Origin of the sequence: Hymenobacter actinosclerus (assembly GCF_900111515.1) — a bacterium.
GTDB lineage: Bacteria > Bacteroidota > Bacteroidia > Cytophagales > Hymenobacteraceae > Hymenobacter > Hymenobacter actinosclerus.
In genome coordinates, this window is the sequence record NZ_FOHS01000008.1 from 1 (window position 1) to 48,595 (window position 48,595).

Consider the following 48,595-nt stretch of genomic DNA (forward strand, 5'->3'; position numbering starts at 1 on the left):
GGCGGTTGCGCAAAGATGGTCACGACTTTTTTTAAAATATCGCGCTCCATTTCCACGCGCCGCAACTCGGCGCGTAGCTGCTTGATTTCGTCGCGCTCGGCACTACTGGGCACCGCCTTTTCCAGGGCCTCGCGTTGCCAGCGGCCGAGCAAAGCCGGCGAAATGCCTTGGGCACGGGCCACGTCCGTCTGGCGGGCTCCGGCCGCTACCTGGCGCACGCACTCGGCTTTGAAAGCGGGCGTATACTTCTTGCGTGTGGCGGACAAGCCGCCAGGATTCAGTTTCTCGGTCATGGGCAGTGGAAGATAAGACTTCTCACTGTCCGTTTTTACTGGACCACCCCATTCTTACTGCTCAGAGCGAGTTGCAGCTCAATGTGTGGAGCAATGAGCATGAAAACTTCGTGATTGCGGTTCCGGGCTTGGTCTTTTTGCGAGCTGGCGGCGAAATGGAGTGTATGATGTGGTGCGCAAAGTATGGATACATCCTTCCAATGGAGTTTTTACCACCTCTGCCGCCAAACTACCATGTGGTTGACGGAAGGATAGAAAGGATAGAAGGGAGGGGGCATTAACCCACGTAAAAATGGCAAAGGCATATAACCGCTCACACGTTTTGGGTCGGCTCTCAGGCTATAAAAAGACGGGAGCTACATGGCACATGACAACAGGTACCCGACAGCTTCGTAGCTCAGCACCAGTAGCTTGACATTTTGCCGTTATCATATTAGACACAGCCGGTAGTGAACTTGAGCAGATTGCCATAACGGCTCAGTCCTACACGGCGCTACGTCGATTACTGCACGATACGCCTGATATAGCAGCGTTACCCCATACGCCCGGTGGTGGGTTACCCCGCTTCTAAACAAAATGCCCCGACCTGCTCAGTGTAGGTCGGGGCTTCTTCGTTCGTATCGGGTAGAACTAGTTCAGCAGTAAGGGAAGCGTGAAGGGTTGTTCGATGCGCTGAGTCTTCTTGTTGACGTAGAGCATCAGGGTCTTCGGGTCCGTGTGCCCCGTTTCACCCATCAACTGACCCACGTTGGCACCTTGCGCAGCCCGAAGAGTCGAATAGGTGCGCCGACCGCAGTGTGTCGTAAGCAGTTCATGTCGCTTTTTCCGTTCTACTATTGGTTGGATGCCGCAATGGTTGTTAACCGTTTCCACAATGTTGAACGACCCGCCGATTAGCTCAGCGATAAGCTTAATCTGTTCATTTAGGTAGTAGTCTTCCAGCTTCACTTTCGTCATGTCCCAGTCGTATTTCTGTAGGATATAGGTGCTGAGTGGGTTTAAGGGAATAGTAACCTGAATGACCTTCTTCTTGGTCTTTTTCGGTGTGAAGTGGATATCCCCATTCTTGATGAAGGTGGGGTTAATCTTCATTGCGTCGCTGATTCGGCAACCGGTCGCGCAGAGCAGAACGAAGACATCACGTATTTTTTCCCAGCTTCTTTTCTTGTAGTTGCTGAACAGTAACAGGTCGTGAATTTCGGCGGGGCTTAGGGCGATGACGTGTTCGGGCTTCTGGGTCAGGTCGCAGCTATAGTTCTTGTAATCCTTTGTAAGAATGACGTGCGACGGTAGCAGCGCGGGACGGTCGGCGTAGTAGTTCAGGCACGACTTAATTTTGGTCGTGTAGTTTTCAGTCGTGCTGTTCACCTTGCCTTCGGCAATCAGCCAATCCTGAAATGCGATAAGGGTCTGTTCGTTGACATCCTGAATCTTCCAGTTCGCATTAAAGCGGTCGAGCGTCTTGATGAAGCTATCGACCACACGCTTCGAACTCTCTTCCATCGTGGCGCTGCCTTTGCGCGACTTATACTTGATTAAGAAGGTTGACAGCAAGTCGTCGTCGTACTTATCTTCTTTGCGCAGCTGGTTGTCGCGGTCCTGCTTCATCTGTAAAAGCTTGGCTTCGAGTCCTTCAATAGTATCAAGACCATCTTCCCGACCACCGAACCAGATGGTTTCGGATTCTGGATTCGACTTGCGGTTGGCGCGGGTATATTTCAGGATGTCGAGTAACACTAAGTCCCCTTCCGCCTTTTCCTTCCGTACCTGTTCTTCATCGACTAGGCGCTTATATTCCTTTTTTACCTTCTCTTCGGTCACGTCCCCACTTGCAATCACGATTTCCCCGGCAAGCTTGTAGCGGTCGAAGGTGGCTTGTAGTTGGTTGTTCGTGTCGAGGTGGTCGGAGTAGGACGTCTTAACGAATCCGTTCGCGCCGATGAATTTGGAGTCAACAGACAGTCCGGTACTGTGGCGAATCATTAACCCTGAGAACATCCAATGTACATACACCATGTTCCCCCGTTGCTTTAGGGAAATGGTTGCGGTAGTCGATTTCGGTCTTGCCATGTTGTAGAACTGCTATAGTACTTTTCTAAGGGTGTGAAAGGCGGCGTATTGTTCTGCTTTTCAGAATCTTAGACAAAGATAAAACTGTGCAGCGAAACTACATTAAGTGTGCAGTAAAACTTTTGTAAAGTGCCTATGTACGCTATAAATGGACTTTTATTTGATTAGGTTAAAAGGTTGTGGAAAAGGGCTCCGGTACTACCGGGGCCTTTTTTATTTTTATGATAATCAGGGGCTTATAAAGCGTGTAGTTTCTCGTGTTACCATTGGGCACCACCGAAAAGCTACCAGTAGGCCTCAGGCAAAGCAACGCCGGCAACCGCGAGGGCTAAAGCCCCGGATTGCCGGCGTTACTATTCGTGCCGGAAGGCGAAGGCCCGGCTGTTAGATGACGACCCGCAGCTCGTAGCCGGTGCCGGGAGCCGGCACGCTGAAAGCACCGACGCGGCTGGGGCCGTAGCCCAGGTTTATTTTCACCCACTCGTCGCGCACGGGCAGCAATTCGATGATTGCCTGGCGCTGGACCGCCAGATCGTCGCGCAGGTTCTGCAGTTCGTTGTTTGCTTCGTCGGTTGGCTGCGGGAAGCTGCCGGGGGCCGGGCGCTGGCCCAGCGCCACAGCCGGGGCCGGCGGCGGGCTTTGGGTAAGGTTGGTGGCGGCTATTTCGGCCTGCGCCAGCTCTTTTTCAGATTCCAGGTAAGCCTGCAGCTTTTCTTCGAGCGGCTTGAGTTCGGGGGCGAGGTAATCGAGGTTGCTGGCCATGCGGCAGAGGGGTTACGGGTAGGAATGGGCACCTGTCTGAACGCAGAAGGCGGCCGCAAGGATACGTTGGCTACGCCGGCGGGGGCGGGGCCGAGGCCGGTTTGGCGCGGTTGCGCTGGCATTTTTCGCCGCAGTACTTCACCTCGTCCCAGCAGTTGCGCCACTTTTTGCGGTAGGCGAAAGGCCGGCCGCAGGTGAGGCATAGTTTGGTGGGCAGGTGGGTTTTACCGTGAGAAGTCAAGGGCAGAAAGGCAAAAGGCAAACCGTTGTACGGCTGCAACGCCGCCGCGGCCGCCGCACGGCTCGCCGGACATAACCGGCGCCCGGCCGTTTTGCTTTTTCCTCGCCGACTTGCCGCGCGGCGTATCTTTGTGCCATGTCAAACCCCGAAACTACGGCCCCCGACCCGCTGGGCCACGCGCTGCTCGACTACCAGCAGGGCCAGCTAAGCGCCACGCTGGCCGTGCACAGCTCCGTTGCCGACGAGGAAGTGCTGCCCGCCGCGTACTTTTTTCGCTCGCTCTGGGAAATGCCCGAGCTGGAGCGCACCGCCCTGGAGCAGTGCCAGGGCCGCGTGCTCGATCTGGGGGCCGGCGCCGGCTGCCACGCCCTGGAGCTGCAAACGCGCGGTTTCGTGGTAAAAGCCGTGGATATTTCGCCCGGCGCGGTGCAGGTAATGCAGCAGCGCGGCGTGCGGGAAGTGGCCCGCCACGACCTGTTCGACCCGGCTCTGGCCCAGGGCGAAAAGTTCGATACGCTGCTTATGCTCATGAACGGCCTGGGCCTGACGGGCACGCTCGAAGGACTGGAGCACTTTCTGCAACACGCCAAAACCCTGCTCAACCCCGGCGGCCAGATTCTGGCGACTTCCTCCGACATCAGCTACATGTACGAAGATGAGGACGGCGCCCTGGTGTTCGACCTCAACGGACCCTATTACGGTGAGGTGACCTACTCGATGCAGTACGGGGCCGAGCAGGGAGCCGAGTTCGGCTGGATTTTCGCCGACCCTACCTTGCTGCAGGACTGCGCCACCCAGGCTGGCTACCAGGTCGAGTTCCTGGAAGAAGACGAGCAGCAGCAGTATCTGGTGCGCCTTTCGCTGGGCTTCTAGCTGAGAGCTAGTAGCTGCTTTCGTGCTGCAACTCTGGCCAACCACCAACGAAACTGTTCAAAAGTTTGCCAGATGAAGCATGACGTTCTGGTTGGCTTTTCTAAACGGCTTCCACAACAAGCAACCTTCAATTTTCCCATCAAGAACAAAAAGCTAACAGCCATAAGCTGCCAGCTAACAGCTAAAAAAGATGTTTGACAGAACCTACACCGTGCGCTGGGCCGATATGGACCCCAACGGCCACATGCGCCACTCGGCCTACAACGACTACGCGGCTCAGCACCGCATCGAGTTTCTGGCGGCCAGCGGCTTCACGCTGCCTTACTTCGCCAAGGCCGGCCTCGGGCCCATTTTGTTCCGCGAGGATACCCGCTTTCTGAAGGAGCTGCACATCAACGAGCAGGTGCGCGTAACGGGCGAGCTGGCGGGCCTGAACGCCGATGGCTCACGCTGGAACATCGTGCATACGCTCTACAAACCCGACGGCCGCCCCGCCGCCACCGTCAGCGTCGAGGGCGCCTGGCTCGACCTGCGCGCCCGCAAGCTCACCACGCCGCCGCCCGAAATCACTGCCCTCATGGCCGAGCTGCCCCGCCACGAGTCGTATGAGGAAATTAAAATGAGGAGTTAGGAGCTAGGAGATAGAAGCTAGCTGAAATGACACGCTGAATTGGTAGGCAGACCGTCATTCAGAGCGCAGCGAAGAATCTCGCGTGAGGTCGTCCAACGGCTGTTCTAACAAGTTCACGCGAGATTCTTCGCTACGCTCTGAATGACGTTCTGGACAGCAACTTGACCTAGCAGTTCCGCTAGGAGTTAAGATGCCCATCATTCCCACTTCCAGTTCCAGCTCTTCACTTCCCAACCGCTGCGGCAATTCGCTTCACCTGCTTTTGGTGGTGTAGCACGTGGTCGAGCATGAAATCGAGGGTCTGGTGGATGGTAAGCATGCCCGAGCGCGGGTGCTTGAAGATGGCCCGGCTCAGCAGCTTGCCCGGATACTCGTTGAGCAGGCGTTCGAGGTGGCGGCGGGTGGCTTCCCATTGGGCCCGCAGCTCGGGCAGCGGGGGCACTTCGGCGGGCGTAAGCTCGGCCAGGTAGCGCGGCACTTTAAAGCGGGTGAAGGGCAGCCGCAGCGCCAGCCGCAACAGCCGCGACTTCAGAAAGGCCGCAACGCCCGATTCTCCCAGCTTGTCGGCATCGCGCAGCTTCTTTTCGATGTACTGCCCGATGCCCGTTTCCGACACCAGCAGATGCTGCACCACCTGCGCGGCCGACCACTGCCCGGGGCCCGGCGCCACGGTGGCCCGCTCGCCCAGGTCCTCTACGCTGGTCAGCAACTGGTTGGTGGCGCGCTCCAGGTGTTCGAGGCGAAGGTGCAGGCGGTGGTTCATGCGCAGGAAAACAGGGGAGCGTGGGAGGGAAGCAGAAGATTTACGAGAAAAGGTACGCAAAAGCCCGTCTGCCGGCCCATACTTTCTGCTGTAGCACCCAAATAGTCCAGGGGCCGTCAGCTTAGCGTAGTGGGTCGCCAGCATTTTGTTGCCCGACGCGGTGTGGGCTTTCGCGGGCGGGTGCTGAAGCAAACGGGGCAGAGGGGCGCGTTGAGTGCAAGCCCCGTCAGTGCGCCGGTGCCGTAACGGGCTGCCGGCGGCGGGCAGTCTTAAACTTGTGCGGGGCTACGGAGTTATGGTCACGGTTTTCGGTGGCGGCCATTCCTACGGTGTCCTGCTTTCCACTGAAATCCGGTAGTTTTTCTTACACAACAGGCAAAAAAACGATGAAATCCACTCTTCTTCTCACGGCCGCGCTGGCCGTTTTCGCGGCGCAGGCGCAGGCCCAAACCGCCACTACCGCCACCACTACTGCCCCGCCCCGCGTAGCCGCCGACCAGATTGCGACCAACAAAGGTCCGCTTACGGTGCAGCCCATTACGCACGGCAGCGTGGTATTTACCTGGAATGGCAAAACCATTTACGTTGACCCCTACGACGGTGCTGCCGCCTATGCTGGCCTGGCCGCTCCCGATGTTATCCTGATTACCGACATCCATGGCGACCACCTCGACCCCAAAACCCTGGCGGGCCTGCCCGTGAGTAAGGCCCTGATGGTGGTGCCGAAGGCCGTGGCCGACAAGCTGCCGGCCGAGTACCAGAAGCAGGTGCGCATCCTTAGCAACGGCCAGCGGCTCGATACGCTGGGCATGAGCATTTCGGCCGTGGCCATGTACAACCTGCCCGAAGCGCCCGATGCCATGCACACCAAAGGGCGGGGCAACGGCTACGTGCTGAACCTGGGCGGCAAAAACGTTTACCTGTCCGGCGACACCGAGGACATTGCCGAGATGCGCGCCCTCAAGAACATCGACGTGGCCTTCGTGTGCATGAACCTGCCCTACACCATGGACGTGAACCAGGCCGCGCAGGGCGTGCTGGCCTTCAAGCCGGGCATTGTGTACCCCTACCACTACCGCGGCCAGGACGGCCTGAGCGACGTGGCCAGCTTCAAGAAAACCGTAAACACGGCCAACAAGAAAATCGACGTGCGCCTGCGCAACTGGTACCCAGCGGCCAAATAAACCAACTCAGCAGCCCGACCCAGGTCGGGCTGCCGAATGGTGTAACGGGCAGGGTTACTGCATGAGGTTTTTCCACGCAGTCGGCCAACTTCCGCAACACGTTGTAGCTTCTGTTGCAGGAGAAGACCTCAACCGGCACAAACAAAAAGGCCCGCTCGAAGCGGGCCTTTTTGTTTGCTGAAAAGCGAGAGTCGGATACGTCAAGAAATCGGCGTAATCACGACCAACCAGCGAAAATCGGTGATTAATTAGCGCTTCACGTAGAGCACGTCCTTCACGGCTTTCACGGTGCGCTCCACGTTGGGCAGCGAGGCCTCGATGAGCGTCGGCGCGTAGGGCAGGGGCACGTCCATGCAGGTAATGCGACGGATGGGGGCGTCGAGGTAGTCGAAAGCGCGGTTCTGCACCATGTAGGCCAGCTCCGAGCTGATGCTGGCCAGCGGCCAGGCCTCTTCCACTACCACCATGCGGTTGGTTTTTTTCACCGACTCCACCAGCGTATCGTAGTCGATGGGGCGCACCGAGCGCAGGTCGATTACTTCGGCTTTGATGCCATCCTGGGCCAGCTGGTCGGCGGCTTCGAGGGCCACCTTCATCATCTTGCCGAAGCTGACGATGGTGACATCGGTGCCCTCGCGCACCACGTTGGCTTTGCCAATCGGGATGAGGTATTCCTCCTCGGGCACCTCGCCCTTGTCGCCGTACATCAGCTCCGACTCCATGAAAATTACCGGGTCGGGGTCGCGGATGGCGCTTTTGAGCAGGCCTTTGGCGTCGTAAGGCGTCGAGGGAACCACCACTTTCAGGCCGGGGCAGTTGGCGTACCAGCTCTCGAAGTTCTGCGAGTGCTGGCTGGAAAGCATGCCGGCGTTGCCGGTCGGCCCGCGGAACACGATGGGGCAGGAGTACTGCCCGCCCGACATGGAGTAGATTTTAGCGGCCGAGTTAATCACCTGGTCAATAGCCACCAACGAAAAGTTGAAGGTCATGAACTCGATGATGGGCAGCAGGCCGTTGATGGCCGCGCCCACGCCGATACCGGCAAAGCCCAGCTCGGCAATCGGGGTGTCAATCACGCGCTCGGCCCCGAATTCGTCGAGCATGCCCTGGCTTACTTTGTAGGCGCCGTTGTACTCGGCTACTTCTTCGCCCATGAGAAACACGCGCTCGTCGCGGCGCATTTCTTCACTCATGGCTTCACGCAGGGCTTCCCGGAATTGGATGGTCCGCATAGCAGGTAGGAAAATCGAAAAATCTGGAAAAGACTGGAAAAGAAAAAAGCCGGCGCTAAACCGGCCCGTAAAGCTACAACGGGTAAATGGGAAGGGCAAACGGTGAAATGGTGAGATGGTGAGTTTGACGTTTCGAGGGCCTGATTGTGCCACTTGCGCCAACAGGCCCTCGAAACGTCAAACTCACCATCTCACTATCTCACTATCTCACCACCTCACCTTAACGCCTCCAGAAACTTCTTGCCCTTGGTGAATTCGCGAAACTCCAGGTCCTCGACGGCGCGGTTGGCATAGCTGCGGTCGAGGCCGATGGCGCGGCGCAGGTGCAGGGCGGTGGCGGCCTCATTGTGCTGGCGGGCAGCCGTTATGGCCAGGCTGTAGTACACCAGTGGCTCCTGGGGGCGCAGGGCCAGGGCTTCCTCGTAAATGGCGGCCGCGCCGGGGTAATTGCCCTTCAGCACGTAAATGAGGGCCCGGTTCATCAGGTTCTGGTAGCTGCGCGGGCTGCTGTAGCTAAGGCTGCGCAGGGCCTCGTCGGGCTGGCCCATTTCAATTTCCAGGGCCGCTTTATCGGCGAAGGCCTTGCTGAGCATGGCCGGCGAGCCGCCCAGCTTGATGGCATAGTCGTAGCTCTGGCGGGCCTCGGCCAGGTCGTTGGCGCGGTGGTAGGCGGTGGCCACGCGGTAAAACAGCTCGACGGTGGGGTTGCGGTGGGCGGCCAGCGTGAAGTTGACCGCCGCCCGGCGCTGGTAAGCCCGGATTACCTTGGCGTTGGTTTCCTTCTCGGAGCGCATCAGCAGCACCGCGCCCAGGTTGTAGTAAGCCTGCCAGGCCCCGGTGGTGGCCACGGCGGTTTCGAAAATGCGCTGCTTTTCGGCCAGCAGCGGCGTGAGCGAGGCCGAGTAGCGCAGCTCTTCGGCCGTGAGGGCGTCGGCCTCGGTCTGCTTGTCCACAATCTTCTTCGACAGTATGTACACCTCCGAATCGTAGCGCTTGGGGGCCGAGTAGCGCACCGACACCGTGCCGAAGCGCAGCACCGGATAGATGTAATGCTCCAGGTAATCGAAGAAGCTGAGCGAGTGCAGGCGCTGTTCCTTCTGGGCGAAGGTGCCGGGCGAGTCGTTGATGAGCAGCACCACCGAATCTATCTGGGCGGGCTTGAGGGCCGACTGCTGCACCTTGCTCAGAAACAGGTCCCAGCGGCGGCGGTAGGCCTCGGTTTCGAAGTCGATGTTGCCCACCTTGTTGAGGTAGGAATTTTCGGAAACGCGCTTTTTGTAGTAGCCCAGCAGGGCCTGTACGCGCCGATCGGGCAGGCGCGGGTCGTGGCGGTCGAGCGAGTCGGGCGAGTGGCCGGCCACAATCATCACCTTTTCGGTGCGCTGGTTGGCCTCGATAAAGTCTTCGAGTGCGGCCACATTGGTGCCCAGGAAGTTGCGGATTTCGGCTTTGCCGGCATCAAAATAGAAAGGTAGTACCCGGGTGCCGCTACGCTCGTTGCTTACGGTTTCGGGCAGCAGGGCCAGCAGCGAATCCTGGCGCACCACCAGCTGGCTGGTGGTGAGGATGCCGCGGGCCAGCACCAGTTCGGGGCCCTTCAGGCGCGCGCCGTTGGGCTTGGTCAGGCGGGCATCGGGGCGGGCCAGCAGCTCGCCGGGGCTCTTTTGGGGGGCGTAGGGAAAGGTAAACTGCCGCCGGATGACGAGCATATTCTTCTGCTGCTCGTCGTACACGTACTCGCCCGACAGAAACGTAAGCCGGCCCACGGTGTCTTCGCGCAGGCCGTTCTGGTAGCGGTAGCTCAGGGCCACGTTGTAGGCGGCGCCCTTGCGCAGGTGGTTGGCGGGCACTTTGGCCGTCACCTCGAAGCGCACCTGCTGGCCGTTGCTTTCCAGCACGGCGGGCTGCACGGTAATCGACTGGCCGGTCTGGGCGGCTTTCAGCACTTTGGGCAGGGGCGAGCAGGCGGGCAGCAGGCTGGCGGCCAGCAGCAGGGCGGCCGCTACGGGCAGCCGGTGCGGTAGATGGGGCATAGGCAAAGGCCAAGTGGGGCCAGAAATTTCGGTAATCAAACGACGAAAGGTAGCCGATAGACGTATCTTGCCGGGGGCTTCTCGCGTAAGTGCTTGATACCGGGGCGAAATCAACGTATATTACCCCAGCCAACCACCTACCGTACCGCTAAAATTACTTATATGCACCGCATTACCGACTTTATCGAAAAGCAGAGCTTCGGCGTCTGCGACGCCATCGGCAAGCGGGTGGGCTTTTCCAGTAGCAGCGTCCGGCTCTCGTTCGTTTATGCGTCCTTCTTCACTTTCGGCTCGCCCATCGTCCTCTATTTCGCCCTGGCCTTCTGGCGCAACGTGCGTCACGCCCTGCGCCGCCAGCGCAGCACCGTCTGGGATTTGTAATTTGAGAGGCGAAATATAAGAAGTGAGAGAGGAGACTCTCAGGAGCCCGTTTGCCATGGCAAATGGGCTTTTTTTGGCCCGGAGTATAAGGCCCGCCGGCTATAAGTGCCGGGCCAGCTTCCATACCGTTTCTCACTTCTCACTTCTCAAATCCCTGAAAAACCGTTTTCCCTGTCCGAAGTAAGCCCAGACGAGGCTGCCGGCATAGGTGCCGGCGCGCTCCGACAGGCGCAGGCGGGCCGGAAACTGCCGCCGCCGCTTGCGCCAGTAGCTCAGGCGGCGCATAAAGTGCCAGTGGGCCCGTAGTACGGCCCGGAAGTCGGCGGTCTGGCCTTGCAGCAGCAGGCGTAGGGCCGCCACCCAGTCGAGGGCCACGCGGCCGATGAGTACGGCGGGCAGCTCGGCGGGGTGGGTGTTGAGGTAGACCAGGGCCAGGCCGTTGCGGAAGTTGAGGTAGGTTTTGCGCGGGTTGGACTTGTGCAGCGTGCCGCCGCCCACATGAAACACCGTGCTGCTGCCCTGGTACCATACCTGCCAGCCCGCGTTCTGGAGCCGCCAGCAGAAGTCAATTTCCTCCATGTGGGCAAAAAACGCCGCCTCCAGCCCACCCAGCGCGTGCCAGGCTTCGGCCCGCACCAGCAGGCAGGCCCCGGTGGCCCAGGCCACCGGCCGGACGTCGTCGTACTGGCCCGTATCGGTTTCCAAGGTATCGAAGAGACGGCCGCGGCAGAAGGGGTAGCCCAGCGAATCGAGGTAGCCGCCGCCCGCCCCCGCGTACTCGAACAGCTGGCGCATGGCCGGGTCGGGACTGAACTGCCTGATTTTGGGCTGGCAGGCGGCAATGCGCGGGTTGGCTTCCAGCAGGGCCCGTTGGGGCGCGAGCCAGCCGGGCGTTACTTCCACATCGGAATTCAGCAGCACGTAGTACCGGAACTCGCCTCGCAGCCGGGCCAGGGCAAGGTTGTAACCTTCGCAGAAGCCCAGATTGGCCCCGTTTTCCAGCACCCGCACCGTCGGGAACTCCGCCCGCAGCAGGGCCAGCGAGTCGTCGGTCGAGGCATTGTCGGCTACCAGCACGGTGGCGCCGGCCGAGTGGGCCAGCACGGCGGGCAGGAACTGGCGCAGAAAGTCGCGGCCATTCCAGTTGAGGATGACCACCGCCACATCGGCGCAGGAAGTATCGGCAATGGCACTAGCAGAGCGTTCAGCCAGGGGCTGCCCGCTGGCCAAGGGGGCGGATATGGGTTGCAGAAGGTTGTTTTTAAGAACCAGTGGCTATCAGCCAGCAGCTGATAGCTTAAAAACCTACATCCCGAAACCGCTCAGGTCCATGCCGGGAATATTGGGAATGAGGCCGGAAGTGGTCTTTTTGAGCTCCTCCTGGGCCTTGGCGGCGGCCTCGTCCATTACCTTGTTCACGGCGGCTACTACCAAGTCGGCCAGCATGTCGCGGTCCTGGGGCTGCAGCAGGCTTTCGTCGATTTCGAGTTTGAGCAGGCGGCGCTGGCCGTTGGCCGTGGCTTTCACCAGCCCCCCGCCCGATTCGGCCGTGGCCGTCAGGTACTGCAGCTGGTCCTGGGCCTGCTTCATCTTCTCCTGCAGGTCCTTCATCTTACCCATCATGCCAGACATATCAAACATAGTCGCGTCGTCTCAAAAGGTGAAAAATAGTAGCGCAAAGATACGCCGTAGCGCGAAGCTCCAGCCTTGCCCGTCGGTGCTGGTGACACAGCTAATCCGTTTTACGATGCGCGAAGCCGGTGCTTCGCGCTACATCACCGGATAATGGTGACGGTGCCGTACTGTTTCACGCGGCGGCCCTGCTGGTCGAGCGCCTCGAACTGCCAGGCATAGGCCCCCGGCACCGGCGCGGCGCCTTTAATGCGGCCGTCCCAGCTGCGGGTGCGGTCGGTGGTCTGGAACACGGTCTGGCCGTTGCGGTCGATGATGGTGAAGCGGAAGTTATCGAGGAAGCGGCCCTTTAGCTCCAGCACGTCGTTGAGGCCGTCGCCGTTGGGCGTGAAGGCAGTGGGCAGCACCAGCTTGACGGGGCGCGCCACTTCGGCCACGTTGGAGTACGAGGGCGCGGTTAGTCCGGCCCCGGTGGCCTCGATGCGGTAGCGCACGGTTTGCCGGTCGGGGTCGGGCTGCCGGTCGAGGTAGGTGAGGGCCGCGCCTACCGGTACGCTGGCCACCACCGAGTTGTCGGCCGCCAGCTTCAGCACCCGGTAGCTTGCCGGCACAGTCGGCGCGGCCCCCGTCACCGCTAGCTCCGACCACGTCAGGCGGATTTCGGGGGTGTTGAGGCCGGCGGGTTCGGCCACCAGCTGCACCACGCATACCCTGGAACCAGCCGGAGCACGGTTGCCGCAGGCGTCCTGAAACTCCACGGTATAGCACAGGGGCGCGGTCGGGTCGGGCGTAATCAACGAATCGAGCAGGCGGCGGGCTGCTGTGGCGGCCAGCGGCGCGCCGTTGCGCTGGTAGCTGAGCTGGCCCCCGGCGGCCACGCCCGGCACCTCAACCCGCAGCTCTACCTGGCCCTTCAGGTTGAAGCCGGCCCACAGTTGCGGCCGGGCCGGCGGCGTGGTCGAAAGCGCCGTCAGGCTGATTTCGTTGGAAACCGAGGTGGCGGGCCCGCTGCTCAGGCTGAGCTGGTAGCGGTAGGTGGTGCCGCAGCTCACGGCCGCATCATCGTAGCTGGTGGCGCCGGCCGGCAGCGGCAGTACTACGCTGGTGCTGCCTTCGGTGCGGGTAAGCGTGTAGGTGCCATTTCCCGCGCTAACCCAGCTGAGCTGGTTGCGACCGTTGGTGGCTGCCCCGCTTAGCTGCACCGGGCAGACTGTATTGGATGGCAGGCTGAAAACCGGCGGCTGGCACAGATCCTGGAGCAGCAGCCGGTAGCAGCCCGGCAGCGGGCCGGCCGGCTGCGTGAGGCTGGTTGTGCCGGCTGCCACGGGCGACAGGGTGCGGTAGCCGCCCGGCGCGGTGGCATCGGCCACCTGCAGCTGGTAACGGTACTCGGGTTGCAGGGCCTCAAAATCAAGCTGCACAGTGCCCTCGGCGGGCCGCGTCAGGCGGCGCACTACCGGCGGCCGCGGGGCCGGCAGGGGCGTAAAGGGCTTTGTGCCGGTGCCCTCGCACAGCCCGGCCTGCGCGTTGCGGCCCATAACGGTAACCGTGTTGGGGCCGCTGCTTACCGGGTAGCTCACGGCCACGCCGCGCTCCGCCTTCACCAGCGCGGCCGTGCCCACCTGCACCAAGTAGTCAGTGTAGCTGGCATCGGTTATGGTTACCTGCACCAGGCCCGGCGAACAAACGCTGACTTCAAACGTGGGTACGGGTGTGGCCAGCACCTCGTAGGGCTTAGCGAAAATGATACCCTGCGTATTGCCCCCCGCTCCACCCTGGGTATTCTGGGTGATGACCAGTGGCCCCGATGTGGTGGGTACGAACGTAGTAGTGGTGTCGGTAAAGCCGCTGCAAATAACAGTAGAACCCGTTCGGTAGTAAATCTGGGCCGGGTCCAGATTTTTGCCGCTCCGGTCGCGCAGCCGTATTGGCCGGCCCACGCACAGGAATTTGGTGATGAGCTGACCCGTAATGGCGTCGTAGGCGGCAAAATCAGCCCCGGCATCGGTTTGCGACACGCACGGCGCCTGGGCCCGCGCCGCCGTATTGCCCAGCAGGCCGGCCAGTAGCAGAATCCAAAGCAGGAGTGCGGTTTTCATCATGACCAGCCTAACGCCACAAGTGCGAAAATCTTTTCCCGAAGAAACGCAAAAAGCGGCTGGCCTCATAGCCCGATGCCGAGACGCAACGGCTGGCGGCTCGTCGTTGCTGACAGCGAGCGTCTGCTACTGCCGTTCAACGTCAGCAACGACGAGCCGCCAACGGTTGCGTCTCTACCTCCCGAAACAGCTCTTCCGGTCGCGGTAAGGCACCTACTCCCAGGCGTAGCTGCGTACGAAGTCGGCGGCGGCGGCCAGGTCGGGGTACAGAATCCGGTCGTGGGCCACGAAGGGCACCTTCTCGCGGAAGGCCGCCACCAGCGCCTCCAGTGGGGTCGAGCTGCGGCCGGGGCGGCGGAACTCCAGGGCCTGGGCCGCATTCAGCAACTCGATGCCCAGCAGCTGCTCCACGTTGACCACCACGCGCAGGGCCTTGGTGGCTGCGTTGGCGCCCATGCTCACATGGTCTTCCTGGCCGTTGCTGCTCACCAGGCTGTCTACCGAGGCGGGCGTGCACAGTTGCTTGTTCTGGCTCACGAGGCCCGCGGCGGCATACTGCGGAATCATCAGGCCCGAATTCAGGCCCGGCTCGGCTACCAGAAACGGTGGTAGCCCCCGCTGCCCGCTGATGAGCTGGGCCGTGCGCTGCTGCGAGATGCTGCCCAGCTCGGCCACCGCAATGGCCAGCATATCGAGCCCCAATGCCAGGGGCTGGCCGTGGAAGTTGCCGCCGCTCAGAATGGCGTCATCCTCGGGGAAAATGGTAGGGTTGTCGGTGACGGCGTTGCACTCGATTTCGGTGGTGCGGGCCACGTACGCCAGCGCGTCGCGCGAAGCGCCGTGTACCTGGGGCATGCAGCGCAGCGAGTAGGGGTCTTGCACGGCGGTTTTGGGTTGCTGCTGCAACTCGCTGCCCGTCAGCAGGGTTCGCAGCCGCTCGGCCACCAGCAGCTGGCCGGGGTGGGGCCGCAGGCGGTGCAGGCGCTCATCAAACGGCTCGCGCAGCCCGTCGAACCCCTCCAGCGAGAGGGCCCCGATAACGTCGGCGGCGGCGGCCAAGCGGCTGGCGCGCAGCAGCGCGTGCACGGCGTAGGCCAGCATAAACTGGGTGCCATTGAGAAGCGCCAAGCCTTCTTTGGCCCCCAGCACGATGGGCTCCCAGCTGAACAGGCTCAGCGCGTCGGCGGCGGCCAGGCGGTAGCCCTCATAGTGTACTTCGCCCAGGCCCAGCAGCGGCAGGCACAGGTGGGCCAGCGGGGCCAGGTCGCCGCTGGCGCCCAGGCTGCCCTGCTCCAGCACCACTGGCAGCATGCCGCGGTTGTAAAAGTCGAGCAGGCGCTGCACGGTGGCTACCTGTACGCCGCTGTGGCCGTAGCACAGGCTCTGCACTTTCAGCAGCAGCATCAGCCGCACCAGTTCGGCCGGCACTTCGGCGCCGGTGCCGCAGGCATGCGACATGAGCAGGTTGGTTTGCAGCTGCTGGCGCTGCGCGGTCGGAATGGCCTGCCCGCACAGCGCCCCAAAGCCCGTATTGATGCCGTACACGGCCGTATCGGGGTCGCGCTCCAGGCGCTGGCGCAGGTAGTCGTGGCCGGTGGTGAGGCGCTGGCGGGCTTCGGCACTCAGCACCACCCGGGCCCGGCTGCGTAACAGCTCATCGAGCGTAGCTAAATCGAGGGAAGCGGAGGGCGTTATTTCGAAGTCGGCGGCCATAGAGCAGGGGAGCAGGGAGGAATTTCAAAAGTACGGAATCTGGCCGCGCGGCCCTGGCCAGGCTGCCCGTCCGCCAATTCGGCGGGGGGGGCGGCCCGGCCAGGAATAAATACAGCGCCGTGCCCGGTGAAATCGGTATTTTTTTCGCTTGCTTCTGAAGGTTGGGTTGTCGATATTTGGAATACCGCTCTGATTCTTATTTCATTATCCTATGGAATACAACCCCAAGTTCGGCCCCGTTGCCCAGACTCCCTCTCAGCGCCGCCTGGTGCTGCGCCGCCTGCAGGACGCCATTCCCGGCCTCCGAACCAAGGCCACGCTCTATGCCCGCCGCCTCTATGTGCGCTACGTGGCCGGCGAGCTAAGCTGGACTGAAGTCCGCCAGGCGCTGGACGCGCAGCGGTAGAAGCTGGTTGAATTAGTTGGAACGCCGTTGGTGCTGGTGACAATGGCATGCTGCGCCTGTCGAAGCAGCTCTACCGCTTCTCTGCAATCGTTCTAAAAACACGGACGCCATACTTCAACAAGCGCAGCATGACGTCCGTATTTCCCTAAGCCCTAAGCCCTAAGCCCTAAGCCCCCTAAGCCCCCTAAGCCCCCTAAGCCCTAAGTGAACTGACAGATTAAGTTGGTAGGCAGAACGTCATTCAGAGCGTAGCGAAGAATCTCGCGTAAAATCGTTCAACAGTTGTTCAAGCGAGATTCTTCGCTACGCTCTGAATGACACGCCGTACACCAATTTAGCTTGTCAGTTCACCTAAGCCCTAAGCCCTGATTACCGCCAGCACCTCCTCCAGCGTCAGCGTCTGCTCCTGGCCGGTGGCCATGGTTTTCAGCTTGAAACGGCCGGCGGCGCGCTCTTCGGGGCCCTGGAGCAACACGTAGGGAATGCCCTTGCCGTCGGCGTACTTAAACTGCCGGCCCAGCTTGCCCGACTCGGGGTACAACTCGGCGGCCAGGCCCTCGGCCCGCAACCGCGCCAGCACGGGCAGCACGGCCACCTCGCTTTCGGCATCGAAATTGGCCAGCAGGCAGCGCGAAGTGCTGTTTACGGCTTCGGGGAATAGGTTGAGCTCCTCCAGGCAGTCGTAGAGGCGGTCGACGCCGAACGAGAAGCCCACGCCCGACACGCCCGGCAGCCCGAAGGCGCCCGTCAGGTTGTCGTAGCGGCCGCCGCCGCTCACGCTGCCCATATTCACATTGTTGATCTTGATTTCGAAGATGCAGCCCGTGTAGTAGCTCAGGCCGCGGGCCAGCGTCACGTCGAACTCCAGGTTGGCCCACTGCTCAAACCCGAAGCCGCGCAGGTAGCTTAGCACCTGCTGCAAATCCTGCAAGCCTTTGTAACCGTCGGCGCCGGCCGTGTCGGGTTCCACGCCGGCCGTTACGAAGGCGGCCAGCAGCCGCTCCAGCTTCTCCTCGAAGCTGCCCGCCACGTTCAGCAGGTCGAACAGCTTGTCGATGGCTTCGGCCGAGAAGCCACGCTCGGCCAGCTCCTTTTTTACGCCCTCGCGCCCGATTTTGTCGAGCTTGTCGATGGCCGTGAACAGGTCTACCTCGGTGCCTTCGCCCCCCAGCGCCTGATAAAAAGCGCCCAGCACGCGGCGGTGGTTTATTTTGATGGTGTGCTCGGTGAGGCCCAGCTTAGTGAGCACCTCGCTCATCATAAGCACGATTTCGGCCTCGCAGAGCAGCGAGGCGGTGCCCACCACGTCGGCGTCGCACTGGTAAAACTCGCGGTAGCGGCCGCGCTGGGGGCGGTCGGCGCGCCACACGGGCTGAATCTGGTAGCGCTTGAAGGGGAACACCAGCGTGCCGCGGTTCATCACTACGTAGCGGGCGAAGGGCACGGTCAGGTCGTAGCGCAGGCCTTTTTCGGCCACTTTGGGCAGCACGGCCCGGGGGCCGGCCAGCAGGTCGGCGGGCGTTACTTCTTCCTTGATGACCTCGCCTTTCTGCTTTTTGAGGAAGTTGCCCGAGTTAAGCACCTTGAACAGCAGCTGGTCGCCCTCGTCGCCGTATTTGCCCGTCAGCACGCTCAGGTTTTCCAGGGTCGGGGTTTCGAGCGGGGCGTAGCCGAACTTCTCGAACACGCGGCGAATCACGCCGAAAATATAGTTGCGGCGGGCCACTACGGCCGGGCCAAAATCGCGGGTGCCTTGCGGAATGCTGGGTTTCTGAACGCTCATCGGGGGCGAAGGAATCGGAGTGCGGGAGTATGGCCGCAAAATTCGCGCTTTCCGCCGGACTTTCCCGTTTCTTCTGCGGCCGCCGTAAATCAGTCCGCCTGGGAAGCCAGAAATTCGATTTCCTGCATCGCGTCGAGCACCGACGCTACCAATAAGGGTTGCGAGCCGGGGTCGAGGCGCTGGAAGCGGTGGCGGCTGGCCTGCGGCGTGTGGCACAGAATGAGCTGGCGCGACTGGGCCCGCAGCACGAAGGCGTAGGCCAGCAGCAGCTCAATTACATCGTTGTTCAGCGTATCAACCAGGCTTAGGTCCACCACCACGGCGGGCTTATCGGCCCGGCTGGCCCGGTGCAGGGCGCGGGCCAGGGCTTCGCTATCGGTGGTGTTAGCAGCTAAATAAGACGGGATAAGCAAATATGCCTGGGGTAGTTCTTCACGCTGTACATCCAACATCTTCCGGCCCTCACTATAAAACGGTACGACTCCGCATGTAAGCGAGCGTTTGAACCCGCAAGTTACGAGTGCAACAAGGATAAAATAGAATTATGGCAGGATACTTTGCTTTAATCGATAAAAACGCCCCATTCAACGGGCAGCGGACGCTGTTCGGCGAGCCTGATAAAGTACCGGGGAAGCCAGCGGCGACTTGAGCGGAGCCCGCACGCCGGCCCGGCGCAGGCCGTGGGTGGTCCAGTCGTTGCAGGTGCGCAGGGCGTGGTAGCGGCCGCGGGCCCGCAGGAAAAAATCGGCCCCGCCGTAGCCGGCCGGCTGGCGCAGTGGGCGGCGGCCCAGCGAGTCGGGCGCCGCCAGCGCGGCCTGCACGTGCGCCACCAGCCGCTGGTACTGCGCGGCCGATACGCGGAGTGGCACCACCAGAGCGCCCGAGTCGGGCGCGGCCCGGTAGAAGCGGGCGTGTACCAGCGTTCGGGAGGGCAGCAGGGCCCGCAGCACGGCTCCCGGTCCGGGGGTGCGCCCGCCCATCGAACCCAGGAAAAACCCTTCGTTTCCCCAGCCAAAGCCCACGTAGGAGTAGCGCCCAAACCGGGTTGTGAGGGCGGGCTGGTTTAGCTCGCGCAGCCAGTCGTGGCCGGTTTGCGGGTCGTGCAGGGGTAGCACCAGGTCGGTGTGCGCGCTGTTCGACACCACGAACACCGGTACGCCGCCCGGCGTTTGGCGAAACTGGCGGTTTACGGGCACCGCGGCGCCGCTCAGCAGCAGGAAAATAAAGGCCACGAAAGCTGCCATGGGGCAAAGATAAGGCGCGCCGCGAGGGCAACTACGGCCTGCCGGGCGTATATTTGCCGCCAACCAAACCCGTGGCCGTGTACCGCCTGCTCGCTTATCTGCTCACGTCGCTGCTGCTGCTCCAGACCCTGGAACAGGAGTTGCTGGTGGTGAACTACGAGCTGAACCAGGCCCGCATTACGGCGCGCTATTGCGTGAATAAGGCCCGTCCACAGCTCAAGTGCAATGGCAAGTGTCACCTGGCCAAGCAGTTGCGCCAGGCCGAAGACGACAGCAATAAGGCGCCCGCGGGCAGCACCCGGCTTAAGTTTGAGCTGGTGCCGGCGCCCGCCCGCTTCGTGCTGGCCGCCCCGCGCTGCTGGCCGTCCACCCCGGCCCGCTACGCCGCCCCCGCGGCTCCGCGCTACGCTGATGCTCCCGCCCGCGGGGTGTTTCGCCCGCCGCTGGCCTAAACCTGCTTCCGCCCCGGTTTTCTACTGCGAAAACCGGAACGACCGGTAAGCCGCCCCCGTGGGGTGCGGCCCTGGCCCGTGTACCAGTACGCGGGCCGGCCGGTAGGTTTATTCTTCAGCCTTAGCGTTTTTACTAATGATTTTTTCGCGTTTTGCGGCCCTGGCCGCCTCGCTGGCCCTGGGCACTATGCTACTGGGCAGCTGCAACGATAAAGACAACGACCCCGCGGCCGAGCCGCAAAAAAGCGTGTTTTCGGTAGAGCTCGAAAACACCGTGGGCAACCGCAGCCTCAACCTCGATACCGACACCTACACTACCCCGGCCGGCGACCAGTTCACCATCAGTACCTTCAAATACTACCTCTCGAACCTGGAGCTGCTGAAGGCCGACGGCAGCGTAGTGCCCTTGCCTGACACCTACTTTCTGGTTGACCACGCCAATAAAGCCAGCCAGAAGCTCCAGTTCAGCGACGTGCCGGCCGGCGACTATACCGGCCTGCGCCTTGTGGTAGGCGTGGATAGCGCCCGCACCAAGGCCGGCAACTTCAGCGGCGTGCTTGGCGACGACCAGGGCATGTGGTGGGCCTGGAGCAAGGAGTTCATCAACGTGAAGCTGGAGGGCACCTCACCCCAGTCGCCCAAGGGTGGGCTGGTGTTCCATATTGCCGGGTTTAAGGGCGCTAACGGGGCCAACAACACCATCCGTACCGTTACGCTGCCCTTCCCCAGCGGCAGCAAGCTGCTGGTGCGCCCCGACCACACGCCCGAAATTCATATTAAGGTAGACGCGCTGAAGATGTTCAGCGGCCTGAGCACCATCCGTTTCGCCACGGTGAATAACACAATGGGCGGCCCTGCCTCGGTGCAGATTGCCGATAACATCGCCGCCGGGATGCTTACTGTCGAGCATCTGCACGCCAATTAGAGAAGTGAGATTGGAGAGGTGAGAAGCAAGATATGAGAAGTGAGACAAAAGACTCATGGTAATCCGGAACAGGATTAACCGCTTCAGTTCTCACCCCTCATACCTCACCTCTTACTTCTTCAATCTCATGGCTAAAAACAATGAAAGACTTTTTCCGACTTCTGCTGGTGGCCCTTTTGGTGGGGCTGGCCACGCCGGCCGCGCGCGCCTGCGACATTTGCGGCTGCTTTATGGGCATCACGCCCTACGATAACCAGAGTGGCTTTTCGCTCATGCACCGGTACCGCATTTTCAACGGCTACCGGGCGCTGGGCCAAACGCCCGATTTCCGGCCCGACGGGGCCCGGATCTTCTTCCCAACCAAACTCAACTCCGACGATGGCTACGCCCACAGCCACCGCGGCGACCCCACCGATTTCGAAGCCTTCCGCGTGCTGGAGCTGCGGGGTAAATATTTTCTTTCGCAGCGGCTGGAGCTCAACGCCTTCGTGCCCTACGTGATGAACACCTCGCAGATCAACGGCCAACAGCTGAATGCCAGCGGCGTGGGCGACGTGACGGTGTTTGCCGGCTACCATCTGATTCGGGCCATCGAAACGGCCGGGGTGCAGAGCCGCCTGGTGGTGGGCGGCGGCCTGAAGCTGCCCACCGGTGAGTACGACCGCCAGACAACCCAGGGCCGGCGCTACGCGCTGCTCAACCAGGTGGGCACCGGCACCACCGACGGTTTCGTGTACGCCAACTACATCGGCAGCTACCGCGGGGCGGGCCTGAGCGTGAATGCCAGCTACCGGCGCACCACCGAGAACCGGTTTCGCAACAGCCTGGCCCCGAGCACGGCTACGTTTGCCAGCTTGTTCTACCGGGTGCCGCTGGGCGAAAACTGGCAGCTGTATCCGTCGGCGCAGTTTTTCTACGAGAAGACCAAGGGCGAGATGCTCGAAGGCCAGCTCACGGGCGAGCACGCCATGAACAACGCCCTGCTCGGTCCGGGCCTCGATGTGTACTATAAAAACGTTTCGCTCAACACCAGCGTGCAGCTGCCCGTGTACACCGCCACCACCGACCACCCAGCCAGCGCCGGCCGGCTGGTGGTATCGGTGGGCTACAGCTTCCGCCAGACCAAGTACCTGCTGCGCAAGAGGAGCTAGAAAACGGTCCTGCTCAGCATAACGATTTTCCGACCCCTACTCAGGTAAAATTGCTTGTTACTTCCTGTCTTTCCGCGCATGAAAACCGCTTTTATTGATTTCTTAACCCGGCTGGGGCCGCTGGCCGGGGCCGGGCTGCTGCTGCTGCTGACGACGGCCTGCGGCACCGGCGGCAAGGCCGACGACCCGAGCCCAGAGTCGTTTGCGGCCCCCACGCCCTACGTGCTGCTGGTGCCGCCACTGTTTCCGAAGCCGCTGCCCCAGCCCGCCGACAACCCGCTGACGGTGGAAGGCATTGAGCTGGGCCGTCATCTGTTCTACGAGAAGGCCCTTTCGCTCGACAACAGCAAGTCGTGCGGCTCGTGCCACCAGCAGAGCAAGGCCTTTACCGACGGGCTGGCGCGGGCCGAGGGTGTGGGCGGCACCCGGCACGCCCGTAGCGCCATGCCGCTGCAAAATCTGCTCTGGGAACCGCGTCTGACCTGGGACGGGGCCCACACCAGCCTGGAGCAACAGGCCCGCGTGCCCATCGAAAACCCGCTGGAGCTGCACCAGCCCCTGACCGCCGGCGTAACGCGGCTGCAAAAGCTGGCCAAGTACCCCGACTTGTTCGGTAAGGCGTTCGGCACGAGCCGGATAACCGAGGAACGGGTGCTCAAGGCCCTGGCCCAGTTCGAGCGCACCCTGGTTTCGGGCAACTCGCGCTTCGACCGCTACAACCGCGGCGACCAGGACATCCTGACGCCCGACGAGGTGCGCGGTATGGAGCTGTTCAGCATTCACCCCAACGGCCGCATCCGGGGCGGCAACTGCAGCGACTGCCATGGCGGCACGCTGCAAACCGACCGCAACTTCCGCAACAACGGTATCTCCAGTTCCTTCGGCGCCGACCTGGGTTTGGGCGGCCTCACGGGCAAATCCACCGACAACGGCAAGTTCCGGGTGCCCTCCCTCCGCAACATCGCCCTCACGGCTCCCTACATGCACGACGGCCGCCTGGCCACCCTCGAAGACGTGCTCGACCACTACAACGAGCACGTGCAGTTCAGCAGCCCCAACCTCGACCCGCTCATGCTCAATACTACTAACGACCCGCTCCAAATCAGCCCCAACCTAGAACTAACGGCCCAGGAAAAGCGCCAGATCATCGCCTTCCTGCACACCCTAACCGATGAGGACTTCGTGAAAGACCCCCGGTTCGCGGCGCCGGAGTAGGAGAGGGGCCAAGGGGCTAGTGGGTTGACTGACTGTCATCCTGAGCGCAGCGAAGGACCTTATCACGTGAGAACGGGTCGTTGTTACGGCCGTTCCTACGGGATAAAGTCCTTCGCTGCGCTCAGGATGACAGTCGGTCAACCCACTAGCCCCTCAGTTCATCCACCCACCAACTCATCCGCCAAACCCGCCGCCACCGCCTTTCGGTGCGGCTTCGATGCGGCCGGCTTTGGCCTTGCTGGCGCCCACGTACCAGGTGAAGCCCAGCCAGCCCACGCGGGTTTCGGCCTTGCTATACATGGTAGACTGCAAATCGGGCGAGTTGACTTCGGCGCGGCGCACCTGGGTGTTCAGCAGGTCGGACACGCGCAGGGTGAGGGCGGCGCGGTTCTGCCACAGGCGCTGGCGCAGGGCCACATCGAGGCCGCCGGTGGCCAGCTGCCGGCCCTGGGCCGTGAGCGTGGCCGAGCGGTAGGCGCCGGTCAGCTGTACGTCGAGGGTGGGGGTAGGAGAAAAATTCTGGTTGAGGCGGGCCGTGCCGGTGAGGGCCTGGCGCGAGCCGGCGTCGGGGGCGTTGGTGTTCAGCTGGGCCCGGTAGAGCGAGCCGTTGGCCTGCACCCGCCACCAGGCCGTAATCGGCTGGCTCCATGTTAGTTCCAGGCCCACGTTGGTGGTCGAGCCCAGGTTGCGGTAGGTTTCCACCAGCACCAGCCCGGCGGCCGGGTTTAGGTTCGTGGCTACCGTGTCCACATCGCGCAGGCGCTGAATGGCGTTGTTGGTGAAGCGCCCGAACAGCGTGGTTGTGATTTCGGCCCCGCCGGGCAAGCTCAGCTGGTGGCCCAGCTCCAGGTTGTGGCTGAATTCGGCCCGCAGTTCGGGGTTGCCGAGGCGATAGAAGCGCGGGTCCTGGTAGAGCGGCACGGCCAGCTGCTGCATAAAGTTGGGCCGGTTGAGGCGGCGGGCGTAGCTGAAGCTCAGCTGCTGGGGCTGCTCGGCGGCTTTGGCCGTGTCGCGCCGGCCGCCGAAGCGGTGGCTGAGACTGGCCGTCGGGAACAGGCCCAGGTAATCGAGGTCGAAGCGGCCCCGGCCGCCCTCCACGGCCCCGTTTACGCGGGTGTACTCGGTGCGCAGGCCGGCCTGGGCGTTCCAGCCCGCCCAGCGGCGCTGGTAGGTGGCATAGGCGGCCGGCACCGTCTGGCGGAAAGTATAGGCCAGCGAGCGGGCCGGGTCGCGCACGTAGCCGCCGGGCACGTCGGGCCGCTGGTTGAACAGGTCGGCCGAGCCGTGGCTGCGCTGCTGCTCGACCTTGAAGCCGGTTTCTATTTTACCCTGGTCGGCGGGCAGCGGCAGCGTGTAGTCGGCCTGGGCAAAGTAGATGTTGGCATCCACGTTCATTTGCTGCCGCCAGCTGTTGAGCGCGCCCGTCCCCAGCGTCTGGGTTACCGGAATATCGGCCCTAATCAGCACGGCGCCGGCCACGGCCGTCAGCTCGCGGCCGGGGTGCTGCTCCCAGCCGTGGCGGTAGCTGGCCACGTTTTCGAGCACCTTCACGTCCACGTCGAGCTGCTGCACGCCCTGCTGGGTGGCCGTCGGCTCGTCGGCGCGGGTCGTGCTCAGCAGCTGCTGGTTGTAGTTGAACTCCTGCTGCCAGGTCGGGTTCACGCTCAAACTCAGGCTCTGCTCTTTGCCCAAATCAAGGTTGAGGCCCAGGTTGAGGCTGTGCGAAGCGTCGCGCTCCTGGCCGTGGCCCTGCTGCCGGGTGGCTACCGGGCCGCTCGTCTGCTGGAAATCGGTGCGGTTGCGGTAGGTTTCGTCCTGGCGGTCGTAGCTCAGACTCAGGTTGGCCGGGCCCTGCTTGCGGTTGAGGTTCAGGCTGGCGTTGTACTTGTCGCCGGTGCCCCCGAGCACGCTGGCCGTGCCGTTTACGCCGTTTTTGGTTTGCTTTTTCAGGATGACGTTGATCACGCCCGTACCCTGGGCGTCGTACTTGGCCGAGGGGTTGGTCATCACCTCGATGCGGGCAATGCGCGAGGCCGGAATCTGGTCGAGGCGCAGGCCGGGCCCGCCGTTGGCGCCGCCGCTGGGCTTGCCATCAATAAGGATGGTCAGGTTGGAAGAGCCGCGCAGACTCACGGTGCCGCCCGCGTCCACGGCCACCGAGGGCACGTTGCGTAGCACGTCGGTGGCCATGCCGCCCACGCTGGCCAGGTCCTTCTCCACGTTGATGACGCGCTTGCCCGGCTCGTTTTCCACCGTGGCCCGCTCGCCCGTCACCGTCACGCCCTTCAGCTGGGTGCTGATGGACGCCAGCCGCAAGGTGCCCAGCGCCAGCTCAGGGGCGCCGGCCGTCAGCACCACCCGTCGCCGCAGGCCCTGGTAGCCCACGGCCGACGATTTGAGCAGGTAGGAGCCCAGCCCCAGCTGATCAAGCCGGAACAAGCCATTTTCCAGCGTCTCGGCCCCGGCCACGAAGCTCGAATCCTGGGCCCGCAGCAGCACCACGCTGGCAAAGGGCAAAGGCTGGCCGGTGCCCTGGTCGAGCAGCGTACCGCTGACGCGGCCGGCCGGCGCCGCGGGGGCCGGACCCTGCGCGGCGGCGCTGAGCGAAAACAGACCGAAAGTGAGGCCCAGCACGGGCACGGCGAGGAACCCCAGGCCCCGCGGGGCCCGGCTGGAAGTAGGGGAGGAAGTCATGGTGAAGGAAGGTTGAGTCGGAAAGTAAAGGCAAGCAGGGGCCGTTTCCGGCGGCCGCGGTTCCGCCGGACGGGCCTGATGGCCAGTGAATTCAGACGTGAAAAACAGGGGCACCAACCGCCTGGAAAGACGGGTGCCAGGAAACCGAAACATGCGGGGCGGCGGCGGGAAGCCAGGCTTCCGACCGGGGCCCACCCGCCCGGCCCGGTTGGCGCGAAGGCGGTGTTCGGTGGGGGCCGTGCCGGGCTCCGCTTGAGGAGCAGCCGCAGGGCCGGGTTCTACTTAATCAACAAGCCAAAGGTAACTAAAGGTACTATGCAACGCAAGGTACTGTTGAAAATAAATTCACCTTTCCCTATAAAGCGGCAGTTTTGGGCATTTAGGGCCGATTCGCCCGCAGGTTCAGGGGCTGAAGCGGGCTGTTGGTGGGGTAGATGGTGCTGCCGGGGCAGGCGTTGCCTAGGGCGCCGTTTTTTTCAGAGCGGGGCCGCATGTGCTGAAACTGGGGCTTAGGCCGCACTTGCGCAACCGAACAAGCTGTCCGGAAGCGGACAGGTTTAGCAACCCATAATCAATGGTGAAGGCGTGTAATAATATGATAAGCAGTTGTTTGGAGAAATGGCACGGCCGTTGGCTGTACTTGGTAGAACCTTACTTCTACCTGTACGAAAATGGACAGAGCCATTTCCCCTTCCACCCAAAACCACCGCCGGCGCCGCCGCTGGCTGCTGGGCGCGGGGCTGCTGCTGACCCTGGGCGCGGCCCTGCTGGCCTTCCGCACGGTGCTGCGGCCCAGCCTGGAGCGCAACGCTTTGCTGCTGGCCCGCGTGGAGCGCGGCAACGTGGAAGCCTCGCTCACGGCGGCCGGCGTGGTTATTCCGGCCCACGAGGCGGTGCTCACCAGTCCCATTGCCAGCACCATCCGGCAGGTACTGGTGGCCGTGGGCAGCCGGGTGCAGCCCGGCCAGCCGATAGTGGAGCTCGACCGGGAGCAAACCGCCTCGGCCCTGGCTAAGCTCGAAGACGGCCAGCAGCAGAACCGCAACCGCGGCAGCCAGCTCCAATTGGCCCTCGAAAAAGCTCTGCACGATTTGCAGGCCCAGCAGCGGGTGCAAACGGTGCGCATTAACAGCCTGCAATCGGCCCTGCGCGACGAGCAGTATTTGCTGAAAGTAGGAGGGGGCACGGCCGAGAGCGTGCGCCAGGCCGAGCTGAATTTGCGCGTGGCCCAGTTGGAGCAGCAGCGCCTGACGGAGCAGATTGCCAACCAGCGGGCCGCCAACGCCGCCGACCGCCGCGAGCTGGGCTTCACGGTGCAGATGCAGCAGCGCAGCATCGAGGAGCTGGCCGGCAAGCTGGCCCAGGCCAACATCAGCAGCCAGCAGCCGGGCGTGCTGACGTGGGTAAACGACGCGCTGGGTACCACCGTGCAGGCCGGCGACCCGCTGGCCCGCGTGGCCGACCTGACGCGCTTCCGCGTCCGGGCCACCATTTCCGACGCCTACGCCGACGCCCTGCGCCCCGGCGACCCGGTGGTCGTGCGCATCAACGACCAGGATTTGCGCGGCACCATCAGCACCATCAGCCCGGCCGTGGATAAGGGCACGGTGACTTTCTACGCCACGCTGGCCCAGGACCACCACCCGGCCCTGCGCCCCAACCTGCGCGCCGACGTGTTTGTGGTCACCAAAGCCCACCACAACATCGTGCGGGTCAAAAACGGCCCCTTTTACCAGGGCGGCCGGGAGCAGCCGGTTTTCGTGGTGCAGAACGGCCAGGCCGTGCGCCGCACCGTGCAGTTCGGCGACTCCAACTTCGACTACGTGCAGGTGCTCGGCGGCCTGCGCCCCGGCGAGGAAGTTATCGTCTCCGACATGAAAGACCACCTGGACACGCCTGAACTGACGATACAATGAAAACCTACTTAGCTATTAGCTGTCAGCTGTTAGCTGTTAGCTTTTTCGGTCTGGAAGCCAATGCGCAGCGGACAACCATCGTCAAGCAGGATACAAGCACGAAAGCTGACAGCTATCAGCTACTAGCTAACAGCTCAAAGAACGAGGCTAACCGCTATCAGCTAACCGCTATCAGCTTGAAAACCGTTATCGACCAGGCGCTGGCCCAGTCGGCGGTGGCGTGGGGGGCGGTTACCAGCCGCGACCAGCGCTACTGGCAGTGGCGGGGCTACCGGGCCAACTACCGGCCCCAGCTGGGTTTGCAGGGTGTGCTGCCGGGCTACAGCCGGGCCGTTACGCCGGTGGTGCAGCCCGATGGCACCACCGATTTCCGGGCCGTGCGGCTCAACAACTCCAACCTGGCCCTCACGCTCAGCCAGAATATCGGCCTGACCGGCGGGCAGGTGTTCGTGGCCTCGGAGGTGCAGCGGTTCGACGATTTCAACGGCAGCATTCGCCGCTACAACAACCAGCCGGTGGCCCTGGGGCTGATGCAGCCGGTGGGGCGCTTCAACGAGCTGCGCTGGGCGCGGCGGCTGGAGCCGCTGCGCTACCAGGAAAGCGGCCGGCAGCTGGTGGAGGAGCGCGAAACCATTGCCCAGCGCGTGACGGAGCTGTATTTTGATGTGCTCAGCCAGCAGGTAAGCGCCCAAGTGGCGGGCCAGAACGTGCAGGCCAACGCCGAGCTGCTGCGCCTGGGCCGGGAGCGGTACAACCTGGGCCGCCTTTCGCAAAGCGACCTGCTGCGGCTCGAACTCAACCTGCTCACGGCTCAGCAGGCCGAAATCCAGGCCCGACTCGATGCCCAAAACGCGGCTGTGGAGTTGCAGCGCTACACCGGTCTGGCCGCCGAAAACCTGCGCCTGCAAGTTCCCGCCGCTCCAAGCCTCCCGACGGTGCCGCCCCCACTGGCCCTGAGCCAGGCCCGGCAGAACCGGGCGCTGGTGCTGGGCTTCCGGCGCCGCCTGCTCGAAGCGGAGCGCGAAGTGGCCCGGGCCCGCGGCACCACCGGCTTTCAGGCCACGCTCGCGGCCAACCTGGGCTACATCAACCAGGCCCCCAACCTCTGGGACACCTACGCCGCCCTGCAACAGCAGCAACAGGTGAGCCTGAGCTTCGCCGTCCCGCTCGTGGACTGGCGCCGGCGGCAGGCCATCGTAAAAACCGCCGAGCTAACCCGCCGCCAAGTGCAGACCGAGGTGCAGCAGGAGCAGGCCACGTTCGAGCAGGAAGTGCAGGTACAAGCCGCCCAGCTGGCCCCGCTGGCCACCCAGCTAGCCCTGGCCGCCCGCGCCGATACGCTGGCCCGCCAACGCTACGCCATTGCCCAGGCCACCTACCAGGTCGGCCGCATCAGCCTCACCGACCTCACCATCGCCACCGCCGAAAAAGACCAGGCCCGCCGCAGCTACATTGAGGCCTTGCGTGCCGCCTGGGTGGCGCACTATCGGTTAAGAGCGTTGACGCTGTACGATTTTGAGCGGGGCGAGGCGCTGGAGTAGGGGCAACGTCGCACCCCACCCCCCGGCCCCCTCCCCTCCGGGAGAGGGGGAGCCAGACGCGAGAACTGTTCTGCCAGAACGCACCCCCTCTCCCGGAGGGGAGGGGGCCGGGGGGTGGGGTGCACTACCGAACAACCCGTCCGAAACCGGACACAATTTCCACCACCCCGAATCATTTAAATCAGTGTCAAAATCATAAAAATCAGTGTTTTGCAAGTTTGGCCCGCTGCTTGGCTACTTTCCTATAACTCCCTGCTTCCCTTGTTCAAAACCGGACAGCTTACCCGTTCAACTTCCGCCTTATGACCAACCTATTCACTTCCGCCACCGACTCTTTCCAGTCTCAGCCCGCCACTGCCCCGGCAACGGGCGCTGGCCGGGCCGTGCTCCAGCTCACCGGCATCGAGAAGGTGTACCAGACCCGCACCATCGAAACGGTGGCCCTCAACCACGTCAACCTCACCATCAATCAGGGCGAATTCGTGTCGGTGATGGGGCCCTCGGGCTGCGGAAAATCGACGCTGCTCAGCATTATGGGGCTGCTCGATGAGCCCACCAGCGGCACGCTCGAACTCGATGGCCGGCCCGTGCAGAGCTACTCCGACAAGGAACTGGCCCGCCTGCGCAACCACAAAATCGGCTTCGTCTTCCAGAGCTACCATCTGATAAACGACCTCTCGGTGCTCGATAACGTGGAGCTGCCGCTGCTGTACCGGTCCGGGGTAGGGGGCCGCCAGCGCCGCCAGCGGGCCTACGCGGCCCTCGAAAAAGTGGGCCTGGGCGCCCGCACCGGCCACTTTCCGAGCCAGCTTTCGGGCGGGCAGCGCCAGCGCGTGGCCATTGCCCGGGCCCTGGCCGGGGAGCCCGAAATCATCCTGGCCGACGAGCCCACCGGCAACCTCGACTCGGTGATGGGCGAGGAAATTATGGACCTGCTATTAACCCTCAACCGCGAGCAGGGCACGACCATCGTCATGGTCACCCACGACGAGCAGCAGGCCCTGAAAACCCAGCGCCTCATCCGGTTTTTCGACGGCAGCCAGGTGAGTTAGGGGCCGGAAAAACCAAAAACGTCGTCATCCAAGACCTCAACATTTATGTTTCTTTCCTACCTCAAAATTGCCTGGAAGGTGCTGCTGCGGCGCAAGTTCTTCACCTTTATCAGCCTGTTCGGCATCTCGTTTACGCTGATGATGCTGGTGGTGCTGTACGCGCTGTTCGACGACGCGGTGGGCCCAGCCCGGCCCGAGCTACGCGCCGACCGGCTGCTGTTCATCAACCGCATGATCCTGCGCGGGCCTCAGTCGCAGAGTGCCTCCAGCGTGGGCTACGACTTCCTCAACCGCTACGTCCGGACTTTGCGCACGCCCGAAAAGGTGGCCGTGAGCGAGCGGGGCTCTGTCAACATTACGTTGTACGTGGGCGAGCAGGTAGTGAAAGTGGACCGCTGCTACACCGATGGCAACTATTGGGCAGTGCTTGATTTCGACTTCGTGGCCGGGCGGCCCTATAACCTGGCTGAGGTGCGCGACGCGGCCCGTGTGCTGGTGCTCAACGAAACCGTAGCCCGCCGCAGCTTTGGATCGGCCGCCGCGGCCGTGGGCCAGCGCGTGCAGCTCGAAGGCCAGCCCTACCAGGTGCTGGGCGTGGTGCGCGACGTGCCTACCTCACGCGAGCTGACCTACGCCGAGTGCTGGCTGCCCGTAACCACTACTACCGCCGACCTGCGCGACCCCGGCTTTATGGGCGACTACCAGGCCATTGTGCTGGCCCGCCGGACAGCCGATGTACCGGCCATTCAGGCCGAGTATCAGCAGGTGCTGGCCCGGCTGCCCATTCCCGACCCCGGGCAGTACCAGGAAATCAAGTCGTACGCCCGCACGCTGCTGGCCCACTACATGGCCAGCCACAACAACGCCGCCGGCCAGGACGGCGACGCGGCCAGCTTCTGGCGGCAGTGGGTGGGGCTGGGGTTGCTGTTTATGCTCTTGCCGGCAATCAACCTCGTCAACATCAACGTGAGCCGCACGCTGGAGCGGGCCGCCGAAATAGGCGTGCGCAAGGCCTTCGGGGCCACCGGCGGCATGCTCATCCGGCAGTTTCTGCTCGAAAACGTGCTGCTGACGCTGCTCGGGGGCCTGTTGGGGCTGGGGCTGGCGGCGCTGGTGTTGCACCTGCTCAACGAAAGCCACTTCATTCCTTATGCCCACCTGGGAGTGAATGGGCGCGTGTTTGGCGTGGGGCTGCTGCTTGCCCTGCTCTTCGGGTTGCTGTCGGGCGTGTACCCGGCCTACAAAATGTCGAAACTACCGGCCAACCAGGCTCTTAAAGGAGGAATTGCCCTATGATTCGCCACCTGTTTACTTTGATGTGGAACCGCCGCCGGGCCAACGCCCTGCTGGTAGTCGAGATATTTCTGGCCTTCGTGGTGCTGTTTGCCGTCGGCACGATTGGCACCAACCTGTGGGCCAACTACCGGCAGCCGCTGGGCTTCGATTATGCCCAGGTATGGCAGCTCAACTTCACAACCGGCGCGCAGCCCCGGACCGAGCAGTTCGGCACCCAGCGCCAGCTCATGGCTGAGTTGCGGGCCAACCCCCAGGTAGCAGGGGCTGCCCTGACGGCCGGCAATACGCCTTTTTCATTCAATGACAGCCAAACCAGGCTGGACTTTGTTGAGCCGCACGACTCAACCCGGCGGCCTAGTGGACCCATTAATACCTACTATATCGGACCCGAACTGCGAGCGGTAATGAACCTGGAACTGGTAGCCGGCCGCTGGTTTGGCCCGGCCGACGCGGTGCAGGGCGCCCACGTTCCGGTGGTTATCGACGAGCGGCTGCAACGGGCCATGTACCCCGACGGCCGTTCGGCGCTGAATGGGCTGCTAGCGGGTAATAACGAACCGAGCAGGCGCGTTATCGGGGTGGTACGCGCCTACCGCACCGATGGCGAGCTGCAGGAGCCGCTGCCGTCCATGTTCGAGGCCATCCTGCCCAACGACACGACCTTCCTGGCCCAGTCGGTGCTGCTGCGGGTGAAACCAGGCAGCGGGGCGGCCCTCGAAAAGCAACTCACCGACGACGTGCGCCGCATCGGGCCCGGCTGGACGGGCACCATCCGCACCCTAACCGACATGCACACCGTGCAAATGAAAATGCGCCTGACCAAGCCGTTGCTGCTGGGGTCCATGAGCGTGTTTCTGCTGCTGAACGTGGCGCTGGGCCTGTTTGGGGTGCTGTGGCTGAACATCAGCCGGCGGCGGGGCGAACTGGGCGTGCGCCGGGCGATGGGCGCTACGGCCGGCGGCATCAGCCGGCAGGTGCTGGGCGAAATCCTGGTGCTTACTACCTTCGGGCTGGCACTGGGCCTGCTGGTGGCCGTGCAGTTTCCGCTGCTGGGGGTGCAGAACGTGCGGCCCGATATCTACTTTACGGCCATGCTGCTGGCGGCCGGAGCCCTGTACCTGCTGGCGACGGTCTGCGCGCTGTACCCGAGCCGGCTGGCGGCCGGCATCCAGCCGGCGGTGGCTCTGCGCGAAGAGTGAGGGATTTACTGCTGCTGAAAGCTTCAACCGCAGGCTTCGTTTAGCAGCAGCCAGCAACTATTCAATTGTCCAACATCATCAAACCCCGCATTTTACTGCTCCTGATGCCTGTTAAGTTCTTTTTTCGCCTTCTGTTGATTCTAGTAGCGCTAAGCCTGCCCTTAATGGGCAGGGCGCAACGTGCCAAGCCCCCGAAAATTCAGGTTATGGTAGTCGGCTCCGACCACCTTAGTCAGCTCTACAATAAACAGCCCGAGTCCGATGTCTTCAGCCCCAAAAAGCAGGCGGAGCTGGCGCAGGTGCGGGCGCAGCTGGCCAGGTTTCGGCCCGATATTATTCTGGTAGAAGCTGAACCGAAAGAGCAGCCGCAGATTGATAGCCTGTATGCCCTGTATCAGAAAGGAACTCTGCGGCTGGAAGACCTACCATCTGGGCGTGGTGAGCGGTACCAGATTGGGTTCGCGCTGGCCCGGCAACTAGGGCTGCCCAGCCCCAAGGGTGTCAATTACTTTACCTCAACATCGCAAAGCCTGCTGAACAGTGGCACCAACATCGAAGCCTATACGCGGGACCTGCGGCTGTTGCAGACCGCTTCCCGGCCACTGAAAGCGCTGGTGCAAAAAGACAGCCTTTCGCTCTACGATTACCTGGCACTGGCCAACCAGCCCGAGCTGATTGGCTTGCTGCACCGCATGCAGTTCAATACCCCGGCCCAGGTGATGAACGGCAGTTTTGCCGCGGACGGCACCAATACGGCCGATGTAGGTAAAGTGGACACCGAATATATCGGGGCCCATTTTATCACCCTGTTCTACAACCGCAACCTCAAAATCTACTCGAACATCCTGCGGGCGCAGCGGCAAACCCAGGCCAGGCGAGTGATGATGCTGTTCGGCCTGGCCCACGTGGGGGTGCTGGAAGAGCTGCTGGCCGTCAATCCTGACTATGAGCTCGTGCATGCCGCGAAGTATTTGAAAACCAATAAAAAGAAGCTGTTGGTCCTGGATAAGTAAGTCGGCCCGTCGGCCAGCTTCCCAGCTCTGCCAGAACACTACGCCAGAACAGAAGCCAGGCAACCGAATCCCGCCGGCGCGCATCTGCCCCAATATTCTACCACTTTTCCTTGCCTTCTTATGAAAAACCTGACGACCCTTGCCCTGCTCTGGCTGCTGGCCCTGGTGCCCGCCCTGGCCCAGACAGCCGCCGAAACCCGCACGCTCGCACCCTTTACCGCCATCGAAGTCAGCAATGGCATCGAAGTGAACCTGACCACCGGCGCCCAGCGCGTGGAGGCCCGCGCCGAAACGGCGGAACTGCTGGTCCGCCTCAAAACCGAAGTGCGCAACGGCGTGCTCGTGGTTTCCTTCGAGCGGAATGAGGAGGAGAAGAAGGCTCGCAAAACTTACCTCCGGACGCTGCACGTCGAAGTGGCGGCCCCCGTCATCAACAAGCTGGATGGCAGCAGCGGGGCCCTGCTCACCGTGCCCGGCCCCTACGCCACCGACAAGCTGGCCGTCGACCTCTCGTCGGGCGCCTCACTGGTGGCCGACTTCCGCGCCGCCCAACTCAACCTCGACCTGAGCAGCGGAGCCACGGCCACGCTCACCGGGAAAGTGAAACAGCTGAAAGTAGACGTATCGAGCGGGGCCGTGTTCAAGGGCCGCACCCTGGAGGCGGCTGCCTGTGAGGCCAGCGCCAGCAGCGGCGGCAACGTAGCCGTGAACGTGCAGGAAAACCTGCTGGCCAACGCCAGCAGCGGCGGCGGCGTCAGCTACAGCGGCCCGGCCAAAGTGCGCAAAAGCACCAGCAGCGGCGGCAGCGTGCGGAGCCGCTAGGTTCCTGGCGTAGTCGCCCTCCACGGTCGCCTCACCCCCCGGCCCCCTCTCCTCAACGAAGAGGGGGAGCCTCTGTCGGAGTTGTTAGCCGACAGCTATTAGCTGATAGCTTTTAGGCCGAACGAAAGCTATCAGCTATTAGCTAACAGCTAAATGGGCTGGCACCCCCTCTCCGTTGAGGAGAGGGGGCCGGGGGGGAGGCGCCCCGCAAGTACTGTCTTCCCTCAACAACCACCATGATTTTACTCGTTGACGACGACGTGGCCGTGCGTACCTCGCTGGGCCTGCTGCTGAAGCAGGCCGGCTACCAGACCCAGGCGGTGCCGGGGGCGGCCGGGGCCCTGGCCGCTGCCGAAGCCACGCTGCCCCAACTCGTGCTGCTGGATATGAACTTCGCCCTCGAAACCAGCGGCGCCGACGGGCTGCGGCTATTGCGGGAGCTCAAGCAGCGATTCCCCGCGCTGCCGGTCATTCTGCTAACGGGTTGGGGCAGCATCGCGCTGGCCGTGGAGGGCATGAAGGCCGGGGCCGCCGAGTTCCTGACCAAGCCCTGGAACAACGAGCACCTGTTAAGTACGCTGGAAACCGTGCTGGCCCTGCACGCCCCCGCCCCGGCCGCCGAAACCGCCCTCACCCGCCGCCAGCTCGACGCCCGCTACGATTTTGGGGCCATTGTGGGGCACGATGCGGGCTTGTTGCAGGTGCTGCGCCAGGTGGGCCAGGTGGCGGCCACCGATGCCTCGGTGCTGATTGAGGGCGAGTCGGGCACGGGCAAGGAGCTTATTGCCGAGGCCCTGCACCGCAACAGTGCCCGCCGCCGCGGGCCCTTTGTGAAGGTGAATCTGGGCGGCATTTCGGCCTCGCTGTTTGAGAGCGAGCTGTTCGGCCACCGCCGGGGGGCGTTTACGGATGCCAAAACCGACCGCGTGGGCCGCTTCGAGCTGGCCCAGGGCGGTACTATTTTTCTGGATGAAATCGGGGAGCTGGACCTGGCCTCGCAGGTGAAGCTGCTGCGCGTGCTTCAGGACCGCACCTACGAGGTGCTCGGCGACAGCAAGCCCCGCCGCCTCGACATCCGGGTGGTGTGCGCCACCAACCGCCGCCTGGCCGAGGAAGTACGGGCCGGCCGCTTCCGCGAAGATTTGTTCTACCGCATCAACCTGCTCACGCTGCGCCTGCCCGCCCTGCGCGAGCGGCCCCAGGATATCGGCCTGCTGGTGCGCCATTTCGTGGAGCAGTTGCGCGCCACCTACCAGCGGCCCCAGTTGCAGGTGGGCACCCGGGCCCTGCACTGGCTCCAGGAGCAGCCGCTGCCCGGTAACATCCGAGAGCTGAAAAACGTGGTGGAGCGGGCCGTATTGGTTTCCACCCACGACGAGCTGACGCCCGACGATTTTCAGGCCCAGACCGCCGCGCTGCCCGCCGCTGCCCCGGCTGCCGGCGAACTGCCCGCCCCCGGCACCATCACGCTCGATGAGCTGGAGGAGCAGATGATTCGGCGCACGCTGGCCCACTACGAGGGCAACCTGAGCCGCGTGGCCCGCGCCCTGGGCCTGAGCCGCGGGGCGCTGTACCGCCGGCTGGAAAAGTACGGGATTGAGGTAGTAGGGACGTAAGGCAGCAGCAAAGGGCTTTCATCCTGAGCATGTCGCGCATCAGGCGAAGACGAAGGACCTGATACTACTAGCCGCAATGGTGGTACAAGGTCCTTCGTCCTCGCCTGATGCGCGACATGCTCAGGATGACAATATATTCACCCCAACTTTCCACCACCCATGTCCCTGCGCCTTAAATTCCTGCTGTTCGTGGTGCTGATTCATGCGGTGCTCATCGTGCTGGCGGCCCAGTTCATGCCCACCAACGCGCCGCTGTTTGTGGGGCTGGAGGTGCTGCTGCTCGTCAGCATCTGGCTCACGGTGCAGCTGTACCGGGGCTTTGTGCGGCCGTTCGAGCTGATTGCGGCGGGCACGGCGGCCATGCAGGCCCAGGATTTTTCGCTCAAGTTTGTGCCCGTGGGCCAGCGCGAGATGGACCAGCTCATCGGTGTATACAACCAGATGCTTGATGCGCTGCGGCGCGAGCGGGTCAGCCAGCACGAGAAAAGCCACCTGCTTGAAAGCCTGATTCAGGCCTCACCCGCCGGGGTGCTGCTGCTTTCGTTTGAGGGGCAGATGGTAGGCGTGAACCCGGCCGCCGAGCGGCTGCTGGGCCGGCCCGCCGCCGCGCTGCTGGGCAGCCGGCCGGCCGAGCTGCCCGGCGAGTGGGGCGCCGCCCTGGGCCGGCTGCGCGAAACCGAGCCCCAGGTGGTGCGCCTCTCGGGCCTGCACACGTACCGCGCCAGCTGCTCGCACTTCCTGGATAGGGGATTTTCGCGCCAGTTCATTATCCTCGAAGAGCTGACCCGCGAGCTGATGCAGCAGGAAAAGCAGGCCTACGAGCAGCTCATCCGCATGATGTCGCACGAGGTCAATAACTCCATCGGGGCCATCAACTCGCTGCTGCACAGCTTCCGGCACTACGCGCCCCAACTCGCAGCCGCCGACCAGCCCGATTTCCGCGAGGCCCTGGAGGTGGCCATTCAGCGCAACACCAACCTGGTCGAGTTCACGGCCGGTTTCGCCCACCTCGTGCGCCTGCCGCCCCCGCGCCCCCAGCCCACCGACGTGCACGAGCTGCTGCGCCACCTGGCCCGGCTGCTGCACCTGCCCGCCCGGGCCCGCCACATCAGCTGGCATTCGGCGCTGGCCGAGGGGCCGCTGCTCATCCACCTCGATGCCCAGCAGCTGGAGCAGGCGCTGCTCAACATCGGCAAGAACGCCCTCGAAGCCTGCCCCGAAAACGGCAACGTATGGGTACGTACCCAGCTTCACCCGCCGCTGCTCGTCATCGAAAACGACGGCCCCGGCCTAAGCCCCGAAGTGCAGCGCCGGCTGTTCACGCCCTTTTTCAGCACCAAGCGCGACGGCCAGGGCATCGGCCTGCTGCTCACCCGCGACATTCTGCTCCAACATGGCTTCCGCTTCAGCCTGGAAACCGCGCAGAACGGCCGCACGGCGTTTACGATTTGGTTTTGAGGTAGCGGTTTGGGGTGCTGGGGTAATAACGTCATTCTTCGCTGCGCTCTGAATGACGTTATTACCCTATTCCTTCATCACCCCGTCCCTATCTTTGCCCCATGAAAGTTATTGATACCAACGACGAGGGCCTGCGCACGCTTATCCACGACTATCCGCGGGTGCTGGCCAAGTTTACGGCCGAGAACTGCCCGGTTTGCGACCTGCTCGCTCCGCCTTTCGTGCGTTTTTCGTTGGAAGATGAATACCAGAATACGGCCTTTCTGCGCCTCGACGTAAACGAGAACCCGGTGGCCCGCAAGCTGATGGATTCCCGCATTGCGCCATTTTTTGTGGCCTACTGCCGGGGACGTCTCACCGAGTGCGACACGCTCTATACCGAAGACCAGGTAAAGGCCATGCTGCAAAACCTGCAAACCTGCACCGATACAGCACAATAGCGGGTCTCAGCTTCATGTTTTTCCTGCTTTCCAAGCTGCTTGATTTTCTGCTTTCGCCCGCCCTCTGGATAGTGGGGCTGCTGCTAATCGGGTTGCTGTGGCGCCGCCGCCGGTTGCTGTGGGCCGCGGCCGGGTTACTGCTGCTGTTCACCAACCCGTTTCTGGCCAACGAGGCGCTGCTGGCCTGGGAGCGCCCGCCCGTTACACTCCGCCAGCTCGGCACCGGTTACGATGCGGGCATCCTGCTCACGGGCATCACCGATGTGCATAAGTCGCCCCACGACCGGGTGTACCTGGGGGCAGGGGCCGACCGGCTGCTGCACACGCTCTGGCTCTACCGGGCCGGCCGCATCCACCGCATCCTCATCTCGGGCGGCTCGGGCGCGGCCTTCGATTCGGTAGCCCGCTCCGAAGCCGCCGACCTGCGGACGCTGTTGCGCCTGGCCGGCGTGCCCCGGCAGCATATTCTGCTGGAAACCCGCAGCCGCAACACCCACGAAAACGCCGTTTTTACCAAGGAGCTACTGGCCCTGCACCCCGAAATCGGGCGCATGGTGCTCATCACCTCGGCCTTCCACATGCGGCGGGCGGCGGGCTGCTTTGCCAAAGTCGGCCTGCAACCCGCAACTTTTCCGGCTGCCTATTATTCCGTCGACCGCCGCTACACGCCCGCCGCCCTGTTGCTGCCGTCCGAAGAGCCTCTGCGTCTGTGGGGCGTCCTGCTGCACGAAATGGCCGGCTACGTGGTATACAAGGTGCTGGGGTATTTGTGAGAAAGGGGAGGGGTGAAATAGAACGTGTCATACTTCGGCTCCGCTTCGTTGCGCTCAGCATGACACCTTTTGTGCGCATTATCCGCGCTGGCAGCATTGGTCTATTCCACCTTTTTCTCCTGAGGCTCTTCCTCCCGCGCAATCCAGATGGACTTCTGGTTGACGAACTCGCGGATGCCCAGGTGCGACAGCTCGCGGCCGTAGCCCGACTTTTTGATGCCGCCAAAGGGCATATCGGGGCTAGACTTAACGAGGCTGTTGACGAACACGGCCCCCGCCTGCACCCGGCGGGCCAGCTGCTCGCCGCGCCCGGTGTCGCGGGTCCAGACGGAGCCGCCCAGGCCAAAGCGCGAGTCGTTGGCCAGCCGGATGGCATCGTCGGCGTCCGCGGCTTCGAGCACCAGGGCTACGGGGCCGAAGAACTCCTCGGTGTAGGCGCGTTGGCCGCGCTGCACGTTGCTTAGAATCATGGGCGCGAATTGGGCACTGCCGGGCGCCGGCTGGCCGCCTGCCAGCTCCACCTTCGCACCCTGCTGCACCGAATCCTCGACTTGCTCGGTTAGCTCGTCGGCCAGGTCGGGGCGGGCCAGGGGGCCGTAGTCGGTGCCCTCGGCCAGCGGGTCGCCGTAGCGCAGGGCCTGGAGGTGCTCCTTCAGCTGGGCGATGAACTCCTTAACTATCGGCTTCTCCACGATGAAGCGCTTGGCCGCGATGCAGCTCTGGCCGGCGTTGATCATGCGGGCCTGGGCGGCGGTTTTGGCAGCCAGCGCCAGGTCGGCATCGGCCAGCACGATGAAGGCATCGGAACCGCCCAGCTCCAGCACGGTTTTCTTGATTTGGCGGCCCGCCGTGGCCGCTACGGCCGCGCCGGCCGGCTCCGAGCCGGTCAGCGTCACGGCCATTACCCGCTCGTCCTCAATCACCTTGTCTACCAAATCGGAGCCGATGAGTAGGGTGCGGAAGGTGGCCGGCGGGAAACCGGCATCGTGGAATATTTTTTCGAGGGCCAAAGCGCACTGCGGCACGTTGGAGGCGTGCTTGAGCAGGCCCACGTTGCCGGCCATCAGGGCCGGGGCAGCAAAACGCACGACCTGCCAGAACGGGAAGTTCCAGGGCATCACGGCCAGCACCGCACCCAGCGGCTCGTAGGCAATAAAGCTGCGTTGCGCCTCGGTTTCAATGAATTCATCGGCCAGAAATTCGGCGGCCCGGTCGGCGTAGAAGTCGCAGCACAGGGCGCACTTATTGGCTTCGGCGCGGCCGTCGGCCAGGGGTTTGCCCATCTCAATGGCCATGAGGCGGGCCAGCTCATCGGCCCGCTCGCGCAATAAGTCGGCGGCCCGGTGCATCAGCCTGGCGCGGTGCTCAAACGAGGTGGTGCGCCACCCGGCAAAGGCCGCGTGCACCTCGCGCACAATTTGCTCGGTTTGAGTCCAGCTGAAGGCGTCGAACTGCCGCTCGGTGCGGCCGGTGTAGGGGTTTACGGAGGCTATAGGCATGAAAGCAGAACAGTAGGGTGGAAGAGGGGAAAGACCGGCGACCGGGCAAAACCAGCCGGAGCGGGCTAAGCGAGGTCAGCCAATTTGTTGGTAAACAGAAAAATAACGGCCGGATTGACCCGCCGGACCGCGGCCCTGGCGGCCCCGGCGGCCGGGCAACTTCGCGGGCAGCCCGGGCGTACTGCCTGTAGAACAAAGCTCACCTGTAGCGGTATCGTGTTTTTTCGTGCCGCAGGCCGTAGAAGTAGCGGTTTATGCCGTACTTTCGCTTCATCCGCCGGACAGGCTGTGCTACGCCTTTCCACCTTCCTTAGTTGCTGCTCGTGCCTGCCTCCCCCCCCGATTCTGTAGCCCTGGAAACCGAACTGCTGCTCGTGCAACGCCTGCGCGACCGGGACGAAGGGGCCATGACCATCTTCTACGATAAATACGCGGCCGCCCTCTACGGCGTGATCCTGCGCATTGTAAAAAAGGAAGAAACCGCCGAAGATGTGCTGCAGGAGGCGATGGTAAAAATCTGGCATTCCTTCCCCTCCTACGATGCCGGCAAGGGCCGTTTGTTTACCTGGGTGATGAACGTGAGCCGTAATCTGGCCATCGATAAAATCCGCTCCAAGCAGTACCGCGTAGGTAGTCGCACGCAACCGCTGGAAGATAGTTCCGCCGCGCAGCGTCTGGCCGCCGAACCTTCTTTCCGGCCCGAACACATTGGCTTGCAGGAAATGACGCGGCAGCTGAATCCGGATCAGCGCCAGATTGTGGACCTGCTTTATTTCGGCGGATTTACGCAAAGCGAAGTGGCAGAAGAACTCAATCTGCCCCTGGGAACGGTAAAAACCCGTGCCCGGGCGGCCATCAAAGTACTTTCTAAATTAGTCCGCTAATGTTGGACGTGCAGCACTACATCGAATCGGGCATCCTCGAAGAATACGCGCTGGGCGTACTCAGCGCCGATGAACGCGCCGAAGTTGAGCGCGTGGCCCAGCAGGAGCCGGCCGTGGGCCGCGAGCTGGCCGCCGTCATCAGCGGCCTCGACGCCTACGCCGAAGCCCACGCCCTGGCGCCGCCTGCCGGCCTGCGCGAGCGGGTGCTGGAGGCCTGGGAAAACTCCATCCGCGAAACCGGCCCGCCCGCCGCGCCAGCGGCTCCGGTGACACCGGTAGTGCCGGCCCCGCCGGTTGCCGCCGTCCCGCGCATGTCCGTAGCCCCTGCCGAGCCGGCGGCCCCCGCCGACACCGAGGGGGGCGCCGTGGTGCGGCAGCTGCCGGCCGCCGCCGATGCCGGCCGCATCCGCTGGCTGATTGCGGCTTCCGTGGCGCTGCTGCTGATCAGCGGGCTGGGCAACTACCTGTTGTACAGCCGGCTGAAGGAAACCGAAAGCAGCCTCCAGGTCGCCCAGGCCGAACAGTCGCGCTACGCCGCTACCCAGCAGGCCGCTCTCAATGAGCGCGACCAGCAGCTGGCTATCCTGCGCAACCAGGCCTTCCGCAGCGTCGACCTGAAGGGTACGCCCAAAGCACCCGACGCCCTGGCCCGCGTGTACTACAATGCCACCACCAAGGCCGTGTACGTCGATGTGCGCAACCTGCCCGAACTGCCCGAAGGCAAGCAGTACCAGCTCTGGGCCCTTGACAATGGCCAGCCCGTAGATGCCGGCATGCTGAACCCCGCCACGGCTACCGGCGACAGCATCCAGCAGATGAAGAACATTGCCAGTGCCCAGGCCTTCGCCGTAACGGTGGAAGACATCGGTGGCAAGCCGACCCCCACGATGAGCACCCTCACGGTGGTGGGTAATATCTAGGTAGCGCAAAAAGTAAATGATGAAAGGCCGAAGCTGATTTTCGTAGTTTGCCTGTTCCGTAATTGGTTTACAGGCGCTGCGAAACAGCTTCGGCCTTTATCCTTTTTATCCTTTACTTTTCAACTGACTTACCCTTGCACGGAACCATCTTCACGCTGCTTAAGCGTTACGTCCAGACGCAGTACGACCACAGCGCCTGGGTCCGGCTGCTGGAGGCCGCAGGCCTGTCGGCGACTGATTTCGACCACAAAAGCGTGTACCCCGACGAGCACATGTACCGCCTCATCGGCGAGGCCGCTACCATGACCGGCCTCTCGGCCGACGAGCTGCACGAGAAGTTTGGCGAGTACCTGGTGCCCGACCTGATGTACATGTATCAGAAGCTGCTCGACCCCAACTGGACGACGCTTGATATGCTGGAGCACACCGAAAACACCATGCACCGCCAGGTGCGGGCCGAGCACGCCGAAAACAACCCGCCCGTGCTCAGCGTCACCCGCCTCTCACCCGACGAGCTGTTTATCGACTACGTGTCGGGCCGGCGGATGGGGGCGCTGGCCGTGGGCATGGTGCGGGGCATGGCCAGCTACTACAACGAAGCCGACCGCATCGAGGTAGAGCCCACCACCAGCGAAAACGGCGAGCACGTCCGCATCCGGGTGCGCCGCCTCGCCTGACCTGGTTGGCTAACTGAACAGTATGGCCTCCCGGCTGTATAAAAAGCACTGACTCTCATCGTTTCCGTTTAATCTCGCGTCCACCCCATGGAATCCACCTACTACAACCCCGCCGATCTGGCCAAATTCGGCAACATCACCGACTGGCAGCCCGAAATGGGCAATAAGTTCTTCGCCTACTACGCCGAGGTGTTCAAGGACGGGGCCCTGACCGAGCGCGAAAAGGCCCTCATTGCCCTGGCCGTCGCCCACGCCGTGCAGTGCCCCTACTGCATCGATGCCTACACCACCGACTCGCTCCAGAAGGGTGCCGACGAAGCCCAGATGATGGAAGCCGTGCACGTAGCGGCCGCCATCAAGGGCGGAGCCGCCCTCGTGCATAGCGTACAGATGATGAACAAAGCGAAAGAATTATCGATGTAAATCACTGATTTTCGCTGATTAATCGTGATTGCACTGATTCAGGCACGGCTCATCAGCAGGAAACAATGATTTATTCAGCGCCGTCAAACTAAACTCACAGAAATCAGTGATAAAGTCCCTCCAGGCCCGCCATGCGCCCCTTGCCGATACCGGCTACCAGCTTACTGTGCTCACCGAAGCCGAGGCGGCGGGGGCGCGGCTGCCGGCGTTTGGGCAGAAGCTGCGCGAAACCGGGCTGCTGCCGCTGCGGCCCACGGCCCTGCAAACCATGCAGATCAACGTGGGCCGCATGTGCAACCAGGTCTGCAAGCACTGCCACGTGGATGCCGGGCCCGACCGTAAGGAAATCATGACCCGCGAAACCATGCAGCTCTGCCTGGATGCGCTGGCCCGGACCGATATTGCGGTGGTGGACCTGACGGGCGGCGCGCCCGAGATGAACCCCGATTTCCGGTGGCTGGTGGAGCAGATATCGGCTTTGGGCCGCCGCACCATCGTGCGCTGCAACCTCACCATCATCGTGGCCAACAAAAAATACCACGATTTGCCGGAGTTCTTCGCGCTTCACAAAGTGCAGGTGGTGTCGTCGCTGCCGCACTTTTCGGCTGGCCGCACCGATGCCCAGCGGGGGGAGGGCGTGTTCGAGAAGTCGATTCGGGCGCTGAAGATGCTGAACGCCGTGGGCTACGGCCAGCCCGATTCGGACCTGACGCTGGATCTGGTGTACAACCCTTCGGGCGCGTTTATGCCCGGCTCGCAGGCGGGGCTGGAGCGCGAGTTCAAGCAGCGGCTGGGGCGCGAGTTCGGTATCGTGTTCAACAGCCTGCTCACGATTACCAACCTGCCGGTGAGCCGGTTTCTGGATTACCTGCTCGAAAGCGGCAACTACGAAAAGTACATGCAGCAGCTCGTAGACGCCTACAACCCCACGGCCGCCGCCAACGTGATGTGCCGCAGCACGCTAAGCATCGGCTGGGACGGCCAGCTCTACGACTGCGACTTCAACCAGCAGCTCGACTTGCTTGTGAGTGGCCCGGCGCCCAAACACATCCGCGACTTCGACGAGGCCCTGCTCCAGGACCGCACCATTGTTATCAACCAGCACTGCTACGGCTGCACGGCCGGGGCCGGCTCCAGCTGCGGCGGCACCACTGCGTAGGCATGCAGCCGGCCTGCCCGAAGGGCGGGCGCCGGGCAATGAACTGCCGGGCTCCGTTTGCCTGTTCTGCTACCGGCTGCCAAATGGCCTGTTATCTATGAAAAGCGTCCTTTTCTCATTTCCTCAACTGCTCTGCGGCCGCCGGCTGCTGGCCACGGGGCTGCTGCTGCTGCTGATGAGTACCAGCAGCTGCGGCCAGAGTCCGGCCGCCAAAGCCGACCACTCTATGACGGCGTACGACCGGATGCTGGGCCTGCTCTACAAGAACACCGTGCCCACGATTCAGCCCAAGGCCCTGGCCACGTGGCTGCACGAAGCCCCCACTGCCGGCCGCGCCGATGTGCTGCTGCTCGACACCCGCACGCAGCCCGAGTACGAGGTGAGCCACCTGCGCGGAGCCCGCTTCGTGAATTACGAGCACTACCGCGACCTGAAGCTGGCCGGTGTGCCCCGCACCCGTCCGATTGTGGTGTACTGCACTGTGGGCGCCCGCAGCGAAGAAGTGGGTACCTGGCTGAAGCAGCAGGGCTATACGAACGTGCAAAACCTGTACGGCGGTATTTTTCAGTGGCTTAATGATGGCGAGGGCGTGGTGAATGCCAAGGGCCCGACGGCTGATGTGCACCCGTATTCGTTGCTCTGGCGGCCCTGGCTGAAAACCGGCAACCCGGTGTACGAGGCGAAACAGTGAGTCAGACCACGCCTGCCATTGGTTGCCGCATTCACTCATTCCGCCACGTTTAGCCACTCGCGCACGTCTTGAATTCGCTTATCATCTTTGCCCGCCACCCGGAGCTGGGGCGCGTGAAAACCCGGCTTGCGGCCGGTATCGGCAACGAGGCGGCGCTGGCGGCCTACCGTGCCCTGCTGGGCCACACCCGCGCCGTAGTAGCCCCGCTGCCCGTGCTCAAAACGGCCTGGCTGGTTGGTGGCGACGATAACGCACCGGCCGCCGCTGCCGACTGGGCTGGCTTCGAGCAGCGGCCCCAGCCGCCCGGCGACTTGGGCCAGAAGATGCAGGCCGCTTTTGCGCACGATTTTGCCCGCGCCGTGCAGGCGGCCGTCATCATCGGCACCGACTGCCCGGGCCTGACGACGGCTCATCTGACGGAAGCCTACGCGGCCCTGCAAACCCACGACGTAGTGCTGGGCCCGGCAGTAGATGGCGGCTATTATCTGCTGGGCATGAAACGGCTGCACCCCGATTTCTTTGTCGGGAAAACCTGGAGTACGGATACCGTACGGGCCGATACCCTGGCCGATGCCGCCCGGCTGGGCCTGCGGGTGCATCTGCTGCCCGAGCTGCAGGACCTCGACACTGTGGATGATTTGCGGACCTGGCAGCAAAATCCGGCCTCGGCCACCGGCCCCGCGCTGCCCCGCGGCTAGGCGCGCCGGATTATTCAGCGGGGCTGCGAGCTGGCCGTTTCGGGTCCGCTGAGCCGGCCCTGACGGAAATCGAGCAGCAGCACGGCCAGCACCACGGCGTACTCCAGCGCTACCAGTGGCAGGTTTTCGGTATAGGCCGAAGTGCGGTAGGCGGCGTACGACAGCCCCGCCAGGCCCGACCATACCAGCGCGTAGCGGGCCCGCGTAAAGCAACTCAGCAGCACCAGCGGGGCCAAATACCAGGGGTGCACGGTGGTGGCCAGCAGAAAATACAGCGTGAGCAGCAGCAGCAGCGCCCGCGGCAGCGTGGCCCAGGTCGGGCGCCGCTCGGTGGCGGCCAGCAGCAGCCCGCCGGTGGCCGTGAGCAGGGCCAGGGCGGGGCCCAGCAGGGCAATCTGGTTGTAGCCCGACAGCCATTGCCCCACGGCCCGCCCGAGGTAGTAGAAGCTGGCATTGAACTCGAAGGAGCGGAAGTACAGGTTGAGGCTGCGGCCGATGTTTTCAACCAGTTCCAGGCTCAGAAACGGACCGAACAGCGCCGCCAATACCACCGCCAGGGTCAACCCAAACCACATCAGCCGCGGCCAGCCCAAACGGCGCAGCAGCAGCGGCAGCACCAGCAGCGGCAGCAGCTTGGTGGCCACGGCCAGCGCCAGCGCCCCACCACCCGTCGCCACCCGGCCCCGCGCCAGCAGCCACAACATCAGCAGCAGAAAGCAACCCACCAGCCCCTCGAAGTGCATGTTGCCGGTCAGCTCCACAATCACCAGCGGATTGAGCAAATACCACAGCGTCCGCCCGGCCGGCTGCCCAAACTGCCGCAGCAGCGCCAGCAGCAGCCCGGCCGTGGCCGCTTCGGCCAGCAACAGCAGCCCCCGCAACGCCACCACAAAGCCGCGCTCCGAATCCGGCATCAGCCAGGCCGCTAAGCCAAACGCGGCCTGGTCGACGGGCGGGTACACCGAGTAGTAATGCGGTGAGTTGAGGCGGGGGTAGATGGATTTTAGTAGTTGGTCGTTGGTAGTTGGATGCGGCTTGGTCGTTTCCGGCGATGCGTCGGGGCCGGCCAGCTCGTCGGGGCGGTAGCGGTAGGGGTTGTGGCCCTCTCGCAGCAGCAGGCCGTCCCAGCGGAAGCGGTGGTAGTCGTCGGAGAGGGCGGGCAGGGCGGGCAGCCAGAGCAGGCGCAGCAGCAGCGCCATCAGCATCCCCTGGCGCAGCGGCAGGCCCGTTTTCAACAGCCACGCGTACAGCCCGAACGCCAGCCCCAGCAGCCCCGCCAGCAGCCCGAACGCCGGCCGCGGCACGGCGTAGGCCAGCAGCCCGTAGGCGGCGGCGCTCAGCAGCAGGGCGGCGAGGTGGGCAAGTTTCATGCGGGGCTTAGAATCTGTTCGTGCTTATTTATATAAGGGCCTATTCCCCATCTGGTGGCGTTACTGCGTAACGCCCAGGCCTTGTTCAGCTGCTAGGATGCTAAAGGTAGCCCTAGTGCCGGTTTTGCTGTCGAAAGCCGCGCTAGCAATCCGGCTGGTGGGGCGTTGGTCACCGAAAATGGCGGGTTGGTCAATCGGGGTTGGCGCAGGGGAGCAGGAACGCTTCTTTTGAAGCGTCATCTATTTACTGAGGTCTAAAAGCCCAATCAACCACCAACGCACTGCCATGAAAACTCTCCTTGCCTTTTTGTTGATTCTTTTAACCGGCCAAGACTTGGCTGCCCAGTCCCGTGCCACCACGACTCCGTCCTCCGCCGACCGGGTTACGGTGCTGGTGCATCCTGGCATCGAGTTATTCACGGTGGTGCAGCTGCTGGCGGACAAATATCCGCCGCCCAACCAATCGGTTTATGCCAAAGAAGCCCAGGCCTATTTCGCCCCGTTCGCCAACCACCCGGCGGTACAGTATGCCCGGCAGTTGAAGGGCGTATACCCCGACCTGCCCGAACTGGGGTACTGCCTCGATAATTTTCCGGCCGTGCGCATTCACTATCCGGCACAAACCGATTGGTACAGCCTGAACGGTCAGGACTCTATTCAGACGTATATGCGGCTCTGTAAGCAGTTTTTCGACGACAGCCACTTCTGGGCCTTTTACCAGCTGCACCAGGCCGATTATGCTGCCTGGGCCCAACCCGTGCGGGACCAGCTCGCCAGCGACAACCTCATTGGCAAGCTCGATTCGTTGTACCGCTTCCGTACCAAAGCCGCCCAATGGACTATCTGCCTTGACCCGCTCAACAGCTGGGGCGCGCACGCGATTATGCCCAAAACTCTCAATCCGCGCTATGCCAATTGGGTCGTGTACAACGTGGGGTTTCTTAACCGCGAATCAACCGCCGCCAGCGTGCCCACCTTTAGCATGGGTTCCAAATCAACGGTAACGGTCTGGCACGAAGGGAGTATATGGGGTGGTCCAGTAAAAACGGACAGTGAGAAGTCTTATCTTCCACTGCCCATGACCGAGAAACTGAATCCTGGCGGCTTGTCCGCCACACGCAAGAAGTATACGCCCGCTTTCAAAGCCGAGTGCGTGCGCCAGGTAGCGGCCGGAGCCCGCCAGACGGACGTGGCCCGTGCCCAAGGCATTTCGCCGGCTTTGCTCGGCCGCTGGCAACGCGAGGCCCTGGAAAAGGCGGTGCCCAGTAGTGCCGAGCGCGACGAAATCAAGCAGCTACGCGCCGAGTTGCGGCGCGTGGAAATGGAGCGCGATATTTTAAAAAAAGTCGTGACCATCTTTGCGCAACCGCC

General features: G+C 63.0%; 45 protein-coding genes. 28 read left to right on the forward strand and 17 right to left on the reverse strand.

Going from position 1 to position 48,595, the window contains the following annotated elements:
* From BMY67_RS18355 to BMY67_RS18375, 4 genes are all read right to left on the reverse strand, one after another.
* The coding region (locus tag BMY67_RS18355) for a transposase (protein ID WP_143069927.1) at window positions 1-293 on the reverse strand (293 nt) is incomplete at its 3' end.
* A 630-nt stretch (window positions 294-923) separates the two neighbouring features.
* A complete protein-coding gene (locus BMY67_RS18365) occupies window positions 924-2,363 on the reverse strand; it encodes a tyrosine-type recombinase/integrase (RefSeq protein ID WP_143069928.1) in 1,440 nt (479 codons plus the stop codon).
* Between the two features lie 384 nt (window positions 2,364-2,747).
* A complete protein-coding gene (locus tag BMY67_RS18370) occupies window positions 2,748-3,125 on the reverse strand; it encodes a hypothetical protein (protein WP_092774251.1) in 378 nt (125 codons plus the stop codon).
* A 70-nt stretch (window positions 3,126-3,195) separates the two neighbouring features.
* Window positions 3,196-3,366: a DUF2256 domain-containing protein gene (locus BMY67_RS18375; protein WP_092774288.1), complete on the reverse strand. Its 171-nt coding sequence runs from the start codon at window positions 3,364-3,366 to the stop codon at window positions 3,196-3,198.
* A gap of 135 nt (window positions 3,367-3,501) precedes the next feature.
* On the opposite strand from BMY67_RS18375, the gene BMY67_RS18380 reads away from it, so the two are divergent.
* Together BMY67_RS18380 and BMY67_RS18385 are read left to right on the forward strand one after the other, a co-directional pair.
* Window positions 3,502-4,239, forward strand: a complete 738-nt coding sequence (locus BMY67_RS18380) for a class I SAM-dependent methyltransferase (RefSeq protein WP_092774252.1) — start codon at window positions 3,502-3,504, stop codon at window positions 4,237-4,239.
* Between the two features lie 190 nt (window positions 4,240-4,429).
* Entirely contained in the window at window positions 4,430-4,870 is a 441-nt protein-coding gene (locus BMY67_RS18385; protein ID WP_092774253.1) for an acyl-CoA thioesterase, read from the forward strand.
* A 223-nt stretch (window positions 4,871-5,093) separates the two neighbouring features.
* On the opposite strand, the gene BMY67_RS18390 is transcribed toward BMY67_RS18385, so the two are convergent.
* Window positions 5,094-5,633 carry a DinB family protein gene (locus BMY67_RS18390; RefSeq protein WP_177189933.1) on the reverse strand — a complete coding sequence of 180 codons (540 nt, stop codon included), beginning with the start codon at window positions 5,631-5,633 and terminating at the stop codon, window positions 5,094-5,096.
* A gap of 386 nt (window positions 5,634-6,019) precedes the next feature.
* On the opposite strand from BMY67_RS18390, the gene BMY67_RS18395 reads away from it, so the two are divergent.
* Window positions 6,020-6,817 (forward strand): MBL fold metallo-hydrolase, encoded by a 798-nt coding sequence (locus tag BMY67_RS18395; protein WP_092774255.1) that lies wholly within the window; start codon window positions 6,020-6,022, stop codon window positions 6,815-6,817.
* 248 nt (window positions 6,818-7,065) lie between these two features.
* On the opposite strand, the gene BMY67_RS18400 is transcribed toward BMY67_RS18395, so the two are convergent.
* Window positions 7,066-8,049: a pyruvate dehydrogenase complex E1 component subunit beta gene (locus BMY67_RS18400; protein ID WP_092774256.1), complete on the reverse strand. Its 984-nt coding sequence runs from the start codon at window positions 8,047-8,049 to the stop codon at window positions 7,066-7,068.
* Window positions 8,050-8,264: 215 nt separating this feature from the next.
* Window positions 8,265-10,082 (reverse strand): tetratricopeptide repeat protein, encoded by a 1,818-nt coding sequence (locus BMY67_RS18405; protein WP_092774257.1) that lies wholly within the window; start codon window positions 10,080-10,082, stop codon window positions 8,265-8,267.
* 162 nt (window positions 10,083-10,244) lie between these two features.
* Here BMY67_RS18405 and BMY67_RS18410 point away from each other — a divergent pair, with 162 nt between their 5' ends.
* Window positions 10,245-10,463 (forward strand): PspC domain-containing protein, encoded by a 219-nt coding sequence (locus BMY67_RS18410; RefSeq protein ID WP_092774258.1) that lies wholly within the window; start codon window positions 10,245-10,247, stop codon window positions 10,461-10,463.
* A 132-nt stretch (window positions 10,464-10,595) separates the two neighbouring features.
* On the opposite strand, the gene BMY67_RS18415 is transcribed toward BMY67_RS18410, so the two are convergent.
* The 4 genes from BMY67_RS18415 to hutH form a co-directional block, all read right to left on the reverse strand.
* The gene (locus tag BMY67_RS18415) at window positions 10,596-11,693 is read right to left on the reverse strand and encodes a glycosyltransferase family 2 protein (protein WP_317040360.1); all 1,098 of its coding nucleotides are present in this window, start codon (window positions 11,691-11,693) and stop codon (window positions 10,596-10,598) included.
* Between the two features lie 75 nt (window positions 11,694-11,768).
* A complete protein-coding gene (locus BMY67_RS18420; protein ID WP_092774259.1) occupies window positions 11,769-12,104 on the reverse strand; it encodes a YbaB/EbfC family nucleoid-associated protein in 336 nt (111 codons plus the stop codon).
* A gap of 134 nt (window positions 12,105-12,238) precedes the next feature.
* Window positions 12,239-14,194 (reverse strand): T9SS type B sorting domain-containing protein, encoded by a 1,956-nt coding sequence (locus tag BMY67_RS18425; protein WP_143069929.1) that lies wholly within the window; start codon window positions 14,192-14,194, stop codon window positions 12,239-12,241.
* Between the two features lie 213 nt (window positions 14,195-14,407).
* Complete coding sequence (hutH, locus tag BMY67_RS18430; protein ID WP_092774261.1) at window positions 14,408-15,907, reverse strand: histidine ammonia-lyase; 1,500 nt, start codon at window positions 15,905-15,907, stop codon at window positions 14,408-14,410.
* Between the two features lie 211 nt (window positions 15,908-16,118).
* Here hutH and BMY67_RS18435 point away from each other — a divergent pair, with 211 nt between their 5' ends.
* Entirely contained in the window at window positions 16,119-16,313 is a 195-nt protein-coding gene (locus tag BMY67_RS18435) for a hypothetical protein (protein ID WP_092774262.1), read from the forward strand.
* A 358-nt stretch (window positions 16,314-16,671) separates the two neighbouring features.
* Here BMY67_RS18435 and hisS read toward each other — a convergent pair whose 3' ends face one another.
* The 3 genes from hisS to BMY67_RS18450 form a co-directional block, all read right to left on the reverse strand.
* On the reverse strand, window positions 16,672-18,096 hold the full coding sequence (gene hisS / locus BMY67_RS18440) for a histidine--tRNA ligase (protein WP_092774263.1): 1,425 nt from the start codon (window positions 18,094-18,096) through the stop codon (window positions 16,672-16,674).
* Between the two features lie 89 nt (window positions 18,097-18,185).
* On the reverse strand, window positions 18,186-18,509 hold the full coding sequence (locus BMY67_RS18445) for a hypothetical protein (protein WP_092774264.1): 324 nt from the start codon (window positions 18,507-18,509) through the stop codon (window positions 18,186-18,188).
* 171 nt (window positions 18,510-18,680) lie between these two features.
* The gene (locus tag BMY67_RS18450) at window positions 18,681-19,340 is read right to left on the reverse strand and encodes a DUF2459 domain-containing protein (RefSeq protein ID WP_092774265.1); all 660 of its coding nucleotides are present in this window, start codon (window positions 19,338-19,340) and stop codon (window positions 18,681-18,683) included.
* Window positions 19,341-19,393: 53 nt separating this feature from the next.
* On the opposite strand from BMY67_RS18450, the gene BMY67_RS18455 reads away from it, so the two are divergent.
* The 4 genes from BMY67_RS18455 to BMY67_RS18470 all read left to right on the forward strand — a co-directional run bounded on the left by BMY67_RS18455 (window position 19,394) and on the right by BMY67_RS18470 (window position 23,083).
* Window positions 19,394-19,792, forward strand: coding sequence for a hypothetical protein (locus tag BMY67_RS18455; protein ID WP_092774266.1), 399 nt, complete (start codon window positions 19,394-19,396; stop codon window positions 19,790-19,792).
* Window positions 19,793-19,928: 136 nt separating this feature from the next.
* Entirely contained in the window at window positions 19,929-20,717 is a 789-nt protein-coding gene (locus BMY67_RS18460; RefSeq protein WP_092774267.1) for an MbnP family protein, read from the forward strand.
* Between the two features lie 140 nt (window positions 20,718-20,857).
* On the forward strand, window positions 20,858-21,868 hold the full coding sequence (locus BMY67_RS18465) for a hypothetical protein (protein WP_092774268.1): 1,011 nt from the start codon (window positions 20,858-20,860) through the stop codon (window positions 21,866-21,868).
* Between the two features lie 78 nt (window positions 21,869-21,946).
* On the forward strand, window positions 21,947-23,083 hold the full coding sequence (locus BMY67_RS18470) for a cytochrome-c peroxidase (protein ID WP_092774269.1): 1,137 nt from the start codon (window positions 21,947-21,949) through the stop codon (window positions 23,081-23,083).
* Window positions 23,084-23,257: 174 nt separating this feature from the next.
* Here BMY67_RS18470 and BMY67_RS18475 read toward each other — a convergent pair whose 3' ends face one another.
* The gene (locus BMY67_RS18475) at window positions 23,258-25,777 is read right to left on the reverse strand and encodes a TonB-dependent receptor (protein ID WP_177189934.1); all 2,520 of its coding nucleotides are present in this window, start codon (window positions 25,775-25,777) and stop codon (window positions 23,258-23,260) included.
* A 671-nt stretch (window positions 25,778-26,448) separates the two neighbouring features.
* Between BMY67_RS18475 and BMY67_RS18480 the strand changes: the two genes are divergently transcribed.
* The 11 genes from BMY67_RS18480 to BMY67_RS18530 all read left to right on the forward strand — a co-directional run bounded on the left by BMY67_RS18480 (window position 26,449) and on the right by BMY67_RS18530 (window position 38,903).
* The gene (locus tag BMY67_RS18480) at window positions 26,449-27,693 is read left to right on the forward strand and encodes an efflux RND transporter periplasmic adaptor subunit (RefSeq protein ID WP_092774271.1); all 1,245 of its coding nucleotides are present in this window, start codon (window positions 26,449-26,451) and stop codon (window positions 27,691-27,693) included.
* Window positions 27,694-27,869: 176 nt separating this feature from the next.
* Window positions 27,870-29,234, forward strand: a complete 1,365-nt coding sequence (locus BMY67_RS18485) for a TolC family protein (protein WP_177189935.1) — start codon at window positions 27,870-27,872, stop codon at window positions 29,232-29,234.
* A 383-nt stretch (window positions 29,235-29,617) separates the two neighbouring features.
* Window positions 29,618-30,286, forward strand: a complete 669-nt coding sequence (locus tag BMY67_RS18490; protein WP_092774290.1) for an ABC transporter ATP-binding protein — start codon at window positions 29,618-29,620, stop codon at window positions 30,284-30,286.
* A gap of 45 nt (window positions 30,287-30,331) precedes the next feature.
* Window positions 30,332-31,582, forward strand: coding sequence for an ABC transporter permease (locus BMY67_RS18495; RefSeq protein WP_092774273.1), 1,251 nt, complete (start codon window positions 30,332-30,334; stop codon window positions 31,580-31,582).
* Entirely contained in the window at window positions 31,579-32,781 is a 1,203-nt protein-coding gene (locus tag BMY67_RS18500; protein ID WP_092774274.1) for an FtsX-like permease family protein, read from the forward strand. The genes BMY67_RS18495 and BMY67_RS18500 overlap by 4 nt, the downstream gene beginning before the upstream one ends.
* Before the next feature lie 206 nt (window positions 32,782-32,987).
* Entirely contained in the window at window positions 32,988-33,794 is an 807-nt protein-coding gene (locus tag BMY67_RS18505) for a DUF5694 domain-containing protein (RefSeq protein ID WP_245745093.1), read from the forward strand.
* A gap of 120 nt (window positions 33,795-33,914) precedes the next feature.
* The gene (locus BMY67_RS18510; protein WP_092774275.1) at window positions 33,915-34,616 is read left to right on the forward strand and encodes a GIN domain-containing protein; all 702 of its coding nucleotides are present in this window, start codon (window positions 33,915-33,917) and stop codon (window positions 34,614-34,616) included.
* Window positions 34,617-34,852: 236 nt separating this feature from the next.
* Window positions 34,853-36,232: a sigma-54-dependent transcriptional regulator gene (locus BMY67_RS18515; protein ID WP_092774276.1), complete on the forward strand. Its 1,380-nt coding sequence runs from the start codon at window positions 34,853-34,855 to the stop codon at window positions 36,230-36,232.
* 159 nt (window positions 36,233-36,391) lie between these two features.
* Window positions 36,392-37,690, forward strand: a complete 1,299-nt coding sequence (locus BMY67_RS18520) for a sensor histidine kinase (protein WP_092774277.1) — start codon at window positions 36,392-36,394, stop codon at window positions 37,688-37,690.
* A gap of 101 nt (window positions 37,691-37,791) precedes the next feature.
* Window positions 37,792-38,130, forward strand: a complete 339-nt coding sequence (locus tag BMY67_RS18525) for a thioredoxin family protein (protein ID WP_092774278.1) — start codon at window positions 37,792-37,794, stop codon at window positions 38,128-38,130.
* Between the two features lie 14 nt (window positions 38,131-38,144).
* Complete coding sequence (locus BMY67_RS18530; RefSeq protein ID WP_092774279.1) at window positions 38,145-38,903, forward strand: YdcF family protein; 759 nt, start codon at window positions 38,145-38,147, stop codon at window positions 38,901-38,903.
* Between the two features lie 101 nt (window positions 38,904-39,004).
* Here BMY67_RS18530 and BMY67_RS18535 read toward each other — a convergent pair whose 3' ends face one another.
* Window positions 39,005-40,402, reverse strand: a complete 1,398-nt coding sequence (locus BMY67_RS18535) for an NAD-dependent succinate-semialdehyde dehydrogenase (protein ID WP_092774280.1) — start codon at window positions 40,400-40,402, stop codon at window positions 39,005-39,007.
* 323 nt (window positions 40,403-40,725) lie between these two features.
* Here BMY67_RS18535 and BMY67_RS18540 point away from each other — a divergent pair, with 323 nt between their 5' ends.
* From BMY67_RS18540 to BMY67_RS18570, 7 genes are all read left to right on the forward strand, one after another.
* Window positions 40,726-41,286 carry an RNA polymerase sigma factor gene (locus BMY67_RS18540; RefSeq protein WP_245745094.1) on the forward strand — a complete coding sequence of 187 codons (561 nt, stop codon included), beginning with the start codon at window positions 40,726-40,728 and terminating at the stop codon, window positions 41,284-41,286.
* Window positions 41,286-42,206, forward strand: a complete 921-nt coding sequence (locus BMY67_RS18545) for an anti-sigma factor (protein ID WP_092774282.1) — start codon at window positions 41,286-41,288, stop codon at window positions 42,204-42,206. The genes BMY67_RS18540 and BMY67_RS18545 overlap by 1 nt, the downstream gene beginning before the upstream one ends.
* Before the next feature lie 134 nt (window positions 42,207-42,340).
* Window positions 42,341-42,883, forward strand: a complete 543-nt coding sequence (locus tag BMY67_RS18550; protein ID WP_177189936.1) for a heme NO-binding domain-containing protein — start codon at window positions 42,341-42,343, stop codon at window positions 42,881-42,883.
* 87 nt (window positions 42,884-42,970) lie between these two features.
* Window positions 42,971-43,306, forward strand: a complete 336-nt coding sequence (locus BMY67_RS18555; RefSeq protein WP_092774284.1) for an arsenosugar biosynthesis-associated peroxidase-like protein — start codon at window positions 42,971-42,973, stop codon at window positions 43,304-43,306.
* A gap of 109 nt (window positions 43,307-43,415) precedes the next feature.
* Window positions 43,416-44,465 carry an arsenosugar biosynthesis radical SAM (seleno)protein ArsS gene (gene arsS / locus BMY67_RS18560; protein WP_092774292.1) on the forward strand — a complete coding sequence of 350 codons (1,050 nt, stop codon included), beginning with the start codon at window positions 43,416-43,418 and terminating at the stop codon, window positions 44,463-44,465.
* A 97-nt stretch (window positions 44,466-44,562) separates the two neighbouring features.
* Window positions 44,563-45,156 carry a rhodanese-like domain-containing protein gene (locus BMY67_RS18565; RefSeq protein ID WP_092774285.1) on the forward strand — a complete coding sequence of 198 codons (594 nt, stop codon included), beginning with the start codon at window positions 44,563-44,565 and terminating at the stop codon, window positions 45,154-45,156.
* Window positions 45,157-45,224: 68 nt separating this feature from the next.
* Window positions 45,225-45,854: a TIGR04282 family arsenosugar biosynthesis glycosyltransferase gene (locus tag BMY67_RS18570; protein WP_092774286.1), complete on the forward strand. Its 630-nt coding sequence runs from the start codon at window positions 45,225-45,227 to the stop codon at window positions 45,852-45,854.
* A gap of 14 nt (window positions 45,855-45,868) precedes the next feature.
* Here BMY67_RS18570 and BMY67_RS18575 read toward each other — a convergent pair whose 3' ends face one another.
* Window positions 45,869-47,224, reverse strand: coding sequence for an MptA/MptB family glycosyltransferase (locus BMY67_RS18575; RefSeq protein WP_092774287.1), 1,356 nt, complete (start codon window positions 47,222-47,224; stop codon window positions 45,869-45,871).
* Window positions 47,225-47,510: 286 nt separating this feature from the next.
* Here BMY67_RS18575 and BMY67_RS18580 point away from each other — a divergent pair.
* On the forward strand, window positions 47,511-48,595 hold a 1,085-nt coding region (locus tag BMY67_RS18580; RefSeq protein WP_143069930.1), incomplete at its 3' end, for a transposase.

Bases quoted from the DNA above. Each gene is read 5' to 3' on its own strand.
- BMY67_RS18365 (WP_143069928.1), bottom strand. From the start codon at position 2,363: ATGGCAAGACCGAAATCGACTACCGCAACCATTTCCCTAAAGCAACGG.
- BMY67_RS18370 (WP_092774251.1), bottom strand. From the start codon at position 3,125: ATGGCCAGCAACCTCGATTACCTCGCCCCCGAACTCAAGCCGCTCGAA.
- BMY67_RS18380 (WP_092774252.1), top strand. From the start codon at position 3,502: ATGTCAAACCCCGAAACTACGGCCCCCGACCCGCTGGGCCACGCGCTG.
- BMY67_RS18385 (WP_092774253.1), top strand. From the start codon at position 4,430: ATGTTTGACAGAACCTACACCGTGCGCTGGGCCGATATGGACCCCAAC.
- BMY67_RS18390 (WP_177189933.1), bottom strand. From the start codon at position 5,633: ATGAACCACCGCCTGCACCTTCGCCTCGAACACCTGGAGCGCGCCACC.
- BMY67_RS18395 (WP_092774255.1), top strand. From the start codon at position 6,020: ATGAAATCCACTCTTCTTCTCACGGCCGCGCTGGCCGTTTTCGCGGCG.
- BMY67_RS18400 (WP_092774256.1), bottom strand. From the start codon at position 8,049: ATGCGGACCATCCAATTCCGGGAAGCCCTGCGTGAAGCCATGAGTGAA.
- BMY67_RS18405 (WP_092774257.1), bottom strand. From the start codon at position 10,082: ATGCCCCATCTACCGCACCGGCTGCCCGTAGCGGCCGCCCTGCTGCTG.
- BMY67_RS18410 (WP_092774258.1), top strand. From the start codon at position 10,245: ATGCACCGCATTACCGACTTTATCGAAAAGCAGAGCTTCGGCGTCTGC.
- BMY67_RS18420 (WP_092774259.1), bottom strand. From the start codon at position 12,104: ATGTTTGATATGTCTGGCATGATGGGTAAGATGAAGGACCTGCAGGAG.
- BMY67_RS18425 (WP_143069929.1), bottom strand. From the start codon at position 14,194: ATGAAAACCGCACTCCTGCTTTGGATTCTGCTACTGGCCGGCCTGCTG.
- hutH (WP_092774261.1), bottom strand. From the start codon at position 15,907: ATGGCCGCCGACTTCGAAATAACGCCCTCCGCTTCCCTCGATTTAGCT.
- BMY67_RS18435 (WP_092774262.1), top strand. From the start codon at position 16,119: ATGGAATACAACCCCAAGTTCGGCCCCGTTGCCCAGACTCCCTCTCAG.
- hisS (WP_092774263.1), bottom strand. From the start codon at position 18,096: ATGAGCGTTCAGAAACCCAGCATTCCGCAAGGCACCCGCGATTTTGGC.
- BMY67_RS18450 (WP_092774265.1), bottom strand. From the start codon at position 19,340: ATGGCAGCTTTCGTGGCCTTTATTTTCCTGCTGCTGAGCGGCGCCGCG.
- BMY67_RS18460 (WP_092774267.1), top strand. From the start codon at position 19,929: ATGATTTTTTCGCGTTTTGCGGCCCTGGCCGCCTCGCTGGCCCTGGGC.
- BMY67_RS18465 (WP_092774268.1), top strand. From the start codon at position 20,858: ATGAAAGACTTTTTCCGACTTCTGCTGGTGGCCCTTTTGGTGGGGCTG.
- BMY67_RS18470 (WP_092774269.1), top strand. From the start codon at position 21,947: ATGAAAACCGCTTTTATTGATTTCTTAACCCGGCTGGGGCCGCTGGCC.
- BMY67_RS18475 (WP_177189934.1), bottom strand. From the start codon at position 25,777: ATGACTTCCTCCCCTACTTCCAGCCGGGCCCCGCGGGGCCTGGGGTTC.
- BMY67_RS18480 (WP_092774271.1), top strand. From the start codon at position 26,449: ATGGACAGAGCCATTTCCCCTTCCACCCAAAACCACCGCCGGCGCCGC.
- BMY67_RS18495 (WP_092774273.1), top strand. From the start codon at position 30,332: ATGTTTCTTTCCTACCTCAAAATTGCCTGGAAGGTGCTGCTGCGGCGC.
- BMY67_RS18500 (WP_092774274.1), top strand. From the start codon at position 31,579: ATGATTCGCCACCTGTTTACTTTGATGTGGAACCGCCGCCGGGCCAAC.
- BMY67_RS18505 (WP_245745093.1), top strand. From the start codon at position 32,988: ATGGTAGTCGGCTCCGACCACCTTAGTCAGCTCTACAATAAACAGCCC.
- BMY67_RS18510 (WP_092774275.1), top strand. From the start codon at position 33,915: ATGAAAAACCTGACGACCCTTGCCCTGCTCTGGCTGCTGGCCCTGGTG.
- BMY67_RS18515 (WP_092774276.1), top strand. From the start codon at position 34,853: ATGATTTTACTCGTTGACGACGACGTGGCCGTGCGTACCTCGCTGGGC.
- BMY67_RS18520 (WP_092774277.1), top strand. From the start codon at position 36,392: ATGTCCCTGCGCCTTAAATTCCTGCTGTTCGTGGTGCTGATTCATGCG.
- BMY67_RS18525 (WP_092774278.1), top strand. From the start codon at position 37,792: ATGAAAGTTATTGATACCAACGACGAGGGCCTGCGCACGCTTATCCAC.
- BMY67_RS18530 (WP_092774279.1), top strand. From the start codon at position 38,145: ATGTTTTTCCTGCTTTCCAAGCTGCTTGATTTTCTGCTTTCGCCCGCC.
- BMY67_RS18535 (WP_092774280.1), bottom strand. From the start codon at position 40,402: ATGCCTATAGCCTCCGTAAACCCCTACACCGGCCGCACCGAGCGGCAG.
- BMY67_RS18545 (WP_092774282.1), top strand. From the start codon at position 41,286: ATGTTGGACGTGCAGCACTACATCGAATCGGGCATCCTCGAAGAATAC.
- BMY67_RS18555 (WP_092774284.1), top strand. From the start codon at position 42,971: ATGGAATCCACCTACTACAACCCCGCCGATCTGGCCAAATTCGGCAAC.
- BMY67_RS18565 (WP_092774285.1), top strand. From the start codon at position 44,563: ATGAAAAGCGTCCTTTTCTCATTTCCTCAACTGCTCTGCGGCCGCCGG.
- BMY67_RS18575 (WP_092774287.1), bottom strand. From the start codon at position 47,224: ATGAAACTTGCCCACCTCGCCGCCCTGCTGCTGAGCGCCGCCGCCTAC.